Genomic DNA, 57,671 nt, shown 5'->3' with positions numbered 1-57,671 from the left:
ATTGTCGCGCCAATTGTCACAAACTTCTGGTTCACCATTGTTGGTGGTTCTGGGATTGCATTTGAACTTCAGCAGGCTGGCTCTATTGCGACTGCTTTTGAAGGTTTCAACCTTCCAGCTGCACTCTTGGCGATTACACAGCAGCTGCCGCTCGGCTTCTTTGTCTCTCTCCTCTTCTTGGTTTTGACAACGATTTTCGTAGCGACAACAGGTGACTCTATGACCTACGTCATCTCTGTCACCATGTCCAAGAGCGGAACACCATCTATGGCAGTTCGTGTGTTCTGGGGCATTGCAATGGGCATGATGGCAATAATCCTGATTTCAGTAGGGTCTGGCGGCGTCTCAAAGTTGCAAAGCTTTATCGTCATCACCGCAGTACCAGTATCCTTGCTACTCATTCCGTCACTTTGGGATGCATTGCGCATCACAATAGCGAAAGGAAGAGACAGCTAAGCATATTGCCCGAGCACATATATCCAATATGGCTCGGGCAGTTTAAGCTTCGGATTGTCCAGAGGATGAGATGATTATGAGTGTTTGCGAAACCGATGCAATCCAACTGCGTTCACCTGATAAGGTGATGAAGTTGAGCCGGCTCGGTTCAATCCATCAATCGCGCCTATCCTTCATGCGTATTCTTCTAAGACGCATGCAGAATGAAAATTGGCGATTTGACCGACCTGTCTTTGAAATGGATGAATGCGGTGTTGGGCACGCTGTCTATTGCGCTCATGGTCCGGACCGAACCTACTCTCTTGTTGCCTTCTCGCATGATCTTCCAGCTGAGAAACGGTCAGATCGTGTGATTGCCGATGCCTGGGACGCTACGTTCACTCTTTTTGACGGTATTCCAACCTCTGAGGATATTGAACGTCTTTCTCGCAACGTACCTTTGCAAGAGGCTGGGCGCATTTGTGAGACAGAACTATCACTGTCACGCGCCAACCGTTCGGCGCGATTGTGGGAGCACATTGTAACGGCTCTGGCAAAGGGAGAGCAGCCGGATCTCCAAAAGATCGAAGCCGTCGGCTATCTCATGCGCACCACCGCTGTTTATGGGTCAGGCAAGTTTGGGGCGGCGGATCGCGAAATGATCGCGGACCGTCCTGAGTTTCAAAGTCCGTTCCAGGTGGAGATGCTTTCCGTCTTTCTGACACGCGCTTTTGTGCGCGACCTTGTCGAGTATATGGCGCGAATGAAGGGGGGAGAAAAAGCTGTAAAGTTGGATCCTGCTATCGCCCGTTCTATGGGCATTGGGAATTCAACTGGCCTCGGAATGGCGCCATTTCTGCTCAATCACCCTGTACTGTTTAACAACTGGATTGCTGCGCGGGAACAAGCGGCTGCACGCGTACGTGCACTCCCTCGGGCAAGTGAACAAGAGATTGAACTCTTTCGTGAGTTGTTGGCGCGCAGCATTTTATTGACTGCGTCCTGGACAACGGACCATCAGATCCAATCTGAAAAGACTGAAGGGCTCAAGCGTGACCTTGTATCGTTGCAGCAGCAGGCCGAAAACATCTCTGATGCAAGTGATCACCCTTGGAAACAGCTAAATACCTGGGCAGAAAAGGAACTATCTCTGGAAGGGCAGGAGTGCCTGACTTCCTTGATGCTGGAGCCTTATGGGGCACTTGTTGATGATCTTGCAAACACCATGGCCGCTGACAACACGCCAACATTCCGCATTGCTGGAGCGATGACACTGCAGGATCTGCGAGAAGTTCTTGAACGGGTCTATGGTTGGGCATTGGAAATTGATTGGAGTGATCAGCAGAACAAAGCAAAGGCCTGGTATGTCTCAGAGGAGAAGCTGGAGCCACGTCTGGGTGAACGCTTTGAAGAGCCGATTGAAGAATACGAGCAACCTTTAGCGCCCGGACGAGATGCAGCTGCGCTTTATCATGCTCTGGGCCACTGGCCAGAAGACAAAAACATCGCTCAGTTTCTGCTGAGGCATCCTGAATACCGTCACATCGTTCGCCGCGCTCAGATTGTCAATCAGGCACCCTATGCTGAAATCCGCGACAATACGATTGCAAGCGATGTTCTGCCGATCGATATGCTGAGATGTAAACTCGCCTTTTTCGGCGCAGTGCAATTCGATCCGCGCTCTGATCGTTGGGTACGCATCAACATGTATGCAAACGCGCCTTATCCGGAGGAGTTGGCGTCACAATCTGATGATTTCTGGGTCTATCCAGCACTGAGCAGAGGCAACTAGATGAGTTATTCTCTCAATGAAATCGAAGCGATGTGCAAGCGTGCTTCTCGCGGTGCAGGGTTGCCATGGGGCTTATGTGAGGAGGCCGCCAAAGGAACGCGCTGGCTCGCGTCCTTTGGATTTCCTGGACCGGATTTGCTGGTCTCACTCTTAGAGTTGAATGACAGGCTGCCAGCGGTTGATCTGTCTCCAGTGGCACTTCAAGGCATCTGGCGTGCTCCAGCGGGCAGGCTAAGCCCACTCATTGCAGGCGCAGCGATGAGTGACTGTGCGATCAAAATGGAGCTGGGCAATATCATAACAATGCTGGAAGTTGACTACCCGTTGCTGGTTGTTCCTTTCGCGTCCGGTGCAGCCCTTCGTCTTGGTCAGCCAGTTGCTGTGGAGTGGGAAGGTACGCGCATGGTTACCAACGGCAAGGAACTCTGCGTTCAGGGCAATTCTGAGGCAATTTTATCTTCTCACGCCAAACGAGTTGAATGCTCAGCGCCAGCACAAATGCTCTCGCAAAGCAAACCTATCCATAGAGCGGTTGTTGGGGATGCATGTTGGATGCGGCTTGGAGTATTTGCACAGCGGACCTTTGCTCCGGCGACAGAAGCATCCCGCCTACGTGGAGCTGGAGCTGGTTTGACAGACAACGACTAACCAGCCGTTGCTCCTAAATCTCAAAATCTCAAAATCACGAAATCCGATGCAAGAGATCAGGTGTTTGATGAACACGCTGACTGATAAAAACTGGAGTAAAAATGAGCTCAGAACTCAAAAAACTAGGCGGTTCCAAGCGCTTTTCTGCAATCGCAATTCACAATGATGTTGTTCATTTGGCAGGGCAGGTGTCTCAGCTCGTTGAGGGCGATATCACCGAACAGTCAAAAGACGTTTTCGCAAAAGTCGACAGCTTGCTCGCTGAGGCAGGGACAACCCGTGAAAAAGTGTTTTCCGTCCAGATCTGGCTGGCAGACATGCGTGAATATGATGAAATGAACAAAGTCTGGGATGAGTGGGTCGCTAATCTCAACGTAGCCCCAACACGAGTTTGCGTCGAGGCCCGCATGGCAAAACCTCACTACAAAATCGAGGTTCTGGTGCTCGCAGCGCTTTAAAGACAGACCCAAACAGAGCAATGGCCCTGTTTGGGTAATTTAAACGGTTAAAGAGGCAAGGCGCCTTCCCAGACGATTTTTCTGTAACGTTCAGGATTGGTGTCGCCCTCGGTGTTGAAGATCAACACAACACTCTCTTCGTTGAGACCAGCTTTTTGTGCCAGTTCGGCGTACTCTGCTTTTGACTTCATCGCGTATAGCAGGCCGATGTTCAAAGCACCGGACTCGCCGCCTGTGATCGCAGGGTCCCCTTTGAGCGGATTGCCAAGAATACGCATGCCAGTGGCGGCAATGTTATCTGTGGCTGAGATGAAATGATCGCCACAGTCCCGTAGGATTGGCCATGTGATCGGGTTTGGTTCACCGCAGGCCAGACCAGCCATAATAGAGGTCAGGTCACCCTCAACCGCAGTCATCTCACCATTCTCGCTGGAAACAGATTGATAAAGGCAATCTGCAGCGCGCGGCTCGCTGATCACAGACCTGAAGTTCTCAGGTCCGTACGCATCAGCAAGATAGCCCAGAACACCGCCTGCCATAGCTCCGACACCAGCCTGAAGCATAACGTGAGTTGGTTGAGCATCGTCCAGCTTGGCGAGTTGGTCAGCTGCTTCTCCAGCCATCGTCATGTAACCCTGGGAGATCCAGGTTGGTATCTCTTCGTAGCCATCCCAGGCAGTGTCCTGAACAAGCTCCCAGCCGTTCTCTTCCGCTGTTTTATTCGCTAGTCGAACGGTGTCATCGTAGTTCACATCGGTCACAATGCAGTCTGCACCCAAACCCCGGATGCGCTCGACAGCTGACTGAGGTGAACCTTTGGGCATGTAAACAACAGCCTTTTGTCCCATAGCGCGCGCAGCCCATGCGACACCGGTCCCATGGTTGCCAGCAGTTGCTGTTGTAAAGACCATAGGGCGCTCAAACTTTTGAGAAACAGTCTGTAGGTCGATTTCCGAAATATCGAGATCAAGCTTCTTCGCAAGCAAGCGACCAAGGGCATAGGAGCCACCAAGCACCTTAAAGGCATTTAGTCCGAAACGATGAGACTCATCCTTCACGTAAATCGCCTTGACGCCCAGCACCTTTGCTAAGGCGGGAAGGCTGGTGAGGGGAGTTGGTTCATAACCTTGGATCTGACTATGAAACTCACGCGTTTTCTCTGCAACTTCAGTCGTGAACAGTGGACTGGTTTCACCTGTGCGGAAACGATTGCTGCGTATCTTAAGCATCTTGGTCTCTTCAACAGCTTGGGCAAGGGGAGGAGAGCTGCGCTCGAAGAGAGTGGGGAACTCTATCTCAGAGCGCAGCAACAGGAGTGTCGTGCAGCTTACTTGACGTACGCGATTGCTTCGACTTCAACCAGCGCGTCTTTCGGCAGGCGGCCTGCCTGGATGCAAGAGCGCGCAGGTGCACCTTCAGTGCCAAAGACTTCCGTGTAAACTTCGTTGAACGCTGCAAAGTCTTCCATTTTAGCGAGGAAACATGTGGTTTTCACCACGCTGTCGATACCAGCACCAGCCTCTTCCAACACAGCCTTCAAGTTGGCCAGTGACATTCTGGCCTGCTCGGTGATGCCACCTTCAGGGAATGCCATTGTTTTTGGATCAAGCGGCAATTGGCCAGAGGTGAAAACGAGGTTCTCTAAAACAGTTCCCTGAGAATACGGTCCGATTGCAGCTGGAGCGTTTTCTGTAGCAACTAACTTTTTCATTTTACTTACTCTTTGCTAGTGATCTGAGTTTTTGATTCTCGGATGTACTTGTAGATGGCATGTCGCGTGATCCCGAGTTTTTCCGCCACAAGCACGGTTGCTTCTTTGAACTCGAAAATGTCGCGTTCAAGAAGCAGTTTGGTGACAGCCTTGTTGCTGGCTTTTTGTGTCACCGATGGGTCTGCCTCCACATCTCTGATCGCCTGTTCCAAGGCACCCAAAATGACCTCAGTTGAGTTGGTGCTGAAGCGCTCTGGTGTTGTTTTCTCTGCAACCTCAGCAGCATCTGGAGTGAACGTGCTGATGATCTCTGAGAAGGGCAGGGATAGATTGATGTTCAGGCAGAACAAACCAATCGGTTTGCCTGAAGCGCCAAGGATAATCGTCGTTGCTGATTTTAGCAGCTGTCCCTCAGCATTATGCGTGAAGTAGGCTTTCGGTGTCAGGTTGCCTGTCTCCTGATAAACCCGCAGCATCTTCAAACCGAGGTCTGTTATGGGAGACCCGATCGTCCGACCCGTCATGTGTCCGTTGACGATCTTGGCGACAGATGTTTCCAGGTTTTTGAGAGAATGCACCACAACCTCACAGTGTGGCCCGATCAAATCCGCGACTGTTTCTGCAATGCGAAAGTAGTTTGCAAGACGATCATCATCATCTTCAAAGAGACATTCGACATTTGTGAAGTCATTGAGGTTGATCATAGCTGTTTTCTCAAAGCTCGCCTGAGTACGTAATAGGTTCCTTGTGTTGGTAACCACGTTTCCCGGTGTTTGCAATGAAAAGTTCACTTCATTTAACTGTAAATGCTAATTTTGAGCCGAAATGCGTAGTGATACTGATATTTTATCCACTAAAGAAGACGGAAATCTAGAAATATATATGTATGAACGCCTATTGCAGTCTAATATTGTTGACTGAAATGATATTGTATTAAATATGTAACTCAAAGACTGGTTGAACCCATTTGCGTTCACAAATTTGCAATTTCGGGTCCGGCCACTCTGTCATAAAACGGGAGCACATCATGTCAGAGTTTTCTTTGAGGGGCTTTGAAGTTTCAGAATTTGAAAGCCGGACAGCACGCCTGCAAAAGGTGATGCATGAGCAAAAAGTGGACGCTGTCCTTTTCACGACAGAACCCAATGTCCGCTACTTCTCTGGTTTCTTCACTCAGTTTTGGCACAGTCCAACACGTCCATGGTTTCTGATTGTGCCTCTTGAAGGCAAGCCAATCGCGGTTATTCCAGAGATTGGCGCCACTGGAATGGCGGCAACATGGATAGATGATATCCGTACCTGGGCATCACCTTGCCCTGAAGATGATGGCATTTCTCTGGTTGCCAAGGCCATGAATGATCTGCCTAAAAAGTACGGTCGTGTGGGTGCAACGCTCGGCATTGAATCCTATCTACGCATGCCAACAAACAACTTCCTGGAACTGCGCAATAAGGTTGAGTCAGAATTTGTTGACGTTGCGCTTGCAATTCACAATCTTCGCCAGATCAAGTCTGCGGCAGAAATCAACAAAACCCGCCAAATCTGCCGTATCACCAATCAAGCCTTCGACCTCATTCCAAACTACGCAAAAACTGGAATGACCGAGCGTGAAATCTGCAAGCAGTTCAGAATTGACATGCTCACGGCAGGTGCGGATGAGTGCCCTTACATTATCGCAGGGTCCGGTCCTGATGGCTATGACAGCATCATCATGGGCCCAACGGACCGCGTGCTGAATGACGGTGATGTTCTCATCATCGACACAGGTGCAGTCAGAGATGGTTACTTCTCAGATTTTGACCGCAACTGGGCGTTTGGCTCTGCAAGTGAAGAGACGCTTGCTGCTTATCGCGCAACATGGGAAGCAACAACCAGAGGCTTCGAAGCCGCCAAGCCGAGCAACACGACCACAGATATCTACAATGCAATGTGGAGTGTCCTGGAAGCTGCCGGTGCTCTTGGCAATGACGTAGGCCGCATTGGCCACGGTCTTGGCATGGAGCTGACAGAGCGCCCATCTCACACAGCAACCGACAACACTTTGCTTGTGCCGGGTATGGTTCTGACTTTGGAACCGGGCATGAACTACGCGCCAGGAAAGCAGATGGTTCATGAGGAAAACATCGTCATCACAGAAGACGGTGCAGAGTGGCTCACTGAGCGTGCTGCACCGGAAATGATCATCATTAAATAACAAGCATGAGCCGTCCCCTCGGGGCAGGGAGACGGCTTCCCTCCTATGCAGTCAGGATAATTTGCTTCGGCATTGCTTATCCTTAGCGCTGTAGCGGTTAACTCAGGGGAGAGTTATGAGTAACCAAGCTGTACAACAACTAAAACAAGGTAAGATGCTCTTTGCCAGCACGATGACATTCATTGTTGTCGTGGTTCTGTCAGGGATCCTGTTCCCGGATCAACTGTTTAATGTGGGTGTAAGCACCATGAACTATCTGACCGATAAATTCGGTTGGATCTATATGGCAGGCTCCTTTGCCTATGTCATGGTGATGTTCTTCTTCGCCTTCAGTAAATACGGCAATATCCGCTTCGGAGCGGACGATTCCAGACCGGAATTCAGCACGTTCTCTTGGATTGCGATGCTGTTCTCCGCTGGTATGGGTACAGTAATGCTCTACTGGGGTGTTGCAGAACCAGTTTATCACTACATGAACCCGTTAGAGACAACCGGTATTGCTGCACAAACACCTGCAGCAGCTGAGTTTGCGATGAAGCAGAGCTTCATTCACCAGGGCATTCAGGCCTGGGCAGCATTCTCTGTGGTTGGTCTGATCCTCGGTTATCTGATGTACCGTAAAGGCGAAAGCGGCCTGATCAGTAACATTTTGCTCCCATGGGGCCGTGATAAAGCAAATGGTGGCTGGGGCAAACTGATCAATCTGGTCTGTGTGTTTGGCGCTATCGCAGGTATTTCTACCTCTCTTGGTCAAACTGGCCTTTCCCTGTCCATCAGCTCCTCTTATCTGATTGGTACACCAGACGGCCCTCTGACTAAGATTATTCTTGTGGGTGCCATCACAGTCATCACCATTTTGTGCACCACCACTGGTCTTGAAAAAGGCATCAAAATCCTTTCCGATTACAACGCCTACCTTCTTGTAGGTTTGATTGTACTCGTCGGCGCGCTTGGCCCAACCACCCAGATGATCAATGTTTACTTTGATACAATGGGTAACTACATGAACGACTTCTTCACTGATGCGTTGATGTTGCCAACCTTTGCCGCTGATAAAGAAACCTCGTGGATCGGTGGCTGGCCAATCTACTACTACGCATGGGCAATTGCCTGGGCGCCGTTTGTTGGTCCGTTCATTGCACGTGTCTCCAAAGGCCGGACAGTCCGTGAGTTCATCCTTGGATCCATGATCCTGCCATGCCTCGGTATCTTCCTCTGGGTTGCCTTCTTCGGCACAATCGGCCTTGAAGCCTCTCCAGAAGCGCTTGAAGCTGCAGCAGCGTCTTCTAAAGCTGCAACCTTCATCGTGCTGGAAGACTTCCCACTCGGTACCGTCATCTCCATTGGTGTTGTGATCGCTCTGTTCACCTGCTTCATCACATCCATGAACAGCTCAACCTTCACACTCAGCTCCATGAGTGAGGATGGCTCCCTGAACCCAAGCAATAAGCAGAAGGTTATGTGGACCATTGCACAGGGCGCTATGGCTTTGACACTGATGCTGGCAACAAAATCTGGTATCGATTTGTTGCAGTCCATCAGCTTGATTTTCGCTCTGCCATTGATGTTTGTGCTCTTCATAGCAATGATCAGTACATTCAAGATGTTCCGTGAAGAATTTGCAGATGAAAAGCAAGCCAGTGAGAAAGCACCAGCTATCAAAGAAGCTGCAGAATAAAAACAAATAAAGCGAAGAGGCAGCTGTTCCAGGGCTGCCTCTTCGTAAGTTTCTTAAAGGAGGTAAGGGAACTTCAATGAGCAAAATCGAAGAACAGGTCATTGCGTGGCGCCAGCACTTGCATCAGATGCCGGAATTTGGCTTTGAAGAAGTGAAAACATCCGAGTTCATCGCCCAGAAACTGGAAGAATTCGGCATTGAAGTTCACCGCAATATCGGTCGCACCGGTCTGGTTGGCGTGCTCAAATGTGGTGATAGCGACCGCACGATTGGCCTGCGTGCAGACATGGACGCCCTCAAAATCACTGAGGAAAATGACTTCGCCTATAAATCCCAAACCGATGGGATGATGCATGCGTGTGGTCATGACGGACACACCACCATGCTATTGGGCGCAGCTCATGAGCTTGCCAGGCATAAGAATTTCGATGGAACGGTCTATTTCATCTTTCAGCCGGGTGAAGAGCACGGCGTCGGCGCAAAAGCAATGATCGAAGATGGCCTGTTTGACCGCTTCAAGATGGATGCCATCTACGCCATGCATAACTTGCCGGGCGTTCCGGAAGGCCATTTTGTAACCAATCCGGGCTCGATCATGGCATCGGAAAGTGGCTTTGAAATCGAGATCCTCGCGACAGGCGGTCACGCTGCAATGCCTCACATGGGCACTGACCCAATCGTGGTTGGCGCGCAGGTCATATTGGCCCTGCAAACGGTCACCAGCCGTAATTTGAGTTCAATTCATGAACCTGCCGTGATCTCGGTGACGGAGTTCACCACCAACGGCACAACCAACGTTATTCCATCGTCCGCAACTATCACAGGCGACACCCGCTGCTTTACTGATGAAGCACTGGCAAAGATTGAAGCTGCCATCGAAAGAGTGGCTGCTGGTCAGTGTGTTTCAGCCGGCGTTGAATACAAATATAAGTTCACCAACACATTCCTCTCCACGATCAACACGCCAAAGGAAACAGCTGTTGCCGTTCGCGTTGCCAAAGCAATCGCCGGAGAAGAAAACGTAGACGGCGAAGCTCCTCCCTTCACCATCTCAGAGGATTTTTCGTATATGCAACGCAAAGTCCCAAGTTGCTACATTCTCGTCGGCAACGGAAAAGTAGGCGAAAAAGGCGGCACAGCCCTCCACAAACCCTTCTACGACTTCAACGACAACATCCTCATGACCGGCGCCCGCTTCTGGACCGAACTCGTAAAAGACCAACTCCCAGCTAACGCCTAACTATCAGCCACAACCAGTTCCCACCCAACCTCCCTGTTTCCTTCCTCCAGAATGAGAAGCAGGGAGGCGATCGACTGATGAAATGAATGTATTCCGGCGTGCAATGGACATACTCGCAATATTATCCAGGTGCATCTGTGTTAATTAATGCGTTAGTTTTGCCATGTGAGGTCAGGGTTGTCCGGATTCAATCCATCGAACTAAAACGGTTCTCGCTGTGGCTACCGCTGGCTTTCCTTGAAGACACTCAGACCATGCGATCTTGGATGTAGTGTTCGGAGAATTTTGGTAGGGGCTGGCAATCCTAGGGATAATGTCCGCCCTAGTGAAGCGCTTCAAATCAACTCATCAAGTGTGTCCTGACGATGAGGGATATCTTGCATTTCATACTACTGACAGCTGTTCTGGGGGCGGATTGTGGCTCTTGAGGTTCGAGTTCCTTCCTGCGACTTTATTGCGTGCTTTCTCAAATAAAAGGTTGTTTCGTCTCATCTATTCCGATTGATGAATTACTGAAAGAGTTATGTCTAATCATCTCTCCTACCGCCTGATTATCAAAGAAGATTAGAAAAGATCGGCAATGTAAAAAAGCAGCACTCGCCGGGCGGGGAGTGCTGCTTTTGGTGGTGGGTGCCCCTGAAGGTTCGGGAGGAGGGTAAACCTTCAAAGGCACCTTATGTCTCTGTCAGTTAAATCTGAGCAGAGAGATCCTTGGCGAGTTTGGTGTACTTGTCGCCAACGATGAGGTGGAGCGCTTTGTCTCCCGCTTTCATGACCTGAATACCAGCCTGTGACAGCTCTGGCATGGACACGCCGGCGATATCGCGCAGTTCCACGCGTACGCGGGTATTTGCAACAGCTTCAACAGCTACCACGTTATCCTTGCCGCCAAGCTGACCAAAGATTGCTGCAGCATCGAGACTTTGCTCGGCAGCAGGTTGTGCAGAGGCACCGCCGCCTTGCAGGTAGATCTCCATATCGGTCTTGAGGTTCTCAGAAGCCGTTCCGAAGATGGCCTGAGCACCATTACCAACGCGGATCACACCGCGAGCACCGAGTGCTTTCAACGCAGCATCATCAACCTTGGAAACATCAGCAGTGCTGACACGCAGACGGGTGATACATGCATCCAGATTGGTGATGTTGTCTGCGCCGCCGAAGGCTTTCACAAGCGCTGCGGACATTGCATCTTCATCGCCGCTGGCAACAGCTGCAGAGGCTTCAGTTGCAGCTTCGCGGCCTGGAGTTTTCAGGTTCAAGGCTACAATGAGAACACGGAATACAGCGTAGTACAGAGCTGCGTAACCCAGACCGAACACGACCAACATCCAGCCGTTGGAAGACAGTGGGTAAAGCAGAACGTAATCGATGAAACCGTGTGAGAAGGTCATGCCGTGCTTGATGCCGAGCATGATCATCAGGGAGTAGCCAACACCTGCCAGAATGGCGTGTGCGATATAAAGAACTGGCGCAACGAACAGGAACGCAAATTCGATTGGCTCGGTGATACCGGTCAGGAAGGAGGTCAGCGCAGCGGAGATCATGATACCGCCAACCATGGTGCGGTTTTCAGGCTTCGCGCAGTGCCAGATTGCCAGTGCAGCAGCAGGCAGACCCCACATTTTGAAGAGGTAGCCACCAGCCATGTTACCAGCAGTTGGATCGCCAGCAAGGTAACGCTGGATTTCGCCAGTCACGGCCTGACCTGTTGCCGGATCAATGTAGGAGCCAGCTTCAAAGAAGAATGGAACGTTCCAGATGTGGTGCAGGCCGAATGGGATCAGCGCGCGCTCAATCACACCGTAGATGAAGAACGCAACTTCTGGGTTTTCTTCTGCTGCCCAACGGGAAAACGCGTTGATGGCACCACCGATTGGAGGCCACACGAACGACAGGATAACACCGAGGAAAATACAGGCAAATGCGGTGATGATCGGCACAAATCGTTTACCCGCGAAGAAACCGAGATAATCTGGTAACTTGATGCGGTAGAACTTGTTGAACATGAACGCAGCCAGCGCGCCCACAAGGATGCCGCCGAACACGCCGGTATCAATGGAGGTGATCCCGAGGATCGGCTTGGTTTCGATCGCAAGTGTCTCAGCAACAACGCCCATTGTTGCAAGAAGAACACCGTAACCAACCACAGCTGCAAGGCCGGCAACACCATCGTTTTTGGCGAAGCCGAGTGCAACGGCGACTGCGAAGATGATTGGCAGGTTACCGAAGATAGAGCCACCAGCCTGAGCCATCAGGTGGTTGATGAATTCCGGAATGAACGGCAGGTCAGCTGCGCCGACGCCGAGAAGGATACCAGCAGCTGGAAGAACCGATACTGGCAGCATCAGGGACTTACCAACCTTCTGTAAGGCTCCAAATGCGTTTGAGAATGTACTCATTGTTTTTCCCCCAGAGTTGCATGGTGTGCGAGCACGCCATGCCCCCTGATTTTGTTAGGTATTCCCGACTGGAACACCAACTCCCACATTTACTCCTGCATCACTGCTGTGATTTGAGGAGATCTTTCACGTCACTGGTATCCGCGCAGTCCAAAGCTGCTTGCGCGAGCTTGCGGGACTCCTCCATGGATACAGTGCGAACTGTATGTTTCACTTCCGGCAGAGCAGGTACGCTGACGGAGAGTTCTTTGATGCCGAGGCCAATAAGGATCGGCACGGCTTCAATCTGACTGGCAAGACCACCGCAAACGCCAACCCATTTGCCTGCATCTTCTACAGCGCGAACGGTGAGTTCGATCATGCGCAGAACGGCTGGGTGCAGCGCATCCGCACGGGATGCGAGGCCCGGATGGCCGCGATCGATCGCCATGACGTACTGGGTGAGGTCATTGGTGCCGATGGAGAAGAAATCCACTTCGGGTGCAAGCTTGTCGGCCATAAGAGCAGCGGACGGCACCTCGATCATGATGCCGACTTCAACGTGCTCAACACCAAGGTTCTTCTGCTCTTCACGCACCAGCGCGTTGACAGCACGCAGCTCGTCTAATGCACTGATCATTGGGTACATGATGCGTGCATGGCCTTTGTGCGCCTGAGAGAGAATGGCGCGGACCTGACGGCGCAGGATGCTTGGACGCTCGATGCCGATGCGCACACCGCGAACGCCGAGGAATGGGTTTTCTTCATGCGGCATAGGCATGTAAGGCAAAGGCTTGTCGCCGCCGACATCCAGTGTGCGGATGATGACAGGGCGTTCCTTGCCCATAACCTCAAGAATTGCGCCAACTTTTTCGGCTTGCTCTTCTTCGGTTGGCTCACTGAGGCGCTCCATGTAGAGGAACTCGGACCGCAGCAGACCAACAGCTTCAGCACCAGCTGCAACAGCCTTTTCAGCATCTTCTACGCTGCCGATGTTGGCTGCAATTTCCACCCGAAAACCGTCTTTGGTGATGGCTGGTTTATGAGCATCGCGCTGGTATTCTTCGGCTTGTTTGGCTGCGTTTTCGATCTTCTTGGTGAAGGCAGCTTGCTCGGCGTCAGTCGGAGAAACTTTGATTTTGCCGCGCTTTGCATCCAGAAGAAGGACAGTGCCGTCTTCCAGATCCTTCATGGCGTCTTCAACATTGACGAGGTAAGGCAAGTCGTTAGAGCGAGCGATGATGGCCGCGTGAGAAGAAGATCCGCCATGGGTGGTACACAGACCGACGATCCTGGTGAGGTCCAGAGCAACGATCTCGGAAGGTGTGACGTCTTCCTGAAGAAGGATGGTGCCTTCCTCTAAAATCTCACCGCCGTCATCAACGCCAAGCAGCTTTTTCAGTACGCGCAGGCCGATGTCGCGGACGTCAACGGCGCGGCCAGCGAGCAGCGGGTCGTCCATTTTGGCGAGGGTTTCAGCCTGTGCTTCGTAAGCCAGCTTCCAGCTCCAGGCTGCGCCTTGGCCCTTGGCGATATCTGCCAGTGGCTTTTCGGAGAGTTCCGGATCGGAGAGCAGCTCGATGTGGGCGTTGAAGACCTCGGCCAGTTCTTCCTGACTGTTGTTGTTCAGGCGGTCGATGATGCTTTGCAGGTCTGCGATGGAGGATTTGACGGAGGCTTTGAACGCGGCACGCTCTTCAGCAGGGCCGATGCTTTCGCGAGTGACCTCTGGTAGAGCCTTGTTGTGCTTGACCAATTTACCGATAGCGCGGCCCGGAGAGGCGGTGAAGCCGATAAGAACACCATCTTCGCCGGATTTGACCTGAAGCAGAGGCGCTTCCTCGATCACGTCTTCCTGCGGAGCCTCGGAGAAGCTGGTGATTTCTTCGCCAAGACCAGCTTTCACAGCAGCGATAACATCTGCCACAACTTGCTGTGCGTCTGGACCAACAGCTTCAATCTCCAGCTCGTCACCCAGCTTTGTTTTCAAAGACATAATGCCGGTTACGGAAGAGCCGCTGCAGGTTTTGCCGTTGACGGTAAAGGTGACTTTCGCATCCGCTTTGCGCACTTCAACAGCCAAACGGGCGGCTGGACGGGCGTGGAGGCCGGTGGCGTTGGGGATCTTGATGGAGCCGGTGATGGCTGGGCCGGTTGGCTCAGTGGCGGTTTCCTGCGCCGGAGCGGTGGTACCTTGAGGATCATTGCTGCTTGGGACAGTGAAGACGACCTGATTGAGGTCTGTCTGAACGGTGCCGAGAGGAGCGAGGGTCGTGATTTCCTGACCGCTGGTGATGACGATTGCGGATTGAACGGAAACACATTCGCGGGCGATGAGGTCGACGTCGAAGGTGATAAGGGGTTGACCTTGCTCGACCTGATCTCCCTCAGCGACGTGCAATTCGAAGCCGCGGCCTTTCAGGGCGACGGTGTCGAGGCCGATATGCATCAACAGTTCAACGTCGCCTTGTTGTAGCGTAACTGCATGATGTGAATTATGAATTTGAGTTATCTTGCCAGCGAATGGGGCGTAAAGAACATTGTCTGTCGGGTCGATGGAAACACCATCACCCATCATCTTTTCGGCAAACACCGGATCGGGCAGGTCGGTGACAGCCTGAACAATGCCCTTCAAAGGCAAATTGATGGAAAATTTGTTTTTTGGATCCTTCACCGTTTTATCTCCCGATTATATTAGGTGAATGCGCGCCTTCTTAAGCTTCGGCTAAGTCTTGAAGAGACAAGAGGCGATTTTTACGCGAGGATCATTTGCGTAAGGCCGCACAACAATACGTAAAAAGACTAGTGTTACGGGGTGTTACGAATTGTTACAAAGGGAAATGTTTCTCATTACATAGAGAATGACTTACTGATGGAAATCAGTGCTAATCGACTTGATGTATAGATAAGGTTAACTCGAATTATATACTAATATACATCATGCAATTACATGCAGTCGGCGGCACCCTCCCATACATTTGCAACAATGCTGTAACAACAGCTTGATACATTACAGAACCGCCAATCCGGGCTGTTTCACCTGTAATGACGATCTGCACACGCTCTCGCCCCCCGAAATCCCAAAAGCACCCATGCCTGAAGAGAGCGGGGGACCGGATTTCAGCCTTGCGTTTTTATTTGCGTCGTTTTGTGAATTTTGCGTTCAAAGCGTGTTTTGGTGCGCGCTTATGTGCTGAGCTGCGGATAGAGGAACCTGCGCCAGCAAAGAGCCGCCGCAGGTCTAATTTTGATCTTCAGAGCAAGACAGTTCTGGTTTCTTTTTCGCTCAGATAAGCAGCCTCAATAATCCGGATGGTCTGCATCGCGTCACGTGGGGAGACTGGGACTGCGGTGTCATTGCGAATGGCGTCCCGCATACCAGCGTAGAACCGTTCGTATCCACCTTTCTGGCTTGGTACCGGCGTACCTTCACCCGTCTCGTCATAAAGCGTGCCCCAGTCGTCTTCAGCTTCAATACCCCAGGTTGGGCTTGCAGGTCCGTCGCCAGCCTTCAGCATGTCCTCTTGCGGGTCCATGCCATAGGTGATGTAGGTGGCTTTATCTCCGCTCACCTGAAAGCGTGGACCTTGCTCTGTGCTGAGGCAGTTGCCGTGCAGGATGACATCACAGTCGTCATAGCCGAGTACGAGGTGGAAGTGATCCACCGCTGCCGCTTCTTTACGCTGAACGCGAAGTTTTGCCTGAACGGATTTTGGCGTACCAAACAAACTCAGCGCCTGATCGATGCCGTGGGCACCCAGATCATACAGGATGCCCGCACCGGGGATATCCTGTTCCCGCCAGCGGCCTTTGATGTCCGGGCGATAGCGATTGTAGTTGCACAGGTACGAGTGCACTTTGCCGAGACGACCTGTTTCCATCAGGTCCTGAACCGTCAGGAAATCACAGTCGAACCGTCGGTTGTGATAGACGGAAAGTTTCAGGTCTTTCTGCTCTGCAATGTCGATCAGCTCTTCCGCTTCCGCACTGGTGATGGTGAAGGGCTTTTCAACCACCACATGCTTGCCAGCTTGCAGAGCCTTTTTAGCGTGATCGTAATGCAGCGTGTTGGGCAGGCTGAGAACGACCAGCTCGATGTCCGTCTGTGCCAACACATCTTCAAAGGAAGTGTATGGCGTGCAGTCGGGCAACTTGCTTTTGACAAGGTCCGGCTTGCTGGAAACCACCGCGGCAAGGTCAATGCCTTCAACAAAGGTCAGCAGAGGTGCGTGGAAGCTTTGGCCAGAAACACCAAAGCCCACAAGAGCCGTTTTAACAGGCTGAACAGAATTCATATTACGCATCACTCGCTGGAAAATTCTTCTGCACGTTGTCGAGGTCAAGAACGGTCGGCAGGGAGGCCTCGTTGCCGAGGAATTGAATGGCGTGGGCAGAAGCCGCGCGCGCTGTTTTGAAGTGATCTTCCCAAGAACCTTTTGGGTCTGCCAGATATGCATAGACATAGGCACCGTGGAAAGTATCACCTGCACCGTTGGTGTCGATGACCCGTTCTTTTGGCACCTTCAAAGCGGCTTGGCGCTTGATCGGGCACTTGTCTTCGTACCACAGCAGGCCTTTTTCACCCTGAGTGACACCACCGACCTTCACGCCTTTAGCACGCAAATATTCCAGTGTGTCTTCCGGTGATTTGCCAAGCTGCTCACAAAACAACTCAGAAACGATCGCCACATCAATGTAGTCGAGCAGTTCCTCGGTGTTCTCACGAACGGCACCACCATCCAGAGATGTCAGGATACCGTGTTTGCGGCAAAGTTTGGCGTAGTGCAAAGCGGCATGAGGAATGTGACCGTCTACGTGCAGCGCCTGACAACCTGCCAGGTTGAGTTCAGGAACCGGATGCAGGAAGTCATTGTCGCGGCAGCGCACGATGGCGCGTTTGCCGTCTTTTGGCATGATGAAGGAGAGAGAACTTTCCTTCACTTTGCAGCTGTGGATCGGAATGGAGTATTTCGCGGCCATATCGCGGAACATGCGAGACAGCCAGTCATCTGCCATGGAGCACAGCAGGTCGGGTGAGACGCCCAGCTTTGCGCAGACGAAAGCTGCGGTGACGGCGTTGCCGCCAAAGCTGACAGCATAATCCTGCGCAATTGCCTTCTCGTCACCTTCCGGCATGGTCTCTGACAAAAAGGTCACGTCGATGTAGGACTGGCCAATAAATAGCGCTTTCATCCTGTACTCCATTAAAGTCCGGGTCACACTGCGCAAATGCAGTGATGGTACCTTCCGCTTTTAACGACGGATTTCTAAATGATGTCCTAGGGAAATCATGAAAGTGCCTTGCTCGCAAACCTGATGTATCAACTTGTTACATTACAGGTTGTTTTTGCGGGTCTTTCCCCAAAATGGCGGGTTCTATGAGGGAAACTACGCAGAAGGCGAGTGCACCTACAATTCGCGCGGCAGTTTCACAAAAATACAGAACTTGCCTTCTGGCGTTTCGCCAAGGCTGATTTCGCCGCCATGGGCGTTGATGATCTGCTTGACGATAGAAAGGCCAAGGCCAACACTAGAGGAACGGGTGCGTTCTACGCTGTCATTGCGGAAGAAGGGCTCAAACACCTTCTCGTGCAGATGGTCGGGAATGCCGGGGCCGGGATCACTGATGGAAACAAGCAGCTGATCATTCTCAAGATTTTGCATCTCAACAATGGCTGCACCGCCATATTTGAGTGCATTATCAATGAGATTGCTGAAGGCACGGCGCAAAGCAGTGGGTTGGCCGTTCATGACTGCGCGGCCCTCAACCTCCAACTCAACTTCGCCGCCGCCACCAAAAATATTGCGGCTTTGGTCCGTCAGCTTATGGCGCTGGGGGACGAAGACAACATCGTTGCCCGTGTCCATATAGTCATCACAAAGCGATTGCAGTAGCGCGGCGAGGGAGAGGTGCTGAGGCTCTTCCAGCAAGGCATTGAACCGTAGAAAATCAAGCGAGGCTGCGATGAGACGGGTCATCTCTTCCACATCATGCAGCATGCGATTGCGCAGAGATGTGGACTCGATCTGTTCCAGCCGCAGACGCAAACGGGTTGCAGGAGTGCGCAAGTCATGGCTGATGGAGGCCAGCATGCGTTTTTGCTCTTCCAGCAACTGTGCTCGGGCTTCCTGCTCTCGCACCAGCGTATCCTGAAGGGCAACGGCTTCCTCGGTGTCCCACGGTTTCAGCTCGGCACGCTCATATTTTGCCAGGGACCGGAACGGGGCGGCGGTGTAGTGAATGAGGCTGCGGGCCAGCACAAACACCAGTGTGATGCAAAGGGCCGCGATGATGAAGAGCACTGGCTCCGTCATCCGGTCCTGCCAGAGCTTTGGGAATGTGATCAGGCGGTTGCCTTGCTGGTTTGGAAGCGTCAGATAGAGCTGAACAGCCTTGTCCTGCCGTGTGACTGCCTGAGCAAAGGCGCCCATCTTATCAAGTTGATAGGCTGGATTGGGTTGGTCGTCCGAGATCAAATCTGCTCGAGGCAAAGCACCGGTAAACACCAGTTTGGCTGCGAGCTTGAGACCATCGTTATTGAAGGTCAAAGGAAGAGAGGAGACATCACCTGAAAGCACTGGTTTGCCAGCTTCAACAACCTGCAGATATTTGCCCGCAAAAGGAGCGGGTGCAGTGCCGCGCATGTATTGGCTCAGTTCTGCACCGGCTTCAAAGGAGTTCGCCAGTGCTAACTCGCGCGTGTTGTAGGCGTTGAGCGTGAGCCCCAAAACCACGAAAACCGAGAGCACGGCGGTGATGAGAACCACAACCATACGGCGTTCAAGGGATCTGGGCAGAAGGCTCAGGATCAATCCTGACATGGCCACGCTCTTTTCAGTGCCATGGACCTACACCCGCGTTACGCTTTGAGAAAACAGATAGCCCTGATGGCGCACAGTGGTGATGAAATCCGTACTCGGGTCCGTCTGTGCCAGCTTCTTGCGCAGGCGGCTGATCAGAATATCAATGCTGCGATCGTGGGAATCCACCTTGGCACCGCGCAGCACGCGGCCCAGTGTATCGCGAGAGATCGGCTTTTGCGGTGCCTTCACAAAGGTCAGTAAAGCGTCGAACTCGGAAGAGCTCAAATGCACCAGCACACCATCTGGTGCGGTCAGGTGGCGGGTTGCCTCATCCAGCTTCCAACCGGCGAACTCAAAGCGCTGTGCTTTGGGCGCTGCCGCTGTTTCAACGTCTTCTGTACGGCGGAAAATAGCGAAGATACGAGCTTGTAACTCACGAGGATTGAACGGCTTTTCCAGATAATCATCAGCGCCAAGCTCCAGCCCGACAATACGCTCCGTATCACCTGTAATCGCGGAGATGATGATGATTGGCATCCTGGAGGTCTGGCGCACGCGCTGGCACAGGGTCAGCCCGTTTTCTCCCGGCAACATGATGTCCAGAACCATCAGATCAATGTGGTTGGTGTCCAGAAGCTCAATGGCTTCCTCTGCAGAGTTTGCAGTGAACACGGTGTACCCACGATCTTTCAGGAAGTCTGCCGTCAGGCTGGCGATTTCCTCATCATCGTCAACAATCAGCAGTGTTTTGTTCGAGAGCATCATACCTCGGTGTACCCATTTCAGTCCCAACCAGCTCACTCTGGCCCAGTGCTGTATAACAAAACATTTGGCCGCTGCGAGAGGAATGTGTATGCGTCAGGTTGTCTTGCACGTGCAAGTTCATTGGATTGTGTGTTTATACGCGATAAATTGAAGAAAGAGTTTGCTAGAAGCGTCCTTGAGAATACCCATCGGGAGAATGTAATGGGCAGCCCGCGTCTCAGCTTGGTCGCACTTGCTGTTTTATTCGGTAGCATAACGGCGCAAGCCGCACCAACCGCTGAAGTTCTGCATTTCTGGACATCAGGCGGAGAAGCACGCGCAGCCCTTTCGCTCAAACAGGCGTTTGAGGCCCGTGGCGGTGTGTGGGATGACGCACCTGTTGCTGGTGGAGGCGGAGACGCCATGGCAGCCGTCTTGCGTGCCCGTGCGCTGGCCAGAGTGCCGCCATCTGTTGCTCAGATCAAAGGTCAGAACATTCAGGAATGGGCCGAAGTGGGCGCGCTTGAAGGGCTCGATGCTATTGCACAGCAGCAGAACTGGGATGAGCTGCTGCCAGACCTTTTGAAAGAAACAGTTCAATATCAGGGTAAATATGTTGCCGTGCCTTTGAACATCCACCGCGTGGATTGGATCTGGGCCAACCCGAAAGTGCTGGATCAGGTCGGCGTCACACCTCCGCAAACATGGGAAGAGTTCAACGAGGTGGCGGATAAGATCAAGGCCGCTGGCATTATCCCGCTCGCCCATGGTGGACAGCCCTGGCAGGACGTTACCCTGTTTGAAGTGGTGTTGCTGGGGATCGGCGGCGCGGATTTTTACAAGAAGGTCTATCTGGATCTGGATCAGGAGGCCTTGCACTCCGACACCATGATCAAGGTGTTCGACCAGATGCGCAAGCTCAGCACCTATGTGGACCCCGGCGCTCCGGGCCGCGAATGGAACCTTGCCACCGCCATGGTGATGCGCGGTGAGGCGGCCATGCAGATTATGGGCGATTGGGCCAAGGCCGAATTTCTGACGGCAGGTCTTAAGTACGGTGAAGACTTCATCTGCGTCTCGTCCCCCTCCAAGGGTGGTTATATCATCAACTCCGACAGCTTCGCTATGTTCAAAGTCTCCCACCCAGATCAGAAAGCCGGACAGCAGCTGATGGCCTCTACGCTGCTGGATGAGCAGGTACAGAAGGACTTCAACCTGCTGAAAGGCTCCATTCCCGCCCGACTAGGCGTGAGCCTTGATGGGTTTGATGAATGCGCCATGAAATCCAGCGAAGACCTTCTTCTCAATGAGGCCCGGGGCACCGTGGTTGGCTCCATCGCTCACGAGCTTGTACAGTCCGGCGCCGTGCGTGGGGCTTTTCTGGATGTGGTCACAGAGCATTTCAATACGGATATGTCTTCGCAAGAGGCTGTCAATCAACTTGCCGAGACCGTAATCCTAGCAGATTGATTTCCCTAGGGCAGTCAGAGTAAAGCGTAGATCCTGATAAGACCGCAGCACCCAGTGAGCAAAGAGAACCTTATGTCCAACCCCCAGCAGCGCAAGCAGCAGATGTCTGTTTTAGACAGATTGCAGCGATATTTGCCGCAACTGGTGGTCGCTCCGCCGTTCCTCCTCCTCGTGTTTTTTGTGTACGGCTTCATCGCGTGGACGGGCATCATCTCGCTCACCAACTCTCGCATGCTGCCCACTTTTGATGTTCAGGGCATCCAGCAATATGTGCGCTTGCTGGCTATGGATCGCTGGAATGTGGCTTTCGATAACCTGCTGATTTTCGGCAGTCTTTACATCCTGTTCTCAATCACCATTGGCTGCGTGCTGGCCGTTCTGCTGGACCAGCGTATCCGCGCAGAAGGGGCGCTGCGCACGATCTATCTGTACCCCATGGCGATCAGCTTCATCGTGACGGGCACAGCGTGGAAATGGATCCTGAACCCGTCCCTCGGCATTGAAAGCTACATGCAAAAACTGGGGTGGGAGAGTTTCCAGTTCGACTGGATCGTCAACCGCGACATGGCAATTTATGTAGTGGTCCTCGCCGCGGTCTGGCAGGCATCAGGCTTTGTGATGGCCCTGTTCCTCTCCGCCCTACGCACTGTCGATGAGGATATCATCCGCGCCGCTCATCTGGACGGGGCCAGCACCACACGCATCTACTTCGGCATCATCCTGCCCTCGCTGAGACCTGTGTTCCTCTCCGCCTTCGTCATTCTCGCGCACCTATCCATCAAGAGCTTCGACCTTGTGGTGGCGCTGACAAACGGCGGCCCGGGCTATTCTTCCACTTTGCCTGCCAATTTCATGTATGAGATGGCCTTCCGCCGTAACCAGATCGGCCTTGGTGCCGCCTCCGCCATGATGATGCTGGCCACCGTTGCCGCAATCATCGTGCCCTATCTTTATTCAGAGTTAAGGGCAAAGCGACATGGCTGAGCCCAAAACACTCCCCGGAGCCAACGGCAAACGCCACCTGCTTGGCCGCATCTTCATCTGGACCTTGCTGCTCTCCGCCGCCGTGCTCTATCTGGGCCCAATCTACGTGGTGCTCTCTACATCGCTGAAGGATCTAGCCGAGATCCGCGCCGGAGCCCTGCTGGATTTGCCACACGAGCTCAACTTCACCGCCTGGCGCGAGGCATGGTCCAGCGCCTGCATCGGCGTACGCTGCGAGGGCCTGCGCCCGTACTTCCTAAACTCAGTGATCATGTCCGTGCCATCGGTGGTGATCTCAACCCTGATCGGCGCCTTAAGCGGCTACGCGCTGTCGCTCTTCCGCTTCCGCGGAGCCAACATCATCTTCGCCCTGATGCTGTTCGGCTGTTTCATCCCGTTCCAGATCGTCATTCTGCCCATGGCCCAAACCCTTGGCTATCTGGGCATCGCCAACTCCATCACTGGCTTGATCGTCGTGCACACCATCTACGGCATCAGCTTCACCACACTATTCTTCCGCAATTACTACGTCTCTGTTCCGCAAGAGCTGGTGCGGGCAGCCACAATGGACGGGGCAGGGTTCTTCCGCATCTTCTGGCACATCATGCTGCCGCTCTCTGTTCCCATCATCGTGGTCTCGGTCATCTGGCAGTTCACGCAGGTGTGGAACGAGTTCCTCTTTGGCGCCAGCTTCACCTCAGGCGGGTCTCAGCCGGTAACAGTAGCGCTCAACAATCTCATCAACTCCACCACCAGCGTAAAACAGTACAATGTGGACATGGCAGCCGCGCTCATAGCCGCCGCGCCAACCCTCGTTGTCTACATCATCGCAGGCAGGTTCTTCGTACGCGGGCTCACCGCCGGCGCAGTCAAAGGCTAAAGGCTCATTTATGGCGACCATATCCATCGAACATGCCTCAAAATCCTTTGGCTCAACCGAAGTTTTGAAGGACATTTCGCTTGATGTAAAAGATGGCGAATTCCTCGTCCTGCTCGGCGCCTCCGGCTGCGGAAAATCAACGCTGCTCAACATCATTGCGGGACTGGAACCCATCGCAGATGGCACCATCCGGCTGGATGGGGAAGTGGTCAACGATGTCCATCCCAAGAACCGCGATATCGCCATGGTATTCCAGAGCTACGCGCTCTACCCAAACATGACGGTGGAGCGCAACATCGCGTTTGGGTTGGAAATGCGAAGGATCAGCAAGGAAGAGCGCAAAGCCACCGTCCGCGAAGTCGCCAGCATGCTGCAAATTGAGCACCTGCTTGCCCGCAAACCAGCGCAACTCTCCGGCGGACAGCGCCAGCGCGTTGCCATGGGTCGTGCCCTCGTGCGTCGCCCCAAGATCTTTCTGTTCGACGAGCCGCTCTCCAATCTGGACGCCAAACTGCGCGGCGAAATGCGCACAGAGATCAAGAAGCTCCACCAGTCTCTCAAGGCCACCATGGTTTATGTGACCCATGACCAGATCGAGGCCATGACGCTGGCAGACCGCATCGCCATCATGAAAGACGGCGTGATCCAGCAAATCGGCACTCCGCAAGAGATCTACAGCAAACCGGCAAACATGTACGTCGCCGGCTTCGTCGGCGCACCACCAATGAACTTTGTGGAAGTGGATCTGGTGAAGCAAGAAGACCAGTTCGGCGTCATCCTGCCAGCCGTTCTGAAGGGCGAGCCAAAAAACTACTTCCTCCCGCTGCCAAACTCAAAACAACTCGAAACACGCGAGAACACAAAAATCATCCTCGGCCTGCGCCCCGAAATGATCACCCACAACGCTTTCGTAGGCTCCACAAACCCGGAAATCGAATGCGACGTCGACCTCCTGGAACCCACTGGCGCCGACACTCTCTGCCTCATCCGCCTAGCCAACCACCCCGCCAAAGCCCGGGTCTCCCCCTTATTTGCGTGTGACCCGGGAGAGAGCATGACCTTCTCTGTAGACATGGGAAGGGTGTGTTTATTTGACGGGGAGAGTGAGGAGTTGATTGGGTAATACGTTCATACATGGACCTGAATTTTTTGCTTACTCAGGTCCATGTCACTACTGCTTCCCTCAATACTGCACGAATAGTCTTGCGTTGGCACCGTGGTCTAGGGTTTGGTCGGCGAGGAGGCCGTAGTAGTTGATGTTGAGTTGGATGTGCTCGGCCAGTCGGGATTCAAGGCCGGTTTCGATCAGGGCCACGTTGCGGGCGATTGGGACGCTGGCGACGGTGAAGGGGTTGCCGCTGTCGATGAAGCTTTGGGTGTAGTCGAGCGTATCAGCGGAAGAGTATTGCCAGGCTGCCAAGCCAACAAAGCTTGTGTCCCCATAAAGGTAGTTGGAAAGGTCAAACTCGCCGCGTGTTCCCAGTGTCAGGAAGGTGAGGGAGTTGGATTGTCCATCTGCTTTGAGTGCTGCTGCACCGCCGGTTTCATTGAAGCCGGGACCGGAGAGATAAGCATAGGCAACTCCTGCGAAAGGCTCCAGATTACCGTAGGTGCTTTCCAGCGTATATCCAAGCTCACCAAACACTTGCACAGAACCGGCGAACTGGTCAGATGACAGCGTTTCTTCCGGGAAGAGGCTTACATCGCGATCAGTTGCAATGTTGTACCATGTACCGGCAACACCTCCGCGCAGCTTGACGTTGTCAATTGGATTGGCGCTGGCGTAGCCGCCGACACTGTAGCTGTCACTGTCAGATGAGGCGTCGATGGAGCTGATGTCGATGGATGTTCTGCCGAAGCCTGCAACCACACCCAGCTGCACCATGTCAAAGTAAGTCGCATCAACACCAACCAGAACGCCGCCAACGCTTCTGCCTGTGGTGCGGGCATTGCCATCGGAGAAGAATTGACCCCAGCTGCCGTAGACCTGTCCCCACATCGCAAAGTTGCTGACCGTGCGGGAAACGGTGTTGTCATCCACGTCTGCAGCAAAAGCGCTGTGGGCCTTGTAAAGGCGGTCATTCACCGCTTGTCTCAGGAAGCGGCTGTCGGCGAGAAGGATTGCACGGGTTGAAGCGTTGATTTCACCGGCGAGGGGATCGAGAAGAGCTTTAATTTGAGCGTTGTTCATGGGAGCAAGCTGTGTGAAGAGATCGCCGCTTTCATTGATAGTATCAAGCGCCAGAGTGACTGAATGTTCGTTGCGTGTATCTGCCAGGCCATTGAAATTGTTGGAGCTTCGGATGAACTGGATCGCGACATCGTTACCGTCTCCGGGAATACCGTAGAGCACGTTTACATCTAACATGAACATATCGTGGCTGACTGAACTGAACGTGCCTGTCGGTGGCTCTGACCCCGGTGCGGAGAGATTGTCGATAATGACGAACTCATCGCCGATTTTGACCGGTGTTGGACCCATAACGTTGACGAGATCAAGCGCAACGTCGTTCAGGTCCACGCTACCACCTGCGAGGATCTGGATCTGATCCGCGTTTGCCATTCCAGAAACCGGATCAGAGCCGATTTCCATTTCCAGCGTGCCACCAGTGCCCGTCGCATCCAGACTGCCGAGCGTAATTGTACCGAAGGACGCTCCGGGTGCGATGATGCCCCCGTTAAGTGTCACACTGCCGCTGGCTGTGCCGTACCCCTCGAGCCGACCATCGGCGTTCACGGTCAGATCACCTGAAAGAGTAGAACTATCCGTTAAGGACGTACCAATCCGCATGGTGCCGCCGTTAATGGTGGAGCTGACCAGAGATTTGGTGCCGTCTGATAGGATAAGCGTACCTGCACCGTTCTTTAGGAAGGTACCTCCACCGGGAGTGGCATCTCCGGTCCAGGTGAGGGTTGCACCTGCGTTTGCCATGTCGATGGTATTATCATTGCTGTTCACTTGCAGCTTGGTCGTATCAACAGTTTCGCTGCCTGTGCCCAGATAGAAAAGAGTTCCACCATTTACGATCACGTTGCCAGACCCAATGGCCGAGGTAGAAAAGCCTTCCAGACCAAGCGTGCCGGTGTCGATTTCAATATCTGCTGTGTAACCTGAGTTGTCGCCAAGCAGATTGACTTCACCCGGGCCGGTGAAGGTAACCTGATCCGAACCGGTCAGCCCGGACATGATGTTGATCTGGCCAACGATGTCGGTCGTTCCAACCACGTTCCCGGCGCCGGAAAACGCCAGTTCATTGATGGTGACCGTGCTGCCGCCGGTGTAGGTCAGAGTTGAGGAGTTCAGCGTGATGCCGACATTGCCGTTGCCGATGTTGGTGCCGTCACTGAAGATCAACTCGGTATCGGTTATGCCAAGATCACCAGTCCATGAGCTGTTGGTGCCGGTTAGGGTGGTTGTTTGGCCACCATCGATGGACAAGCTGCCAGAGCCGGAAAGGTTGGAGGAGATTTCCAGATTGACCGTATTGTCATCAATATCGATTGTGTTGCTTGTGCCACTGGCGATAGCAATCCTTGAGAGATTGACGTCTGTAGTACCCTGATAGAGCAGGTTACCATTGTTGAGGGTGGTTGTGCCAAGCCCAAGGCGGTCTGGGTCGGTAAACTCGACGGAACTGTTTTCCTGAACAATGAGGCCACCGGAAAAACTGTTGTCGCCCTGCAGGTTGACCGTACCGCCAGACCCAATGGTGAGAGACCCCGGTGTGCCGCCGCCATCTGTGATGTCACCAGTCAGTGTCAGGGTGCGTCCGGATTGCACATCAAGCGTACCGTCATCGTGCATCTTGAAATCGTTGGCGATGGTCGCATCTGCACCAGAAATATAACTCAGATCACCACCGTAAAAGAGAACGTCACCTGTGCCGATGTTGGCTGCTGCTCCAAACTCCACAGTACCGGCTGCCAGATCCAAACCGCCGCTGAAGCTGCTGCCCGCTCCACCCAGCACCAGCGTTCCTGCCCCGAGTTTTTTCAGCACCCCAGTACCACTGATGTCATTGCTTGCAGTGAGGGTATCACCAGAGCCCACTGTCACGGATGATGTTCCATCCAGATCAATCAGATTGGCAATCGTCGTGGTTGTTCCGGTGAAATTGAGGTTACCGCTGTCGAGTTCAATCGCGCCTGTGCCCAGATCATCGGAGTCTGCAAAGCCAACTGTGCTGTTTTCCTGAACGATCAGACCGCCTGAGAACGTGTTGGTTCCTCGCAGATTGGCTGTGCCGCCGGAGCCGATGGTGAAGGAGCCCGGTGTGCCATCACCGTCAACGATGTTGCCTGTGATTGTCAGAGTACGCCCGGATTGCAGGTCAAGACTACTATCATCATACAGTTCAATCGTATTTGCGATTGTTGCGGAGGTTCCGGTGAAGTTGAGGTTACCGTTGTCGAGTCCAACTGTGCCAGTGCCCAGATCATTGGAATCTGAGAAACCGACAGTGCTGTTTTCCTGAATGACAAGGCCTGCCGAGAATGTGTTGGTCCCTTGCAGATTGACTGTCCCACCGGAACCGATGGTCAGCGTGCCGGGTGAGCCGCCGCCGTCAACGATGTTGCCGGTGATTGAGAGGGTGCGGCCTGATTGCACGTCAAGGGTACCGTCATTGTGCATTTCAAACGTATTTGAGACGGTTGCATCCGAGCCGGACACGTAGCTCAGATCACCACCGTAATAGATGATGTTTCCGCTGCCGATGTTGGCAGTTGCTCCAAACTGCACAGTTCCATCTGCCAGATCCAGCCCACCACTGAAGTTGCTGCCCACTCCACCAAGAACCAGCGTTCCATCACCAAACTTTTTCAGCCGCCCAGACCCGCTGATATCATTGCTGACGGTGAGCGTGTCACCGGACCCGACTGTCATGGATGATGTGCCGTCCAGATCAATCAGGTTGGTAATTGTTGCAGTGGTTCCGTTAAAGGTGAGGTTGCCGTTGTCGAGCTCAACAGTGCCACTGCCAAGATCGTCAGAGTCAGAGAAGCCAACTGTGCTGTTTTCGTGAACGACCAGACCGGCTGAGAATGTGTTGGTGCCTTGCAGGTCTACTGTACCGCCGGAGCCGATGGTCAGTTTGCCGGGTGAACCGCCGCCATCAACGATGTCACCTGTAATCGTCAGAGTACGACCTGATTGCACGTCAAGGTTGCCATTATTATGCATCTCAAACGTGTTTGATATGGTTGCATCCGAGCCAGAAATATAGCTTAGATCACCACCGTAATAGATGATGTTTCCGCTGCCGATGTTGGCAGCTGCTCCAAACTCTACGGTGCCGTCTGCCAGATCCAGCCCACCACTGAAGTTGCTACCCGCTCCATCAAGAACGAGCGTTCCGTTGCCCAGTTTCTTTAAGCGACCAGACCCGCTGATATCATTGCTGACAGTGAGGGTGTCGTTCGTGCCAACCTCAATTGAGGAGGTTCCATCCAGATCGATGAGGTTGTTGATTGTTGCTGTAGAGCCGGTAAATGTGAGGTGGCCGCTGTTCAGTTCAATCGCGCTGTTGCCCAGATTGGACGCGTTTGAAAACTGAACTTCTGTGCCATCAATGTCCGTTCCGCCGGTCCAGGAATTGTTGCCCGACAGAATGGTTACGCCATTGCCTTCAAACCTGACTTTGCCGTTGCCGATAATGTCTCCGGCAAGTGTGAAGTTTCCGTTTGAGGTGATGAAGGTGGCGTCGTTGAGAGCTCCCACATTTGTAACTTCAATATCGCCGTTTACGGTTACATTTCCATTGGAAACGAGGCTGCCGCCTAAGAAATCCAGATCCCCGTTTCCGACAGCACTGGTACTGGTAACAACAACGGTTGCACCTTCTTCAAAGAACATCTTACCTGTGAAGAGACTATTGTTGCGGAACAAGCGCGTCGTTCCGTTTTCAAAGAGAACCTCGCCGGCACCTGGTGTGTTTGAAATCAAATCGGCCACTAGATGGTCGCCACCGCCGCTCGTTGTGTTAACAACAATCTTGGAGCCATTGACCATGATGAGGTCATCGACTTCAAGGTATCCCGCGCTAAGAGCACTAGAGCCTTCCTCGCCACCAATATTGATTATTCCTGCTGATCGGAGGACGAGATCAAAGTTGGGGGCGAATATTTCACCGCTGTTGTAAAGGTTTACGGTGCCGCGATCGAAACCATTGGAGATTTCAATAAGTGAGCTTCCTCCGGTTTGGAACATGGCCGCGCCATTGGAGATGTTCAGAGTTCCATCAGCATTGGCGACACCAACTCTCAAAAAACGCCCGATAGCAACTGATCGACCTGAAGAGAGATTCAGCGTGCCATCAGTGTTGAAGCCAATATACAAGCCATTCGAGCCATTGACTGTAACCGGTGGATCATTGATGGTGCCTGTTATGATTTCCTGAGCATCTGCTCGATCAACGAAAAGACCTAGCAAGCAGGCGAATGTGAGACTCGCAAGTGCAGTTGTTCCCAGAAGACGCTCACTATACCACATTTCAACCCTCACACATTTGCCAGTTACAGCAGTTCTGAGACAGTTGTTCAGTCGAGCACAGCCGTTACCGAAGGCTGCGCAGAGCAAAACGCAGCTTCAGTGTGAGTAATCACATTAGTAATCCGTTAGGATTTCTTCGCGCTACACAATTATGCTGTATTCGACTGAGGAGCTATGAAGTGATACGCAATACTCTTCTCATGAGCTATAGATTAACTGAATCGAATATAGTCATTAATAGAGTTTTTATTTGTTAAATTAGATTTAATTGTGAACTCAATATAGGATTGGTCAAAAATACATATGAGAAGATCAATAGAGTTTCAGAAGTATTCTTCCTGCTAGCTTTGTTGTGCAGTCAAAGCCGCTGGTACGGGCAAATCGATAACTGCACTTTCAATTGTCATTTCATCGAGCACGCTCAGGAAGGCGCTGGATGCTCTTTGCATCAACGGTTTGAGGCGACAAGAGGGGAGGAAGCAGCATTGGATTTCTCCACATTCGCTCTGTCGCAGGCACTCGACTACGGCAAAATCATTCTCTACCGCGCGGACAACATCTCCAACGCTGATGTCTTGTGCGAGACGGCCCAGTTTAAACCCTCCACCACGACCACGCATGGTCTCAAGAATACCGGCACGGGAGAGTTGATTGACGAGTTTCATCACATGGCCCCGTGAGAAACCTTGCTGCAAAACGACCTGATCGATGCGTTGAAGAATGTCTGGTTGCATGGCGCATTGCATAACGAGTCGCAAAGCAAAATCGCTTGCCTGATTTAAACGCATAGTGATGCTCCAAAGATATATCGTGCGTATATCATAAAATCAGAGAATGCTGAACACCGAAAGCGATGTGGTGCTGTGTATATTTTAAGTGTATGAAATAACACATTATTTATCGCTATCTCAGCTCTTTCTAAGAAAAGATGCAAATAATATATGTCTTTTGTTATGTGCGATGATAAAGATATATATAAAATAGATATTATGAGTCGGAAAGTTGTCACGATAGAGGGCAGGGGCTGTCTCACCAGTGTTTGGCATTGAATTAAGCTGTCAATTTCTTCCTCGTAAAGAACTCTGATTGCACTGATGTGCCACCGCCTGCTCTGAAACTTTTAAACTACGGAGACCTGTTATGTTGCCCGCCATTGTCTTGATCGCAGAAGGATTGGTTGCTCTCTGGTTCCTACTGTTTTTGACGATGATCACAAGCATCTACCTGGATGGCAGAGGATATGGCTCCGGCGTGAAACCCAAGGCAGAGCTAGCCTTCTTCAAACACATTCGTGTCTTCGTAACACTCGGCATATCAGTCGCCTGCGTTGTGACCCTGGCAGAAGCATTTGAATTGATCTGACGGAATTCGGAAGAGCCCCATGAAAATCTACGAGTACTTCCCCGCCATCTTCATCTGGGCCATAGTCCCAGCCCCCCTCTGGATCTGGCTTGGCCTGATCTGGTTTGTTTGAGAAGGGTGAGAGGAGCTCCCTCTTCACCTCAAAGTCCGATCTATGAATGTCCTTCTCACCCGACTTACAGGCGAAGAGGGGAGCCCTGGGTAAGCTGGGAGGGAGGCGCTGGTGATGTAGAGGGTGTCCAGCTTCTTGCTATCGAAGGTGGCACGGTTGAGCGTGGAGCTGGCAGGTCAATGACGCGGATTAACACGCCGTCCGGCAGATGGTGGTTGATGCGCCAGCCGCCTCAGATTGCAACCCAGACACCTCCGAGATGATAAAGCTCCTGAACAGCTGTAAGGAGACGATTGTAGGGAATATGGGCGGTTAAGGCATTGAGAACTATGGGTCGACCTCATCCGCACATTGCACAAGCAGTCGGTGTTGCCGCACATCCACCGCGAGCTGTACAGCGCAAGTCAGAGTGCATCTGTTCACCTACTTTCTGTGTGCTAATGACCATCTCATCAAATGGCAACACAGCGTCAAAACCAGAAAGGCTAGCAACCGCAGACGATTGCGCATGCGCGATCCCAGCGATATTGCGCGCATGACAGGGAATTTCCACTTCCCCACCAACTGGGTCGCAAACCAAACCAAGCGTATTCATCAGACAAAGTGATGCCGCATTAAAGGCTTGTTGTGCTGTTCCTCCAAACAGATGGACCAATCCAGCTGAAATCATTGCGGCTGAAGCACCAGTCTCCACTGAGCATCCTCCCGTTTCAGCGGCAAAACTTCCGTGCTCAGCAAAAACAGCTCCCACAAGTGCTGTGACTTGAAGGGCGTCGATAATCCTTTCACGATCAACACCTTGTTGTTTCAAGGAATATAGCGTGCCCGGTACGATGCCAGAACTTCCAGCTGTTGGAGCAGCAACAACCACTCCCCGATTTGCGTTTGCATCCATAACTGCAAGAGAAGCACTAAGCGCATCCTGCAAGAATGGTGAGCCGATAATCTCCACGGGATTTGCTGCACCAACCTGTTTTGCGCTCGGTTTCAGGAACTTCATAGTGGATGATTGATTGGTAAGCGCTAGGCCTGCCTGAACTGCGTCCATCATCACATCATACCGGTCTGCAAAGGCTTTTCGCGTTTGGGGCTCAGTCAAGCCTAACCGCTTGGCTTCCAGGGACAAAGCAAGATCTGCAAGACTGTGTCCTCTGCTGGTTTGTTGGACCAAAGCCTTTGGGCTGGCAAAAAGAGGGGCCTCATCGTGGACAGAGAATTGGACAGGTATGCAGGACCTGACCTTCCAGCTCTGTTCTATCATGTCTTTCAACTCTGGTTGTTGAGGTGATAGTGGCGAACTGGATTTGATCTCAATAAGTTGGTGGCTATTCTTCGAACCTGCACAGACACGAGCTTGTACCTTTGCATTTGAGGGAAGCTGCTGAAGAGGTGAATTGTCTCCACATTCCAGAAGAAGTATAAAATCGCTCCCAGTCACATCAATTGCGAAAGAGTTAAAGCTATCGAGCTTGAACATCCCGCCGCCTATTGAAAGGCCTTTGAAGTGATCTTCCCGAAGTGCGCCTTCGCTGTCTTCAACCGTGATTGCAATTTCCACTCGGTTTGGATGATCTTTGGTGTCTAAATTTCTAATGTTGATCTCTAGCGTAAATGGCTTGCCGTTCATCAAATCAGATAGAGCTTGTCGATACTTAGGTGAGGTGACCTCTTCTCCCATCAAGCCTGCAGCAAAGCCTTCGTCACTGCCTTGGTTGGTATAGACTTGGGCAAACGAGCCCTCTGGATCGAACGCAATTTCAACATTCACAATTTTATCGCCATCACAAAGGGAAAGTTGGCGAACAGTCTTTCCTATGAAGTATGGCGCTGCAGAGTGAGAGCTCGACGGTCCTCTCATCACCGGACCAATTATGGAATTGAGAAGACTAATAGTGCTCATGCAAATTTCTCCGCGAAAATCAATGTGATATTTTACACGGATTGTTGCTGCATTGAAGGGCAGAACTGATGCTTTCCTCACCTCGCGAAAAGCATCTCCGTGTGTGATGAGGAGAGCTCAGAGGAGCAATCTAAGCACCTTCGTTTACCTTCAAATTTATACGATAAGAAAAACTTATTGATATGCGTAGGAGATGCAATTTCACTTAATGCGTTTAGCGCCCTATATTCAGTCTAGAATTTGCTGGATGCATCGTTTCGTCTCACCGCTTAAGGTAAACGCTACGTCAAAACCAGCAAGAGCCAAATTAGATAGTGGAGACAGCAATGCACGGTAACGATGTCAAGACAGCCGGTGTTTGTCCGGTGGTACATGGCGCGAATACATCGATGGATAAGCCGGTTACCCGATGGTGGCCTGATGCTTTGAATCTCGACATCCTCCATCAACATGGTGCGCGTACCAACCCGATGGACCCAGGCTTCAACTATCATGATGCTGTTAAATCACTCGACTTCGAAGCGGTGAAGGCAGACGTTCATGCGCTCATGACCGACAGTCAGGACTGGTGGCCAGCGGATTGGGGTCATTATGGTGGCCTGATGATCCGCCTTTCGTGGCACACAGCTGGCTCTTATCGTCTGGCAGATGGTCGCGGTGGCGGCGGTTCCGGCAACATTCGCTTTGCTCCGCTTAACTCCTGGCCTGATAACGCAAGCCTCGATAAAGCCCGCCGTTTGCTTTGGCCTATCAAGAAAAAGTACGGCAACGCTCTCTCCTGGGCTGATCTGATTATTCTCGCAGGCACTATCGCCTATGACTCCATGGGTCTGAAAACCTTTGGTTTCGGGTTTGGCCGTGAGGATATCTGGGGTCCGGAGATCGACACCTATTGGGGATCTGAGAAAGAATGGCTTGCGCGCAGTGAAGAGCGCTATGACGATCTGGATGATCCTTCAACGCTCGAAAATCCGCTTGCAGCAACCCATATGGGCTTGATCTACGTGAACCCGGAAGGCGTGAATGGCGTTCCCGGTCCGCAAAAAACAGCTGATCAGATCCGCGAAACCTTTGCTCGTATGGCAATGAATGACGAGGAAACTGCTGCGCTGACGTGCGGTGGTCACACCGTTGGTAAAACCCATGGACGCGGTGCCGTCGATAACATCGGTGTCGCACCGGAAGCCGCTGGTCTTGAAGAGCAGGGCTTTGGCTGGTCTAACCCCGGACAGGATGGCAAGGCAACAAATGCCTTTACCTCTGGCATCGAGGGTGCGTGGACCACACACCCAACCACGTTCGATATGGGTTTCTTTGATATGCTGTTCGGCCATGAATGGGAGCAGGTAAAATCTCCTGCCGGCGCATGGCAATGGGAACCTGTGTCCATCAAGGAAGAAGACAAACCTGTTGATCCAACAGACCCGTCTGTTCGTCACAATCCAATCATGACGGATGCGGACATGGCGATGAAGGTTGACCCGATCTACAACGAGTACTGTCAGAAATTCATAGCAGATCCTGAGTACTTCAGAGATACGTTTGCGCGTGCATGGTTCAAGCTGACCCACCGCGATATGGGACCGAGAGCCAATTATCTTGGCCCGGATGTGCCGAAAGAAGACCTTATCTGGCAGGATCCGGTTCCGGCGGGCAACACCAACTATGATGTTGTTGCAGTGAAAGCAAAAATTGCGGCAAGTGGTTTGAGCAATGAAGATCTGATCAAAACCGCTTGGGACAGCGCACGTACCTATCGCGGCTCTGATATGCGCGGTGGTGCCAACGGTGCTCGTATCCGCCTTGCTCCTCAAAAGGATTGGGTTGGCAATGAGCCAGACCGGCTTGCCAAAGTTCTGGCTGTGCTTGAACCAATCGCAGCGCAGGCAGGAGCCTCAGTCGCAGATGTGATCGTGCTGGCAGGCAACGTTGGTGTAGAAAATGCCATCAAAGCAGCTGGTTTCAACGTGGAAGTTCCATTTGCTTCTGGTCGCGGTGATGCAACAGATGCGATGACTGATGCGACATCCTTCTCTGTATTGGAGCCTATTTCTGATGGCTTCCGTAACTGGCAGAAGCAAGAGTACGCTGTTAGCCCGGAAGAAATGATGCTGGATCGTGCTCAGCTCCTCCGCCTCACTGGCTGGGAAATGACTGCACTCGTTGGTGGTCTGCGCGTTCTTGGTGCCAATTATGGCGGATCAAAGCACGGTGTCTTCACGGACCGCGAAGGTCAGCTGACAACGGACTTCTTCGTCAACCTGACCGATATGGACAACAGCTGGCATCCACTCAAAGATGGCACCTATGAGATCCGCGACCGCAAATCTGGCAAGCCTAAGTGGACTGCAACCAGTGCAGATCTTGTGTTTGGCTCCAACTCAATCCTGCGCGCTTATGCTGAAGTGTATGCTCAGGATGACAACCACGAAAAGTTCGTCCGCGACTTCGTGGCAACATGGACCAAGGTCATGAACGCCGACCGCTTCGACCTGACAGCCTAATAAATGCGACCAGTCCGGGCAGGAAACTGCCCGGGCTTTTTATTGCAACTCCCTACAGGTGCTCTCCAGACGCTGGCTATATCCAGTTGCGCTTCTGTGTTTTTCCGGTTAAGAACCGCTTGACCTCGGGGTGCGCGTATTTGTCGTGCTGAGATGCTTTAGTGGCGAACCCGTTGAACCTGAACCGGCTAGAACCGGCGGAGGGAAGGGTACCGGTTTCATCCATCCTTGCCCTCTCGCCGCAATGGAGGATGACTTGAAACATCTGTTAATTGCTGCGGGATTACTCACTGCAACATCAGCGATGGCTGTTGAGAAGCCTCAACTGACAGTTTACACATACGACAGCTTCGTTTCTGACTGGGGCCCAGGCCCAAAAGTGGAAGAAGCGTTTGAGGCTGTATGCGAGTGTGACCTGAAACTTGTTGGCGTCGAAGATGGCGCAGCACTGCTTTCCCGCATTCGTCTTGAAGGTAAAAACTCGGATGCCGATGTGGTGCTGGGTCTGGACACCAATCTGGTAGAGACTGCCAAGAAAACTGGCCTGTTTGCACCACACACTGTTGAAGCCCAATACACTCTGCCAGTGGAGTGGGCTGACGAAACCTTTGTGCCGTACGACTGGGGCTACTTTGCCTTCGTACACAAGGCTGGCGAAACCGTACCAACCAACTTCCGCGAGCTTGCGAAGAGCGATGCCAAGATCCTTATTCAAGATCCACGCTCCTCTACACCCGGCCTCGGGCTGCTGCTTTGGGTGAAAGCGGCTTACGGAGACGAAGCTGCTGATGTGTGGGCGGATCTTTCCGATAACATCGTGACGGTTACAAAAGGTTGGTCTGAAGCCTACGGTCTTTTCCTTGATGGGGAAGCGGAGATGGTGCTCAGCTACACCACGTCTCCGGCTTACCACCTGATTGCCGAGGAAGATAACAGCAAGACCACTGCCGCGTTTGAAGAAGGCCATTACATGCAGGTTGAAGTAGCGGCAAAGCTTGCCGGGACTGATCAGCCAGAGTTGGCAGACAAGTTCCTAAGCTTCATGGTTTCAGATGCTTTCCAGACAATCATTCCAACAACCAACTGGATGTATCCTGCTGTGACACCTAAAGGTGGTTTACCTGCTGGCTTTGACACACTGCAGGTGCCGGAAAAAGCTTTGTTCTTTAAGCCTGAAGAAGCTGCTGCTGCAAGACGTGAGGCTCTGCCGGAATGGCTAGAAGCGCTCAGCCAGTAAGTTCGCTTCCCGGTGTTGCCGCGGCATTTCTTGTCGCGGCACTCATACTTGGCACGTTGGCCGCGGTTGCACTGCGAGCTGAAGCGGGTCACGGCTTCTCCTCTTCCGATTGGGCCGCTCTCAAGTTTACGCTCACGCAGGCCGTGCTTTCTGCTGTGATCAGTGTTGCGCTGGCTGTGCCGGTTGCGCGCGCGCTGGCGCGACGGCGGTTTCCGGGCCGCAGTTTGCTCATTGCACTGCTTGGTGCCCCCTTCATTCTACCAGTTATCGTTGCCATTCTTGGGTTGCTACAGGTGTTTGGCCGTGCGGGCTGGATATCTGATATGCTTGTTTATTTTGGTGCTTCACCCATTCGCATTTATGGCCTCCACGGTGTTGTGCTGGCTCATGTTTTCTTCAACCTTCCGCTGGCAACCCGATTGATTTTGCAGGGGTGGCAAGAGGTTCCCTCAGAGCGCTTTCGCCTTGCAGCGCAACTTGGGTGTGATGGAAAAGCCCTGTTTCGGCTGATTGAACTCCCCATGCTCGCGCGCATTTTACCCGGAGCACTGGCTGTGATCTTTGCGATCTGCCTGACAAGCTTTGCTGTTGCTCTGACGCTTGGTGGTGGGCCACGGGCGACAACTATTGAGCTGGCGATCTACCAGGCTTTTACATACGATTTTGATCTTGGCCGTGCCGCGCTGCTTTCTGCATTGCAACTCACGCTTACCGCTGCTGCTGCCTTTGCGGCGCTGAAGCTCTCACGCGGTGAAGGGTTTGGTGCAGGACTGGACCGAGCGATCCGGCGCTGGGATGGTGGTGCACCTGTTGCAGACGCCTTCTGGATTTTGCTTGCAACATTCTTTTTGCTTTTGCCGCTCAGTGCCGTTGTTCTTTCAGGCCTTAGCGGTCTGTTTCTGGTGCCCTTTATTGTGTTGAAGGCGGCGCTTGTTTCCGTTGCTGTCGCTGCGGCCAGCACGGTGATCTTGTTGCTGTTCGCATTGCCTATGGCAGCAGCCGTTGCCGTTCGCCGACATAGCGTGGTTGAGCTTGTCGGAATTTTGGGGTTGGCAGCGTCTCCACTGGTGATCGGAACGGGCTTGTTTATCATCATACGCCCGTGGGCAAACCCGTCTGACCTTGCTCTTCCTGTGACGGCACTGGTCAACGCGGCGATGGCATTGCCGTTTGCACTTCGCATTCTTGTCCCTGCTGCACGAGATACGGTTTCGCGACATGGACGGTTGGCCTTGTCTCTGAATATGGAAGGTTGGGTGTTCTTCTCACGTGTCCTCATTCCACGCATGCGGCCACAGATCGGATTTGCTGCGGGGCTTGCAGCAGCACTTTCCATGGGAGACCTTGGCGTGATTGCCCTGTTTGCAGATCCGGAAATTGCAACGCTGCCTTTACAGATTTACCGCTTGATGGGGGCATACAAAATGCAGGCAGCAGCCGGCGGAGCTCTTTTACTGCTTGTGCTTTCAATGGCACTGTTCTGGATTTTAGACCGGGGAGGTCGCTGGCATGCTGAAGCTTAGCTCTTGTCTCATTGCAAATGGCCGTTTCCAATTGCAGGCCAACTTGCATGTTGAAGCTGGCAGCAGCGTTGCCGTCATTGGCCCATCTGGCGCAGGAAAATCAACCCTGCTTGAGGCTATTGCCGGGTTCCGTGAATTATCGCAAGGACGCATTTTCTGGAAGGAACAAGAGCTTACCAAGCAGGCTCCGGGAAAACGCCCAATCGCCATGCTGTTTCAGGATGGCAATCTGTTTCCGCACTTAACCGCGACTCAAAACGCAGCCCTCGGTTTGCGGCCTAACGGAAAGCTCTCAAAACCTGAGCAAGAACAAGTAGAAGCAGCCCTTGCGCGGGTCGGTCTGGCGGGGATGGGAGCACGCAAACCAGCTGAACTATCTGGTGGCCAACAAAGCCGTGTCGCGCTTGCCCGTGTATTGGTTCAGCACCGTGATCTGCTGTTACTCGATGAACCCTTCGCGGCCCTTGGTCCAGCGCTTAAAGCCGAGATGCTGGACCTGGTCGCAGACCTTGTTGCAGAAACTGGCACGACGCTTCTCATGGTCAGTCATGACCCACAAGATGCCCGCCGCATCACGAACAAAGCAATCCTCGTCGCGGACGGATCAGCGCACCCACCTGTTGAAACCCAACAACTGCTCAACAACCCACCGCAAGCATTGCGAGAGTATTTGGGGTAGGGAAGCTTATTCCAACCCCTCAACGATCATAATGTCTGCCAAAGCAGCGGTTTTGCGGTGGGTTTTGGCTTCTTGGTATTCTGGGGAGTGGTAGCAGGCCAGGGCTTGTTCCATGGTGTCGAATTCGATGACGACGTTACGGGGGTGTGTGGTGCCTTCCAGGTGCTCGGTTTTTCCGCCGCGGGCGAGGAAGCGGGCGCCGTATTTTTGGAAGGCGGCTGGAGCGGCCTGGGTGTAGTTTGTGTAGGCGTCAGCGTCCGTGACTGTGACGTGGGCAATCCAGTAGGCTTTAGGCATTATTTTTCGCTTTTGCTCAGTTCTGCAGTCAGAAGGGTCTTGGCAATATTTGCGGCTTCCGTCAGATGTAACTGAATGGCAGCTGCAGCGGCCTGAGGGTCGTTCGTTTCGATTGCGGAGTAGATTTTCTCGATCCGTTTGTAACCTGCATCATGGCGGTCACGAGTACCCAAAGTCATTGCGCGCAAACGGCTGATGCGACCATTGAGTCGCTGTACCACTTCCCATGCAACGTTCTGGCCGCTGATATCAAAAATGCACTGATAGAATAATGTTGTTGCTTCAAACAGGTCGTTTGTTTCGCCGCTGCTGTAGGCCAATTTGAGCTGAGCGAGCGCTTTACCAAGTTTTTTCTTATCCCCATCTTTGGCCAGTTCAGCGCATTTTTGTGCGGCACTGGTCTCCAAAAGCATGCGGATTTCGTAGATCTGCTGCGCGTTTTCCCAATCCAGTTTGGCAACGATCGGGCCTTTGTTTGGCAGAATTTCAACAAGGCCTTCTGCTTCAAGGTATCGGATTGTTTCCCTTACAACTGAACGGCTTACGCCAAGCTGGTCGCAAAGTGGCCGCTCGACCAAACGGTCTCCTGACTGGAAATGCCCGGCAATGATAGCAGCTCTCATTTTCTCAAGAGCCATATCGCGAAGCGTCATGGTGGGACGCTCAATTTTCAAAGGATTATTTGCAGTAGAGATCATGGCATCAATCTAGCTTGCGTTGACTTCATTCGCAAGAAGGTATTGACATTCGGTATTATGGTATACCATCTTATCACCATTGAATTTGACAGTGGAATGAACGGAAGACCAATGCCAGCAGAGATACGCAAGACACTTCTTCACGTGGAAGACACGCTGATTGAAGGTGGCAAAAAAGCAGAGACCCCATTGCGGATGATTGCGGCCGTTGCTGTGATCAAGAACCCATGGGCTGGGCAGGGCTTTGTTGAAGATCTGCGTCCGGGCATCCATGATGTTGCACCAGATGTTGGTAGCTTGCTGACGGATATGATCATCAACTTTGCAGGTTCTGGTGAAGCTGTTGAGGGTTACGGTAAAGCAGCTGTTGTTGGTGTGAACGGTGAAGTCGAGCATGCCTCTGCGCTCATTCACACCCTGCAATTTGGTAATTTTTACCGTGAAGCTGTCGGCGCCAAAACCTATCTGGCGTTCTGCAACACCCGCGCTGGTGCAAACGCTCCGATCATGATTCCGCTGATGGACAAGAATGATGGTGGTCGCCGTTCACACTATCTCACCATTCAGCTTGCTATTCCCGATGCTCCGGGCCCAGATGAAATCGTCATCGCACTGGGAGCTTCACTCTCAGGACGCCCGCACCACCGGATTGGTGATCGCTATCAGGACCTTAAGGAGCTGGGACATGACGTTGACAACCCTGCAGCTGTCACATCCTAAGGGCACTGTTTGCTACCGTGAGGTTGGTGAAGGTGAGCCGCTTGTGCTGGTCCACGGGGTTGGCATGCAGGATGCTTCCTGGGAACCGCAAATCGAGCATTTTGCGAAAACGCATCGTGTTATTGCGGTAAACATGCCGGGGCATGGAGGAAGCACTGCGCTTCCCCAAGGCTCTCAGCTGGAAGACTATGTGGCGTGGCTGCATGCAGCGATCTCAGCGCTTGGATTTGAGCAGGTCAATCTTGCCGGTCACTCCATGGGCGCACTGATCAGCGGTGGTTACGCAGCAACGTACCCGGAACGCGTAAAACGCGTTGCTTTGTTGAACGGCGTTTACCGCAGATCTCCAGAAGCTCGCAGTGCTGTGGAGGCGCGGGCTAAGGAAATCGCAGAGGGTCACATCAACATCGACGGACCTTTAAGCCGTTGGTTTAGTGAGAGCATTGCGGATCAGCAGGCGAAAGAAAAAGTCGGCAACTGGCTCCGGGAGGTTGATCCGGTTGGCTATGCAGTCACTTACAACGCATTTGCACATGGGGACGCGACCTATGCTGACAAATGGGAGGAAATCAGATGCCCGGCGCTTTTGCTGACGGGTGATGGTGATCCGAACTCCACCAAGGAAATGGCGGTGGATATGGCCAAGGCAGCGCAGGACGGCATGGTCTGCATCATTGAAGGCCATCGTCATATGGTCAATCTGACAGCACCGGAACAAGTCAACGCCGCAATGGCAAGCTGGTTAAAACAGCCAATAAGAACAAACGGATAGAAAGGGAGATCTACCCGATGACAGCGATGGACCCACGTACATTGAGGAATGCATTTGGTACATTCCTTACCGGTGTTACGGTTGTGACAGCCCATGGGCAGGATGGTGAGCCGCTCGGCTTTACGGCAAATTCCTTTTCAAGCGTTTCCCTCGATCCGCCATTGTTGCTGGTATGTCTTGCGAAAAGCTCCAGCAATTATGATGCGTTGACTGAGGCATCCGGTTTCGCCGTCAATATTTTGGCAGAAACCCAAAAGGATGTGTCCAACACCTTTGCAAGCCGTGTCGAAGACCGTTTTGCGACGGTTGACTGGAAAGTCGGTCCGAATGGCGCTCCGGTCCTTTCTGATGTAGCTGCATGGTTTGATTGCTCAATGCACAATGTGGTGGACGCGGGTGACCATGCAATTCTGATCGGTGAAGTAAAGGCTTTTGAGACCGGCGTTGCCAACGGTCTGGGTTACGCGCGCGGTGCATATTTTACTGCCACACAAGAAGTCAGCTCCATTCAGGTAGATAGTGAAACCGTTGTTAGCGCTCTCCTGGAACGAGACAAAAAAGTGCTGTTTTTTGAAGATGATGCAGGCCAACTGCGATTGCCAACGCGCAATGTCAGCAAAGGCACACCAACCAAAGAACTTACAGCATTACTGGAAGAGGTCGGTGTCCCGTCTTCTGTCGGCTTCATTTACTCCGTCTACGAAGATGAAGAGGCGAATGCCCAGCATCTGGCTTTCCATTGCTCAGCCGGTGAAGGGGCCAGCCAGTCTGGAAACTTCCTCGCGCTGACAGATGATGTGCTGGCGCGCGTGCAGGATGCTGCAACACAGAAAATGCTGGGCCGGTTTGCGAAGGAGACGCAGAAGGGCAATTTCGGCATCTATTTTGGAAATAATGAAAACGGCGAAGTGCGCAAAATCGCACTGGGAGAGTAAGCCATGAAATTTTCACTTTTCATCCATCTTGAGCGCATTTCCGCTGATGAAAGCCAGCAAAAACTCTATGACGAGTTTTTGCAGCTCTGTGAGATTGCAGACAAAGGTGGCATGCATGCGATCTGGACTGGTGAACACCATGGCATGAACTTCACCATTGCGCCGAACCCTTTCATCAACCTTGTAGATCTGGCACGGCGGACCGAAAATGTACGTCTTGGAACAGGAACTGTCATCGCGCCTTTCTGGCATCCAATCAAGCTGGCTGGCGAAGCAGCTATGGCGGATATCATTATGGATGGCCGTCTTGAGCTGGGTATTGCTCGTGGTGCCTACAGTTTTGAATATGAGCGTATGATCCCGGGTCTTGACGCTTGGGAAGCTGGCCAGCGTATGCGAGAGCTGGTGCCTGCCGTCAAGAAGCTTTGGGATGGTGATTATGCTCACGAAGGTGAGTATTGGCAGTTCCCGAAAACGACGTCTGCACCACAACCAATGCAGGATCCGCACCCGCCTGTCTGGGTTGCTGCACGTGATCCAAACTCCCATGATTTTGCGGTGGCGAACGGCTGTAATGTTCAGGTAACGCCGCTCTGGAACGGGGATGATGAAGTTGAAAGCCTCATGGAACGCTTCAACGATGCTTGTGAGAAAAGCCCATCCGTTCCACGTCCAAAGATTATGTTGCTGCGTCACACCTATGTTGGTGGTGATGAGGCGGATGTTCAGCAGGGTGCTGAGGAGGTCAACCGTTTCTACAACTACTTTGGTGCATGGTTCAAAAACGAACGCCCAATCACTCAGGGTCTTATTGAGCCGCTCAACGACGAAGATATCGCGAACCATCCATTCTACAGCGCAGAGCAGATGCGCACCAACAATGTGATCGGTACGTCTGACAAAGTCATCGAGCGCCTGAAGCACTACGAAGACCTTGGCTACGATGAATACTCATTCTGGATTGATAGCGGCATGACGTTTGAGCGCAAGAAAGCGTCTCTTGAACGCTTCATCAACGAAGTGATGCCTGCTTTCCAAAAGGATGCATGATGAAACGCTTCCAGCACTATATCGATGGTCGATTTGAAGATGGCTCAGCACAGTTTCAAAGTCTGGACCCGGCAACGGGTCAGCCTTGGGCAGAAATGCCCGAGGCGCGGACTGAGGACGTAAACCGTGCTGTTGCTGCAGCTGAGCGGGCTTTCTTTGATCCTGCCTGGAGCAGCCTGACAGCCACACAGCGCGGCAAGTTGCTTTACAAACTGGCAGATCTGGTTGAGGCGAATGCGCCTAAGCTGGCACAGTTGGAAACGCAGGACACCGGGAAAATCATCCGCGAAACATCTGCCCAGGTGGCGTATGTGGCGGATTACTATCGGTATTATGCTGGCCTGGCAGATAAGATTGAAGGAGCGCACCTTCCAATCGACAAGCAAGACATGGAAGTTTGGTTGCGCCGCGAGCCAGTTGGCGTGGTGGCTGCCATTGTTCCATGGAACAATCAGCTGTTCCTGTCCGCTGTTAAGATCGGCCCAGCACTGGCAGCCGGCTGCACGTTGATTGTGAAGGCATCTGAAGAAGGGCCTTCGCCTCTTTTGGAGTTTGCCAAGCTGATTGAAGAAGCTGGCTTCCCGAAAGGTGTGGTCAACATCATCACTGGATTTGGTGCTGAATGTGGACAGGTGCTGACATCGCATCCATCAGTGGCTCACGTTGCCTTTACTGGTGGACCGGAAACAGCAAAGCACATCGTGCGCAATTCCGCGGAAAACCTTGCCAGTACCTCGCTTGAGCTGGGCGGAAAATCTCCATTTATCGTGTTTGAAGATGCAGATATCGACAGCGCCGTAAATGCGCAGATATCCGGCATTTTTGCAGCAACAGGCCAAAGCTGTGTTGCAGGTTCTCGCCTGATCATCGCAAAGAGCATCAAGGATGAGTTTCTTGCTCGTTTGAAGGCCAAAGCTGAAGCCGTCGTCATCGGGCATCCGCAGGATATGGCAACAGAGGTCGGCCCTTTGTGCAGCCAGCGCCAGCGCGACCACATCAATGCAGTCATCAAAGCTTCTGTTGAGGCTGGTGCCAAGGTCCTGACAGGCGGCGTGGATTGCGACCGTGATGGTTTCTACTTCCCGCCAACCATTCTGGATTGCTCCGATGTGCCGAATGCTCCTTGTGTGACAACCGAGCTGTTTGGCCCAGTCCTTTCTGTTCTTACCTTTGAGACAGAGGCTGAAGCCCTGCAGATGGCGAACGATACAAAATTTGGCCTGGCTTCCGGCATCTTCACACAAAGCCTGACGCGGGCACACCGCATGATAAAGGGCATTCGCTCCGGCATCGTGTGGGTGAACACCTACCGCGCAGTTTCCCCTGTTGCTCCGTTTGGCGGACAGGGACTTTCAGGCCATGGCCGTGAAGGCGGACTGCAGGCAGCCCTGGATTACACAACAGTGAAAACAGTTTGGTTGCGCACCTCTGACGATCCGATTCCAGATCCATTCGTTATGCGCTGAGAACAGGGAGAACCCCATCCGTAGCTCCTGTTCAGCAGGGGCTGGAGATAAGCCGGCGGTGAAACCCGGCACGGACACAATGTCCGATTAATTTAGCCTGGGAGGGAACTATGGCTATCGAAAAAGAGCACATTCAGAAAGATCTGAATGTTGCCGAAACGGGGCTCTTTAAGGGCCTGCACAACGGAATGTCTATCGCAGCCAAGGCTATGGTTGCGGCATTTGTTGTGTTCACGATTTTGAATGTTGATTATGCTGGTGAACTGTACGGGGCGGTACGCAGCTGGGTCGAAACAGCGCTGAGCTGGTACTACATCTCCTCAGTCATGATCATCTTCTTCATTTGCATTGGCTTGATGGTCAGCCGGTTTGGCTCCATCCGTCTGGGCGATGATGATGCACGTCCGGAATTCAGCAACTTTGCATGGTTTGCAATGCTGTTTTCCGCAAGTGTATCCATTGGCATCATGTTCTTTGGTGTTGCTGAGCCGTTGTTCTACTTCGACAATTCCGCGGGCTGGGGTTATCCAAACAACCCGTTTGCGGATATGGCTGGCCACAATGAGATGAACATGGACCGTGCAGTTGATGCGGTTCGCGTGACCAACTTCCACTGGGGTCTGCATGGCTGGGCGATTTACACCATCACCGGACTTTGCCTTGCGTATTTCTCATTCCGCAAAAAACTGCCACTGACGTTCCGTAGTGCTCTTTACCCGATCCTCGGCGAACGCATCTACGGTCCGGCTGGTCATGCGGTTGATCTGCTTGCCGTGTTTGGTACCGTGTTCGGCATCGCGACGTCCATGGGGCTTGGCGTAAACCAGATGGCACAGGGCCTGAACGTGCTGTTCGGAGTTGATCCGGGCACGCTTACTCAGATCGCTTTGGTTATCGGTATTTCCATTGTGGCGACACTGTCTGCGGTCTCTGGCATTGGCAAGGGTATTCGTATTCTTTCCGAATGGAACATCGCTCTAACACTGCTGCTGATCCTGTTCTTTGTTGTGGCAGGTCCATCTCAGTGGCTCGCAAGCTTCTTCCTCACATCCGTTGGCGATTACATGTCCAACTTCCTGTCCATGGGCTTCTGGACTGCAAGTGAACCGGGCGATGTGAAATGGCAGGGCGGCTGGACCATGTTCTACTGGGGCTGGTGGCTGTCCTGGGCACCATTCGTGGGCATGTTCATTGCACGCATCAGCCGTGGTCGTACCATTCGTGAGTTCATGTTCGGCGCAATGCTTGTGCCAACCGTGATGGCCTTCCTCTGGATCACCATTTTCGGCGGCAATGCACTGTTCATCGAAATGAATGCACCTGGTGGTGTTGGTACTGCAGGTCTGATTGATACCGTCAACAGCTGGAACCTTGGTGGCGCGCTCTATGGCACCATTGAGCAGATGACCTCTAATGGCACAATCAGCTGGCTGATTGCTGCACTCACCACCTTCTTGCTGGCGACATGGTTTATCACGTCGTCCGACTCCGGCACGTTGGTGATCACAACAATCCTGTCTATGGGGAATGCACACCCACCTAAACAGCACCGTGTGATTTGGGGTGTTGCTCAGGGTGTTGTTGCTGCGGCGCTCTTGCTGGCTGGTGGATTATCCGCTCTGCAAACTGCTGCCATTGCGGCTGCCTTGCCGATCAGTGCTCTTGTGGTTCTCATGTCATGGGGAATTGTGAAGTCGCTCATGCAGGATTCAAGTGCGGTGAGAGACCCTCATGAGGAAGTCGCTCCTGACGGAACGGCTCTGGATCGCGAACTGCGGGCGTAATCCGATTTAACGGAAAATGAACGGAATGGGGGCCACATCTGGTCCCCATTCTTTTCCGGCGTGATGACTATGCCGATGTGACAACAATGAAAGACAAAGGGTGTCGCCATGGACCTGAAGCTGAACAACCCAAGCCTGTTGCAATCCGGTGCATATATCGATGGTAGCTTTGTTTCGCGCCAGAAAACCTTTGCAGTCAATAACCCTTCTACAGGTGAACTGATTGCCAATGTTGCCGATTGCTCGCGCTCTGATGTGGTCGATGCCATCACCGCCGCGAAGACTGCTCAAAAAGCATGGGGCAAGCGCACAGGCAAGGACCGTGCACAGGTTCTGAGACGCTGGTTCGACTTGCTGGTTGAAAATGCAGATGATCTTGCAACCATACTGACCGCGGAAATGGGGAAGCCGGTTGCAGAAGCAAAAGGTGAGATCCTTTACGGTGCCAGCTTCATTGAATGGTTTTCGGAAGAAGCAAAGCGTGTGTACGGCGACACTATTCCGGGCCATCAGGAAGACAAACGCATCATGGTGATCAAGCAGCCAGTCGGAGTTGTTGGAGCGATTACACCATGGAATTTTCCAAATGCGATGATCACCCGCAAAGCTGCGCCTGCACTGGCTGCTGGCTGTGCGATGATTGTAAAACCTGCTGCTGAAACACCTCTCTCCGCGCTTGCTTTGGCATTGCTGGCAGAGCAGGCAGGCATTCCGAAAGGCGTGCTGAGCATCCTTCCATCAACGGATGCCGTTGCAGTCGGTGAAGAGCTGTGCACCAACGACATTGTCCAAAAGATCAGCTTCACAGGTTCCACCAATGTTGGCCGCATTCTCATGCGCCAAAGTGCTGACCAGATTAAGAAGCTCTCCCTGGAATTGGGTGGGAATGCACCATTTATTGTGTTCAATGATGCAGATCTGGACAAGGCCGTTGAAGGTGCACTGATTTCCAAGTTCCGCAATGCCGGCCAAACCTGCGTTTGCTCCAACCGTATCTATGTACAGGATGGTGTTTACGACGCCTTCGCCAAAAAACTTGCGGATGCTGTTCGTAACCTGAGTGTTGGTGATGGCTTCCAATCCGGCGTGACTATCGGACCGCTCATCACAGAAGCTGCCGTTCAAAAGGTGGAATTTCACATCAAGAATGCACTTGAGAACGGCGCTAGTATTGTGTGCGGTGGTGAGCGCAGCGACAAAGGCGGCACCTTTTTTGAGCCAACCGTTCTTGCCAATGTGACCGGTGAGATGGACGTGGCAAGAGAAGAAACGTTCGGTCCGCTTGCTCCACTGTTCCGCTTCAAGGAAGTTGACGAAGCCATTGCAGCAGCGAACGATACCGAGTTCGGCTTGGCCTCTTACTTCTACAGCAATGATCTCTCCACGGTCTACAAAGTGGCGGAAGAGTTGGAGTACGGCATGGTAGGCGTCAACACCGGTCTGATCTCCACTGAAGTTGCACCATTTGGAGGCGTCAAACAATCCGGACTTGGCCGTGAAGGCTCCAAGTACGGCATCGAAGATTATGTTGAGATGAAATACATCTGCATCAGCGTTTAAGAGAGAAAATGATAATGTCTGACCGGTTTGAAATAGGCCTGAAACAGCGTAAATCCACCCTTGGCGCTGAGTACGTCGAGGCCAACCTGGCAAAGGCGGATGACTTCAATCGTCCGTTTCAGGAAGCCATGACCGAATGGTGCTGGGGTTTCGGCTGGGGCGATGACGCTATCGATGCACCAACTCGCAGTCTGATGAACCTGGCCATGATCGGCGCACTCGGCAAAATGCACGAATGGGAACTGCACTGCAAAGGCGCACTGCGCAACGGCGTCACGAAAGAACAAATCCGCGCCGCCTGCCACATCGTCGCCATCTACGCCGGCGTCCCCGCCGGAGTAGAATGCTTCCGCAGCGCAAGAAAAGTGCTGGAAGAGGCGGGGGAGTTGTAGAGCCTCTGTTACTAAGAAGTCTTTTTTGGAGCCCTGCTGATGATATCGGCAGGGCTTTTTTTGATTACGGCAAGTACTGGGCTTCAGTATCACCCTTGACCTTCCAGTCACTGGAAGGATTAGAATGTTGGATACTAAGTTGGGCAGTGCCAGAAGGAATAAAGAAAAGTGGTGCTGTTTTGTGAGCTTGGAGGGATTTGGTTGGGATGGTGAGTATCCCGGCGGTAGCAAAGCACCTTCAGGTCTGAATAGTGTTTTGTAAATCAGGACAGGACCGATGCGTCGTGGATACGCGGTTGTGGCTGGGCTTGCGATTGTAGCAAGTGTTTCGGCTGGGCTAGGGATCTTTATTGGAAGTTCGATGGACTGGACTTCTGACAGGGCAGGCAGTGCTGAAAGTGAAGTTCTATACTGGGTTGCACCAATGGACCCGAGTTTCCGGCGCGATGCACCTGGAAAGTCTCCTATGGGGATGGATCTTGTTCCTGTTTATGCAGGACAGGATGCTGAGCAATCTGGGAGTTCTGTTGTGTTGTCTCCAAATGTGATTAACAGCATCGGTGTACGCACGGCCACCGCCAGCGTTGAGCCTATCTCAGAGAAAATCGAAAGTGTTGGTTTTGTTGGCTATGACGAGCATCGTTCCAGCCAGGTTCACTTACGTACGGAAGGGTGGATCAAGAAGCTCAACATCCGTGCAATTGGTGATCCCGTTGAGAAGGGAGATTTGCTTTTCACTGTCTATGCGCCAGAGGTGACAGTTGCGAGTGCTGATCTGATCCGGGCTGTGCGCCGGAATGATAAGCAAACCGAGCAGAACATCCGGATCCAACTTCAGAATTACGGTATTGATGACGCCCAGATTGATGAGATGGCTCGGGCGAATACTCCGGCCAGGGTCTTCAAGGTGTACGCTCCTCAATCCGGCGTGGTGACCACATTGGAAGCGGCGGATGGCATGTATCTACAGCCGGATTCCATAGCACTTACTTTGTCTGATATGTCCTCTGTGTGGTTGATGGTGGATGTGTTTGAACAGGACATTGCCCGTCTGAGCAAAAACAGCGATGTGCTTGCGAGCTTTGAGCACCTGCCCGGGCAAGTGCTTGAGGGCCGCATCGATTATATCTACCCGGAATTGGATGCGGTGACGCGCACCCTGCCGGTCCGGCTGCATTTTGACAACTCAGAGGGTGTTTTACGTCCGAACATGTTTGGCCGTGTAACCATCATCCCATCAGAAACGCGACGTGCATTGACAATTCCAGCCAGCGCGCTGATCCGCACAGGTTCATCTGATCGGGTTATCCTGCAAACTGAGGAGGGCACGTTTCAGCCACGCATGGTGACGCCGGGCCTGACGGGGCGTTTTGGAGGAGGAAGCAGGACCGAGATCTTACAGGGGCTTGAAGCAGGGGAAGAAGTTGTAACCTCCGCTCAGTTTCTGATTGATAGTGAGAGTTCTCTTTCGGCGGGCATGGCCCGCATGTCTTCTGCGCAAGACGGCCCCATCTGGGTTAATGGCACAGTGATCAACTTTGATGCAGAGACAAACTCCGTCACCATTCGACATGATGCCATTGAGGAGTTGCAGTGGCCAGCGATGGAAACGACGTTTGCGGTCCGTGCAAACCTGAAGAACCACGCATTCCAATATGATAGGTCTATTGAGTTTGCTATCTCAAAGGGGGCTGACCAGCGCTTCAGCCTTGTCGATCTGCGAGATGTAAAAGATCAAGCGTCAAAAACAGCACCTGCTGACACGGTGGGGGCCGATGAAAAATGATTGGCTCCATCATACGTGCATCCATCAGGAACCGCGTGATTGTGCTCATGGCCGCTGTGATGCTGACACTTGGTGGCATCTGGGCGCTGAAAGAAACACCGGTTGATGCAATTCCGGATCTGTCTGATGTGCAGGTCATTATCAAAACCCCTTATGACGGACAGGCCCCTCAGGTCATTGAGGATCAGGTAACCTATCCGATCGCCACAGCCATGCTGTCAGTGCCAGATGTGATCGACGTGCGCGGGTTCTCGTTTTATGGCGATTCCTACGTCTATGTGGTCTTTAAAGACCGTACAGACCTTTATTGGGCCAGAAGCCGGGTGTTGGAATACCTTGCTCAGGTTGGAGCCCAACTACCTGAAGGCGTGACGCCTGAACTGGGTCCAGATGCGACAGGAGTTGGCTGGATTTTTCAGTACGCCCTGATTGACCGGACCGGTCAACATGATCTGGCACAGCTGCGCTCTTTACAGGACTGGTGGTTGAAGTATGAGCTTCAAACTGTCAGCGGCGTGTCGGAAGTGGCAACCATCGGCGGTATGGTCAAGCAGTATCAGGTGGTCGTTGACCCCAACAAACTACGAGCCTATGGCGTGACATTGCCTGCTCTCATGAGCACGATCCAGAACGCGAACCGCGAGACCAGCGGCAGTGTGATTGAGATGGCAGAAGCGGAGTACATGGTCCGTGCAACCGGGTACATCCAATCTATTGAGGATCTTGAGCAAATCCCGATCAAGGTGAATGAGCGTGGTGCAGCTCTCACCCTGAGCGATGTGGCAGACATCCGCCTTGGTCCGCAAATGCGCCGTGGTGTGGCTGACCTGAACGGCGAAGGCGACTCCGTTGGGGCCGTTGTCATTATGCGCTGGGGTGAAAACCCGCTGAGAACACTTGAGGGTGTGCATGCCAAGCTGGAGGAGCTGAAACCGAACCTGCCTGAAGGCGTGGAGATTGTGACCACCTATGACCGGGCTGGGGTGATTGAGCGAGCAATTGATAACCTAACCACCAAACTCTCAGAGGAGTTTCTGGTCGTGGTTCTGGTGTGTGCAGTGTTTCTCCTGCATCTCAGATCTTCATTGGTCATTTTGATTTCGCTTCCTCTTGGCATTTTGACGGCACTGCTGGTGATGCGTCTGCAAGGGGTGAATGCGAACATCATGTCCCTTGGCGGGATCGCTATCGCTATTGGAGCGATGGTTGATGCGGCCATTGTGATGATTGAGGCCATGCATCGACGGCTTGAGAAGGAACCGAAACCCGATAAGAACCGCTGGAAGATTGTCGCCGAATGCTGTTCCGAGGTTGGACCAGCTCTGTTCTATTCACTGGCGATTATCACCATCAGCTTTCTGCCGGTGTTTGTGCTGGAAGCGCAGGAAGGTCGTCTGTTCAAGCCGCTTGCGTTCACTAAAACCTATGCCATGGCGGCTGCGTCCATTCTCAGCATCACGCTTGTACCGGTACTGATGGGATATTTTGTGCGAGGACGCATTCATCCTGAGGCGAAGAACCCGGTCAATCGGTTGTGCATCGCCTTGTACCGGCCCGCACTTGCAGGCGTGATTGCCTGGCCCAAAACAACGATCATCTTTGCGCTGGTTCTGGTTGCGTCCATTCTTGTGCCGCTGAACCGGATTGGGTCTGAGTTCATGCCGGAGTTGAAGGAAGGTGACTTTCTTTACATGCCGTCACTGTACACCGGTGTTTCTATTGGTAAGGCGCGTGAGGTACTTCAGCAGACGGACCGTATGATCATGCAGGTGCCTGAGGTAAAGACCGTTCACGGCAAACTTGGACGCGCTGAAACAGCAACAGATCCAGCTCCACTGACCATGTTTGAGACCACCATTCAGCTCAGACCGCAAGATCAGTGGCGTGAAGGGATGACGCTTGAAAAGATCCGTCAGGAGCTGGACAAGTCAGTTCAGGTTCCGGGCCTTACAAACGTCTGGATCCAACCGATCAAGAACCGCATTGATATGCTTGCAACTGGTATGAAAACACCTGTCGGCGTCAAAGTGTCGGGGCCGGACCTGCAGGTCATTCAAGACATTGCAGTGAAGATTGAAGGCCTCGTGAAAGGCGTTGAGGGGACGCTGTCCTCTTACGCAGAGCGACCAAGAGGTGCGCGCTTTATTGAAATCGACATCGATCGGAATGCAGCCGCTCGCTATATGCTGAATATCAAGGATGTTCAGGATGTGGTGCAAACCGCGATTGGCGGAATGGATATTGCTGAAAGCGTTGAGGGTTTGGAGCGATACCCCATCAATCTGCGCTATCCTCAGGATTGGAGAAGCAGCCCGGATCAACTTGAGAAACTCCCTGTTGTGACACCATCAGGTGCGCATATTCCGCTTGGAGCTGTCTCTGATATCAACATTGTTGACGGCCCCGGTATGATCCGCTCAGAGAATGCGCGACCAACAGGTTTTGTTTTCATTGATATCGAGGGACGAGACCTTGGCGGTTATGTCAGCGAAGCACAAGAACTGGTTGCTTCCGAAGTTAAAATCCCTGCTGGCTACTCGATCACATGGTCAGGACAGTATGAGTATATCGAGCGTGTTCAGGAACGCTTACAGTTGGTTGCGCCCGTGACATTGCTGATCATCACTCTGATGCTTTTCCTCGCATTCAACCGCGTGGGTGAAGTGGCAATCATTCTGACGTCTCTGCCAGTCGCGCTGACAGGCGGTGTTTGGTTTGTTTACGCTCTGGGGTTTGACTTGTCGGTTGCCGTACTGGTCGGCTTCATTGCCCTGGCAGGCGTGGCTGTCGAAACAGCCATCGTGATGTTGTTGTACCTGAACCTTTCCTGGGACAAGCGCGTGGCGTTTGCCAGGAAAGAACACAAGGTCCTCACCGCAAAAGATATCCTTGATGCCGTTGTCGAGGGTGCCCTGTTACGATTGCGGCCAAAAGTGATGACCGTGGCAACCATCTTTGCCGGGTTGATACCGATCATGCTGGGCAGTGCAACAGGCTCAGAGATCATGAAACGGATTGCAGCCCCAATGGTTGGCGGCATGATCACCGCAACACTGCTGACACTCTTCGTTATTCCGGCAATTTATGTGCTTTGGAAGAGAGCCCTACTATCTGCCTTGAATAAAATCACCGCAGAAGAAGCCAGTGAAAGTCTGGAGAAAACAAAGACTAAGTGATGTTTCGCTGTCATTTACCTGATGGCCAAAGTCTTTTCATTTTCCTGATGATTTTAGTCTTGACCTTCCAGTCGCTGGAACCCTTAGGGTGCCTTCAATAGACAATGAAATGGTGAAATTATGTCCCACAGTTCAACACTGAAAATGCAAGTCGAAGGCATGAATTGTGCGTCTTGCGTCGGTCGTGTCGAGAAAGCACTCAAGAGTATTTCGGGTGTGGCGAACGCCTCTGTCAATCTTGCAACAGAAAGCGTACAGGTCAATTACGATGAGACCCTCACGCCGCAAGATGTGGCCGATGCGCTTCAGAAAGCTGGCTATCCAGCGCTCACAGAAAGCATCACCTTTGGTGTTGAGAACCTGAGCTGCGCGTCTTGTGTGGGACGAGCTGAAAAGGCTTTGCGAGCCGGAAATGGTGTTCTGGAAGCCAATGTTAATCTGGCAACAGAAAGTGCGACAGTGCATTACGCAGTGGGGGCGATAACACCCTCCGCGATTGCTGAACTGGTCACCTCAGCAGGGTATCCTGCTACATTGGACAAGACCGAGCCTGCTGAAGCAGCTCACCGCAAAACAGATGAGATCCGTCAGCTTAAGAGCAAGGTGTTGCTCGCTGCCGTGCTGGCACTTCCAGTTTTTCTTATCGAAATGGGAAGTCACTTCATTCCCGGCGTCCATATGCTGGTTGAGAACTCACTTGGTTTGCAGAACAGTTATTATCTGCAGTTCATCCTGACGACTGTTGTGCTCTTTGGACCGGGCCGACATTTCTACACCAAGGGCTTCCCGTCGCTCTTAAAAGGCGCACCGGATATGAATTCTCTGGTCGCACTTGGGACCTCCGCCGCTTATGTATTCTCTCTCGTTTCAACTTTTGCGCCGCAATTGCTTCCGGCGGGAACCGTAAACGTCTATTACGAGGCCGCTGCTGTAATTGTCGTCCTCATCTTGCTAGGCCGCTTTCTGGAGGCACGCGCCAAAGGCAGAACTGGCGAGGCGATCCAGAAACTCGTTGGCATGCAGGCTAAAACCGCGCGTGTTGAGCGCGATGGCGTGGCGACAGAAGTCCCGATTGAAGAGATCATTGTGGGTGATGTCATTCAGGTGCGCCCAGGTGAAAAGATCGCTGTGGATGGTGCCGTTGTCTCAGGTTCTTCCTTCGTGGATGAGAGCATGATTACAGGTGAGCCAATTCCGGTTGAAAAGGCCTCTGGTGACGATGTTGTCGGCGCAACAATCAACGGCACAGGTGCCTTAAGCGTGCGTGCAAGCAAAGTTGGCAATGATACCGTTCTCTCCCAAATCATTCAGATGGTGGAACAGGCTCAGGGTGCCAAGCTGCCAATTCAGGGATTGGTCGACAAAATCACATCGTGGTTTGTGCCAGCTGTGATTACTATTGCGATCCTCACCGTTGCTGTGTGGTTCTTGTTTGGTCCTGACCCCGCGCTTAGTCTTGCTTTGGTCGCTGGTGTTGCTGTGCTTATCATCGCTTGCCCATGTGCCATGGGGCTTGCAACGCCAACATCTATTATGGTTGGTACAGGCCGTGCGGCTGAACTCGGTGTTTTATTCCGCAAAGGCGATGCGTTGCAGATGCTCCAGGAAACCAAGGTGGTTGCCTTGGATAAGACCGGCACGCTCACTGCCGGACATCCGGAACTAACAGACATTATCCTGCATGAAGGTTTTGAGGAGGAAGACGTTCTGCGATTGGTCGCAGCTGTTGAGCAAAGCTCCGAACACCCCATTGCAAAGGCGATCGTGCAGGCCGTCGAAGAACGTGGCATTGCGCTTCCAAAACCAGAGAGCTTTAACTCTCTGACTGGATTTGGTGTCAGCGCGGTTGTGCAGGGGCACGATGTTCTGGTTGGTGCAGATCGGTTGATGGACCGTGAAGGCATTGCACTGGAACAGCTTTCTGTTGATGCAACCGTACTTGCAACTAGAGGAAAAACCCCGCTTTACGTTGCTATTGATGGAAAAATTGCAGCGGTAATTGCAGTTGCTGACCCAATCAAGAAAACAACTCCAGATGCGATCAAGTCCCTTCATGAGCTTGGCTTGAAAGTTGTGATGATCACGGGTGATAACCAGAAGACAGCCAACGCCATTGCAGCCGAACTTGGCATCGACAGCGTGGTTGCCGAAGTTCTGCCTGACGGTAAAGTCCGTGCGCTGGAAGACTTGCGTAAGAACGCTTCCGGTAAACTGGCCTTCGTGGGCGATGGCATCAATGATGCGCCTGCTTTGGCAGCAGCAGACGTTGGAATTGCCATTGGAACTGGTACTGATGTGGCAATTGAAGCCGCGGATGTCGTTCTGATGGCAGGAGACCTGAACGGTGTGGTCAATGCGTTCCACATCAGCCAGCAAACCATGCGCAACATCCGCCAGAACCTGTTCTGGGCATTCAGTTACAATACACTGCTGATTCCGGTTGCTGCTGGCGTGTTATATCCATTCGGTGGCCCGCTTCTGTCTCCTGTACTGGCAGCAGGTGCTATGGCACTTTCAAGCGTGTTTGTCTTAACCAACGCTTTGCGGTTACGCTGGATCAAAGCAACAACTGCGCATTAAGAGGGATGGAACGACGATGAATATTGGCGAAGTAGCAGAACGCTCCGGCATCCCGACCAAGACCATCCGTTATTATGAGGATATTGGGTTCCTTCATCCCAAACGGAATGAAAACGGCTACCGAATCTTTGAAGAAACGGAGCTGCACAAGCTGACATTCATCGGCCGTGCCCGTTCCCTCGGGTTCAACATCGAAGAGTGCCGGGCCTTGCTGGCACTCTATGAAGACAAAGAACGCGGCAGTTCTGACGTAAAAAAGATCGCGCAACAACACGTCAAAGAGATCGAAGCCAAAATCGCCGACCTCATCGCCATGCGCGACACACTCACCCACCTCATAACCGCCTGCGCCGGCGACCACCGCCCCGACTGCCCAATCCTTGATAATTTGAGTAACGGGAAGGGGGAGCCGCGGTGATCAGGAAATCGTGACCACAGGCCTGGATATTTTCATCCAGTTCTTATGGACAGTTCAGGCTTTCTTATGACAACCTCTAGGCAGATCAATTAGTTAAAGGGTGACATTGTGCTTCTGAATACTCCTGTTTGTGACTTTGGTTGGAAGGCTCCGGATTTTACGCTTAAGGACCCTGATGGAAACAGTTTCACCATGTCGGAGTGTATTGGTGAAAAGGGGCTCCTGGTTGCGTTTATTTGCAACCATTGTCCTTATGTGCAGGCGATTGGAGATCGGTTGGCGGCAGATACCAGCTTGCTCATCTCCGAAGGCTTTGGAGTTTTAGCAGTGATGTCCAATGACTATCATTCGGTTCCTGCAGATGCTCCGCGCAAGATGAAAGACTTTTCGAAACTGTATGGCTTTGAATTTCCCTATCTGGTTGATGAAAACCAAACAGTAGGAAAGAGATATGGTGCAGTTTGTACGCCAGACTTCTTTGGTCTCAACAGTAAAGGTGAGCTACAATACCGTGGCCGCTTAGATGATGCAGGATTTAACGACCCAGCCGCACGCAAAACCGAGCTTTTGGACGCTATGCAGTTAATTACTGAAACAGGTCGAGGACCTGAAGAACAGATCCCAAGCATGGGATGTTCGATCAAGTGGTCAAATTAGTTCCATAAGGTTGGTTCTGCGAAATTGGGTTGTCAGCGCAATGCTAAACTGTCTATCCTCTGCAAACTAAAAATGTCACAGTGCTCTTACGTTGGGTTATGCTGGGGAGCGTGGCATGGGATGGGTGGTTATGAGTGAACGGGAGTTAAATCGGGTT

General features: G+C 52.5%; 43 protein-coding genes and 1 riboswitch (1 of these 44 running past the window's edge). Of the genes, 29 read left to right on the top strand and 14 right to left on the bottom strand.

Annotated elements, in window-relative coordinates; genetic code table 11:
• From PsAD5_RS11720 to PsAD5_RS11705, 4 genes are all read left to right on the top strand, one after another.
• Positions 1 to 456, top strand: partial view of a BCCT family transporter gene (locus PsAD5_RS11720; RefSeq protein ID WP_063292238.1) — the end only. 1,089 nt of this gene lie to the left of the window's left edge; only the last 456 of its 1,545 coding nucleotides appear in the window; its start codon lies off the left edge, out of view; its stop codon occupies positions 454 to 456.
• Between the two features lie 76 nt (positions 457 to 532).
• Positions 533 to 2,227, top strand: coding sequence for a hypothetical protein (locus PsAD5_RS11715; protein WP_244272080.1), 1,695 nt, complete (start codon positions 533 to 535; stop codon positions 2,225 to 2,227).
• Positions 2,228 to 2,875 (top strand): DUF3726 domain-containing protein, encoded by a 648-nt coding sequence (locus tag PsAD5_RS11710; RefSeq protein ID WP_063292236.1) that lies wholly within the window; start codon positions 2,228 to 2,230, stop codon positions 2,873 to 2,875.
• Between the two features lie 101 nt (positions 2,876 to 2,976).
• Positions 2,977 to 3,333 (top strand): RidA family protein, encoded by a 357-nt coding sequence (locus PsAD5_RS11705; RefSeq protein ID WP_063292235.1) that lies wholly within the window; start codon positions 2,977 to 2,979, stop codon positions 3,331 to 3,333.
• 47 nt (positions 3,334 to 3,380) lie between these two features.
• On the opposite strand, the gene dpaL is transcribed toward PsAD5_RS11705, so the two are convergent.
• The 3 genes from dpaL to PsAD5_RS11690 all read right to left on the bottom strand — a co-directional run bounded on the left by dpaL (position 3,381) and on the right by PsAD5_RS11690 (position 5,748).
• Positions 3,381 to 4,562: a diaminopropionate ammonia-lyase gene (gene dpaL, locus PsAD5_RS11700; protein WP_063292246.1), complete on the bottom strand. Its 1,182-nt coding sequence runs from the start codon at positions 4,560 to 4,562 to the stop codon at positions 3,381 to 3,383.
• Between the two features lie 98 nt (positions 4,563 to 4,660).
• On the bottom strand, positions 4,661 to 5,044 hold the full coding sequence (locus PsAD5_RS11695; protein WP_057464574.1) for a RidA family protein: 384 nt from the start codon (positions 5,042 to 5,044) through the stop codon (positions 4,661 to 4,663).
• 5 nt (positions 5,045 to 5,049) lie between these two features.
• Positions 5,050 to 5,748, bottom strand: coding sequence for a helix-turn-helix transcriptional regulator (locus tag PsAD5_RS11690; protein ID WP_014283993.1), 699 nt, complete (start codon positions 5,746 to 5,748; stop codon positions 5,050 to 5,052).
• A gap of 323 nt (positions 5,749 to 6,071) precedes the next feature.
• Here PsAD5_RS11690 and PsAD5_RS11685 point away from each other — a divergent pair, with 323 nt between their 5' ends.
• From PsAD5_RS11685 to PsAD5_RS11675, 3 genes are all read left to right on the top strand, one after another.
• Positions 6,072 to 7,238 (top strand): M24 family metallopeptidase, encoded by a 1,167-nt coding sequence (locus PsAD5_RS11685; protein WP_063292234.1) that lies wholly within the window; start codon positions 6,072 to 6,074, stop codon positions 7,236 to 7,238.
• A gap of 115 nt (positions 7,239 to 7,353) precedes the next feature.
• Positions 7,354 to 8,916, top strand: a complete 1,563-nt coding sequence (locus PsAD5_RS11680) for a BCCT family transporter (RefSeq protein ID WP_208988580.1) — start codon at positions 7,354 to 7,356, stop codon at positions 8,914 to 8,916.
• Positions 8,917 to 8,992: 76 nt separating this feature from the next.
• Positions 8,993 to 10,156, top strand: coding sequence for a M20 aminoacylase family protein (locus tag PsAD5_RS11675; RefSeq protein ID WP_063292233.1), 1,164 nt, complete (start codon positions 8,993 to 8,995; stop codon positions 10,154 to 10,156).
• A gap of 689 nt (positions 10,157 to 10,845) precedes the next feature.
• Here PsAD5_RS11675 and ptsG read toward each other — a convergent pair.
• The 6 genes from ptsG to PsAD5_RS11645 form a co-directional block, all read right to left on the bottom strand.
• Positions 10,846 to 12,555, bottom strand: a complete 1,710-nt coding sequence (gene ptsG / locus PsAD5_RS11670; RefSeq protein ID WP_057464597.1) for a PTS glucose transporter subunit IIBC — start codon at positions 12,553 to 12,555, stop codon at positions 10,846 to 10,848.
• 100 nt (positions 12,556 to 12,655) lie between these two features.
• A complete protein-coding gene (ptsP, locus tag PsAD5_RS11665; protein WP_063292232.1) occupies positions 12,656 to 15,208 on the bottom strand; it encodes a phosphoenolpyruvate--protein phosphotransferase in 2,553 nt (850 codons plus the stop codon).
• A gap of 580 nt (positions 15,209 to 15,788) precedes the next feature.
• Positions 15,789 to 16,829, bottom strand: a complete 1,041-nt coding sequence (locus tag PsAD5_RS11660) for an oxidoreductase (protein WP_063292231.1) — start codon at positions 16,827 to 16,829, stop codon at positions 15,789 to 15,791.
• A gap of 1 nt (position 16,830) precedes the next feature.
• Entirely contained in the window at positions 16,831 to 17,727 is an 897-nt protein-coding gene (locus PsAD5_RS11655) for a sugar kinase (RefSeq protein WP_063292230.1), read from the bottom strand.
• Between the two features lie 216 nt (positions 17,728 to 17,943).
• Positions 17,944 to 19,356: a sensor histidine kinase gene (locus tag PsAD5_RS11650; RefSeq protein ID WP_063292229.1), complete on the bottom strand. Its 1,413-nt coding sequence runs from the start codon at positions 19,354 to 19,356 to the stop codon at positions 17,944 to 17,946.
• Between the two features lie 27 nt (positions 19,357 to 19,383).
• Complete coding sequence (locus tag PsAD5_RS11645) at positions 19,384 to 20,103, bottom strand: response regulator (protein ID WP_057464588.1); 720 nt, start codon at positions 20,101 to 20,103, stop codon at positions 19,384 to 19,386.
• Between the two features lie 201 nt (positions 20,104 to 20,304).
• On the opposite strand from PsAD5_RS11645, the gene PsAD5_RS11640 reads away from it, so the two are divergent.
• From PsAD5_RS11640 to PsAD5_RS11625, 4 genes are all read left to right on the top strand, one after another.
• Positions 20,305 to 21,552, top strand: coding sequence for an ABC transporter substrate-binding protein (locus PsAD5_RS11640; protein ID WP_063292228.1), 1,248 nt, complete (start codon positions 20,305 to 20,307; stop codon positions 21,550 to 21,552).
• Between the two features lie 72 nt (positions 21,553 to 21,624).
• Positions 21,625 to 22,536, top strand: a complete 912-nt coding sequence (locus PsAD5_RS11635) for a carbohydrate ABC transporter permease (protein WP_063292227.1) — start codon at positions 21,625 to 21,627, stop codon at positions 22,534 to 22,536.
• On the top strand, positions 22,529 to 23,416 hold the full coding sequence (locus PsAD5_RS11630) for a carbohydrate ABC transporter permease (RefSeq protein ID WP_063292226.1): 888 nt from the start codon (positions 22,529 to 22,531) through the stop codon (positions 23,414 to 23,416). Before PsAD5_RS11635 ends, PsAD5_RS11630 begins: the two co-directional genes overlap by 8 nt.
• A gap of 10 nt (positions 23,417 to 23,426) precedes the next feature.
• Positions 23,427 to 24,539, top strand: a complete 1,113-nt coding sequence (locus PsAD5_RS11625; protein ID WP_063292225.1) for an ABC transporter ATP-binding protein — start codon at positions 23,427 to 23,429, stop codon at positions 24,537 to 24,539.
• 60 nt (positions 24,540 to 24,599) lie between these two features.
• Here the strand turns inward: PsAD5_RS11625 and PsAD5_RS11620 are convergent, their stop codons facing one another.
• Positions 24,600 to 29,906: an autotransporter domain-containing protein gene (locus PsAD5_RS11620; RefSeq protein ID WP_063292224.1), complete on the bottom strand. Its 5,307-nt coding sequence runs from the start codon at positions 29,904 to 29,906 to the stop codon at positions 24,600 to 24,602.
• A 341-nt stretch (positions 29,907 to 30,247) separates the two neighbouring features.
• Entirely contained in the window at positions 30,248 to 30,694 is a 447-nt protein-coding gene (locus PsAD5_RS11615; protein WP_082830590.1) for an RrF2 family transcriptional regulator, read from the bottom strand.
• A 352-nt stretch (positions 30,695 to 31,046) separates the two neighbouring features.
• Between PsAD5_RS11615 and PsAD5_RS11610 the strand changes: the two genes are divergently transcribed.
• The gene (locus PsAD5_RS11610; RefSeq protein WP_063287743.1) at positions 31,047 to 31,268 is read left to right on the top strand and encodes a hypothetical protein; all 222 of its coding nucleotides are present in this window, start codon (positions 31,047 to 31,049) and stop codon (positions 31,266 to 31,268) included.
• 452 nt (positions 31,269 to 31,720) lie between these two features.
• Here the strand turns inward: PsAD5_RS11610 and PsAD5_RS11605 are convergent, their stop codons facing one another.
• Positions 31,721 to 33,280 (bottom strand): L-serine ammonia-lyase, iron-sulfur-dependent, subunit alpha, encoded by a 1,560-nt coding sequence (locus PsAD5_RS11605; protein ID WP_063292223.1) that lies wholly within the window; start codon positions 33,278 to 33,280, stop codon positions 31,721 to 31,723.
• A gap of 326 nt (positions 33,281 to 33,606) precedes the next feature.
• Between PsAD5_RS11605 and katG the strand changes: the two genes are divergently transcribed.
• From katG to PsAD5_RS11585, 4 genes are all read left to right on the top strand, one after another.
• On the top strand, positions 33,607 to 35,784 hold the full coding sequence (gene katG, locus PsAD5_RS11600) for a catalase/peroxidase HPI (RefSeq protein WP_063292222.1): 2,178 nt from the start codon (positions 33,607 to 33,609) through the stop codon (positions 35,782 to 35,784).
• Between the two features lie 116 nt (positions 35,785 to 35,900).
• Positions 35,901 to 36,007, top strand: a riboswitch (TPP riboswitch).
• Between the two features lie 21 nt (positions 36,008 to 36,028).
• Complete coding sequence (thiB, locus tag PsAD5_RS11595; RefSeq protein WP_208988579.1) at positions 36,029 to 37,021, top strand: thiamine ABC transporter substrate binding subunit; 993 nt, start codon at positions 36,029 to 36,031, stop codon at positions 37,019 to 37,021.
• Positions 36,997 to 38,544, top strand: coding sequence for a thiamine/thiamine pyrophosphate ABC transporter permease ThiP (locus PsAD5_RS11590; protein ID WP_063292221.1), 1,548 nt, complete (start codon positions 36,997 to 36,999; stop codon positions 38,542 to 38,544). The genes thiB and PsAD5_RS11590 overlap by 25 nt, the downstream gene beginning before the upstream one ends.
• A complete protein-coding gene (locus PsAD5_RS11585) occupies positions 38,531 to 39,223 on the top strand; it encodes a thiamine ABC transporter ATP-binding protein (protein ID WP_063292220.1) in 693 nt (230 codons plus the stop codon). Before PsAD5_RS11590 ends, PsAD5_RS11585 begins: the two co-directional genes overlap by 14 nt.
• A 6-nt stretch (positions 39,224 to 39,229) precedes the next feature.
• On the opposite strand, the gene PsAD5_RS11580 is transcribed toward PsAD5_RS11585, so the two are convergent.
• Together PsAD5_RS11580 and PsAD5_RS11575 are read right to left on the bottom strand one after the other, a co-directional pair.
• On the bottom strand, positions 39,230 to 39,520 hold the full coding sequence (locus PsAD5_RS11580; RefSeq protein ID WP_063292219.1) for a DUF1330 domain-containing protein: 291 nt from the start codon (positions 39,518 to 39,520) through the stop codon (positions 39,230 to 39,232).
• Positions 39,520 to 40,218 carry a GntR family transcriptional regulator gene (locus PsAD5_RS11575; RefSeq protein WP_063292218.1) on the bottom strand — a complete coding sequence of 233 codons (699 nt, stop codon included), beginning with the start codon at positions 40,216 to 40,218 and terminating at the stop codon, positions 39,520 to 39,522. Before PsAD5_RS11575 ends, PsAD5_RS11580 begins: the two co-directional genes overlap by 1 nt.
• A gap of 111 nt (positions 40,219 to 40,329) precedes the next feature.
• On the opposite strand from PsAD5_RS11575, the gene PsAD5_RS11570 reads away from it, so the two are divergent.
• The 13 genes from PsAD5_RS11570 to PsAD5_RS11510 all read left to right on the top strand — a co-directional run bounded on the left by PsAD5_RS11570 (position 40,330) and on the right by PsAD5_RS11510 (position 57,514).
• Complete coding sequence (locus PsAD5_RS11570; RefSeq protein ID WP_057464621.1) at positions 40,330 to 40,938, top strand: amino acid synthesis family protein; 609 nt, start codon at positions 40,330 to 40,332, stop codon at positions 40,936 to 40,938.
• Positions 40,904 to 41,710 (top strand): alpha/beta fold hydrolase, encoded by an 807-nt coding sequence (locus tag PsAD5_RS11565; RefSeq protein WP_063287747.1) that lies wholly within the window; start codon positions 40,904 to 40,906, stop codon positions 41,708 to 41,710. Before PsAD5_RS11570 ends, PsAD5_RS11565 begins: the two co-directional genes overlap by 35 nt.
• Positions 41,711 to 41,727: 17 nt before the next feature.
• The gene (locus PsAD5_RS11560) at positions 41,728 to 42,645 is read left to right on the top strand and encodes a flavin reductase family protein (protein ID WP_063292217.1); all 918 of its coding nucleotides are present in this window, start codon (positions 41,728 to 41,730) and stop codon (positions 42,643 to 42,645) included.
• A 3-nt stretch (positions 42,646 to 42,648) separates the two neighbouring features.
• On the top strand, positions 42,649 to 43,695 hold the full coding sequence (locus tag PsAD5_RS11555) for an LLM class flavin-dependent oxidoreductase (RefSeq protein WP_063292216.1): 1,047 nt from the start codon (positions 42,649 to 42,651) through the stop codon (positions 43,693 to 43,695).
• Positions 43,695 to 45,161, top strand: coding sequence for an aldehyde dehydrogenase (locus PsAD5_RS11550; RefSeq protein ID WP_063292243.1), 1,467 nt, complete (start codon positions 43,695 to 43,697; stop codon positions 45,159 to 45,161). The genes PsAD5_RS11555 and PsAD5_RS11550 overlap by 1 nt, the downstream gene beginning before the upstream one ends.
• A 110-nt stretch (positions 45,162 to 45,271) precedes the next feature.
• Positions 45,272 to 46,945, top strand: coding sequence for a BCCT family transporter (locus tag PsAD5_RS11545; protein ID WP_063287751.1), 1,674 nt, complete (start codon positions 45,272 to 45,274; stop codon positions 46,943 to 46,945).
• 108 nt (positions 46,946 to 47,053) lie between these two features.
• A complete protein-coding gene (locus PsAD5_RS11540) occupies positions 47,054 to 48,505 on the top strand; it encodes an NAD-dependent succinate-semialdehyde dehydrogenase (RefSeq protein ID WP_063292215.1) in 1,452 nt (483 codons plus the stop codon).
• A 14-nt stretch (positions 48,506 to 48,519) separates the two neighbouring features.
• Positions 48,520 to 48,897: a carboxymuconolactone decarboxylase family protein gene (locus PsAD5_RS11535; RefSeq protein ID WP_063292214.1), complete on the top strand. Its 378-nt coding sequence runs from the start codon at positions 48,520 to 48,522 to the stop codon at positions 48,895 to 48,897.
• Between the two features lie 277 nt (positions 48,898 to 49,174).
• On the top strand, positions 49,175 to 50,683 hold the full coding sequence (locus PsAD5_RS11530) for an efflux RND transporter periplasmic adaptor subunit (RefSeq protein WP_057464613.1): 1,509 nt from the start codon (positions 49,175 to 49,177) through the stop codon (positions 50,681 to 50,683).
• Positions 50,680 to 53,859: an efflux RND transporter permease subunit gene (locus PsAD5_RS11525; RefSeq protein WP_063292213.1), complete on the top strand. Its 3,180-nt coding sequence runs from the start codon at positions 50,680 to 50,682 to the stop codon at positions 53,857 to 53,859. The genes PsAD5_RS11530 and PsAD5_RS11525 overlap by 4 nt, the downstream gene beginning before the upstream one ends.
• A 120-nt stretch (positions 53,860 to 53,979) precedes the next feature.
• Positions 53,980 to 56,439 (top strand): heavy metal translocating P-type ATPase, encoded by a 2,460-nt coding sequence (locus PsAD5_RS11520; RefSeq protein ID WP_208981752.1) that lies wholly within the window; start codon positions 53,980 to 53,982, stop codon positions 56,437 to 56,439.
• A 16-nt stretch (positions 56,440 to 56,455) separates the two neighbouring features.
• Positions 56,456 to 56,857, top strand: a complete 402-nt coding sequence (gene cueR / locus PsAD5_RS11515; RefSeq protein WP_063292212.1) for a Cu(I)-responsive transcriptional regulator — start codon at positions 56,456 to 56,458, stop codon at positions 56,855 to 56,857.
• Between the two features lie 108 nt (positions 56,858 to 56,965).
• Positions 56,966 to 57,514 carry a thioredoxin family protein gene (locus PsAD5_RS11510; protein ID WP_063292211.1) on the top strand — a complete coding sequence of 183 codons (549 nt, stop codon included), beginning with the start codon at positions 56,966 to 56,968 and terminating at the stop codon, positions 57,512 to 57,514.
• Positions 57,515 to 57,671: the final 157 nt, after the last annotated feature.

This window comes from Pseudovibrio sp. Ad5, assembly GCF_001623095.1.
GTDB lineage: Bacteria > Pseudomonadota > Alphaproteobacteria > Rhizobiales > Stappiaceae > Pseudovibrio.
This window is presented reverse-complemented; position numbering and strand designations above follow the sequence as displayed.

Excerpts from the sequence above, each read along its gene's own strand:
- PsAD5_RS11645 (WP_057464588.1), bottom strand. The coding sequence starts at position 20,103 with ATGATGCTCTCGAACAAAACACTGCTGATTGTTGACGATGATGAGGAA.
- PsAD5_RS11565 (WP_063287747.1), top strand. The coding sequence starts at position 40,904 with ATGACGTTGACAACCCTGCAGCTGTCACATCCTAAGGGCACTGTTTGC.
- PsAD5_RS11680 (WP_208988580.1), top strand. The coding sequence starts at position 7,354 with ATGAGTAACCAAGCTGTACAACAACTAAAACAAGGTAAGATGCTCTTT.
- PsAD5_RS11555 (WP_063292216.1), top strand. The coding sequence starts at position 42,649 with ATGAAATTTTCACTTTTCATCCATCTTGAGCGCATTTCCGCTGATGAA.
- PsAD5_RS11570 (WP_057464621.1), top strand. The coding sequence starts at position 40,330 with ATGCCAGCAGAGATACGCAAGACACTTCTTCACGTGGAAGACACGCTG.
- PsAD5_RS11715 (WP_244272080.1), top strand. The coding sequence starts at position 533 with ATGAGTGTTTGCGAAACCGATGCAATCCAACTGCGTTCACCTGATAAG.
- PsAD5_RS11545 (WP_063287751.1), top strand. The coding sequence starts at position 45,272 with ATGGCTATCGAAAAAGAGCACATTCAGAAAGATCTGAATGTTGCCGAA.
- PsAD5_RS11655 (WP_063292230.1), bottom strand. The coding sequence starts at position 17,727 with ATGAAAGCGCTATTTATTGGCCAGTCCTACATCGACGTGACCTTTTTG.
- thiB (WP_208988579.1), top strand. The coding sequence starts at position 36,029 with ATGGAGGATGACTTGAAACATCTGTTAATTGCTGCGGGATTACTCACT.
- PsAD5_RS11610 (WP_063287743.1), top strand. The coding sequence starts at position 31,047 with ATGTTGCCCGCCATTGTCTTGATCGCAGAAGGATTGGTTGCTCTCTGG.
- PsAD5_RS11685 (WP_063292234.1), top strand. The coding sequence starts at position 6,072 with ATGTCAGAGTTTTCTTTGAGGGGCTTTGAAGTTTCAGAATTTGAAAGC.
- PsAD5_RS11535 (WP_063292214.1), top strand. The coding sequence starts at position 48,520 with ATGTCTGACCGGTTTGAAATAGGCCTGAAACAGCGTAAATCCACCCTT.
- PsAD5_RS11660 (WP_063292231.1), bottom strand. The coding sequence starts at position 16,829 with ATGAATTCTGTTCAGCCTGTTAAAACGGCTCTTGTGGGCTTTGGTGTT.
- ptsG (WP_057464597.1), bottom strand. The coding sequence starts at position 12,555 with ATGAGTACATTCTCAAACGCATTTGGAGCCTTACAGAAGGTTGGTAAG.
- PsAD5_RS11530 (WP_057464613.1), top strand. The coding sequence starts at position 49,175 with ATGCGTCGTGGATACGCGGTTGTGGCTGGGCTTGCGATTGTAGCAAGT.
- PsAD5_RS11540 (WP_063292215.1), top strand. The coding sequence starts at position 47,054 with ATGGACCTGAAGCTGAACAACCCAAGCCTGTTGCAATCCGGTGCATAT.
- PsAD5_RS11675 (WP_063292233.1), top strand. The coding sequence starts at position 8,993 with ATGAGCAAAATCGAAGAACAGGTCATTGCGTGGCGCCAGCACTTGCAT.
- PsAD5_RS11585 (WP_063292220.1), top strand. The coding sequence starts at position 38,531 with ATGCTGAAGCTTAGCTCTTGTCTCATTGCAAATGGCCGTTTCCAATTG.
- PsAD5_RS11710 (WP_063292236.1), top strand. The coding sequence starts at position 2,228 with ATGAGTTATTCTCTCAATGAAATCGAAGCGATGTGCAAGCGTGCTTCT.
- PsAD5_RS11620 (WP_063292224.1), bottom strand. The coding sequence starts at position 29,906 with ATGTGGTATAGTGAGCGTCTTCTGGGAACAACTGCACTTGCGAGTCTC.
- PsAD5_RS11635 (WP_063292227.1), top strand. The coding sequence starts at position 21,625 with ATGTCCAACCCCCAGCAGCGCAAGCAGCAGATGTCTGTTTTAGACAGA.
- PsAD5_RS11575 (WP_063292218.1), bottom strand. The coding sequence starts at position 40,218 with ATGATCTCTACTGCAAATAATCCTTTGAAAATTGAGCGTCCCACCATG.
- PsAD5_RS11690 (WP_014283993.1), bottom strand. The coding sequence starts at position 5,748 with ATGATCAACCTCAATGACTTCACAAATGTCGAATGTCTCTTTGAAGAT.
- PsAD5_RS11560 (WP_063292217.1), top strand. The coding sequence starts at position 41,728 with ATGACAGCGATGGACCCACGTACATTGAGGAATGCATTTGGTACATTC.
- PsAD5_RS11625 (WP_063292225.1), top strand. The coding sequence starts at position 23,427 with ATGGCGACCATATCCATCGAACATGCCTCAAAATCCTTTGGCTCAACC.
- PsAD5_RS11550 (WP_063292243.1), top strand. The coding sequence starts at position 43,695 with ATGAAACGCTTCCAGCACTATATCGATGGTCGATTTGAAGATGGCTCA.
- PsAD5_RS11525 (WP_063292213.1), top strand. The coding sequence starts at position 50,680 with ATGATTGGCTCCATCATACGTGCATCCATCAGGAACCGCGTGATTGTG.
- PsAD5_RS11520 (WP_208981752.1), top strand. The coding sequence starts at position 53,980 with ATGTCCCACAGTTCAACACTGAAAATGCAAGTCGAAGGCATGAATTGT.
- dpaL (WP_063292246.1), bottom strand. The coding sequence starts at position 4,562 with ATGCTTAAGATACGCAGCAATCGTTTCCGCACAGGTGAAACCAGTCCA.
- PsAD5_RS11580 (WP_063292219.1), bottom strand. The coding sequence starts at position 39,520 with ATGCCTAAAGCCTACTGGATTGCCCACGTCACAGTCACGGACGCTGAC.
- PsAD5_RS11590 (WP_063292221.1), top strand. The coding sequence starts at position 36,997 with ATGGCTAGAAGCGCTCAGCCAGTAAGTTCGCTTCCCGGTGTTGCCGCG.
- PsAD5_RS11650 (WP_063292229.1), bottom strand. The coding sequence starts at position 19,356 with ATGTCAGGATTGATCCTGAGCCTTCTGCCCAGATCCCTTGAACGCCGT.
- PsAD5_RS11630 (WP_063292226.1), top strand. The coding sequence starts at position 22,529 with ATGGCTGAGCCCAAAACACTCCCCGGAGCCAACGGCAAACGCCACCTG.
- PsAD5_RS11640 (WP_063292228.1), top strand. The coding sequence starts at position 20,305 with ATGGGCAGCCCGCGTCTCAGCTTGGTCGCACTTGCTGTTTTATTCGGT.
- katG (WP_063292222.1), top strand. The coding sequence starts at position 33,607 with ATGCACGGTAACGATGTCAAGACAGCCGGTGTTTGTCCGGTGGTACAT.
- cueR (WP_063292212.1), top strand. The coding sequence starts at position 56,456 with ATGAATATTGGCGAAGTAGCAGAACGCTCCGGCATCCCGACCAAGACC.
- PsAD5_RS11695 (WP_057464574.1), bottom strand. The coding sequence starts at position 5,044 with ATGAAAAAGTTAGTTGCTACAGAAAACGCTCCAGCTGCAATCGGACCG.
- PsAD5_RS11605 (WP_063292223.1), bottom strand. The coding sequence starts at position 33,280 with ATGAGCACTATTAGTCTTCTCAATTCCATAATTGGTCCGGTGATGAGA.
- PsAD5_RS11615 (WP_082830590.1), bottom strand. The coding sequence starts at position 30,694 with ATGCGTTTAAATCAGGCAAGCGATTTTGCTTTGCGACTCGTTATGCAA.
- PsAD5_RS11705 (WP_063292235.1), top strand. The coding sequence starts at position 2,977 with ATGAGCTCAGAACTCAAAAAACTAGGCGGTTCCAAGCGCTTTTCTGCA.